Annotated in this window: 56 protein-coding genes and 2 pseudogenes (2 of these 58 cut by a window edge); 23 read left to right on the top strand and 35 right to left on the bottom strand. The window is 62.2% G+C overall.

All coding sequences use genetic code 11. The features are described 5' to 3' along the window. Positions 1 to 293, top strand: the 3' portion of a protein-coding gene (locus ACWGS9_RS05625; protein WP_454504284.1) for a hypothetical protein. Its footprint begins 70 nt before the window's first position; 293 of the gene's 363 nt are visible here — the last part of the coding sequence; the start codon falls outside the window, past its left edge; its stop codon occupies positions 291 to 293. A 249-nt stretch (positions 294 to 542) separates the two neighbouring features. Here the strand turns inward: ACWGS9_RS05625 and ACWGS9_RS05620 are convergent. From ACWGS9_RS05620 to ACWGS9_RS05580, 9 genes and pseudogenes are all read right to left on the bottom strand, one after another. Continuing rightward, a pseudogene (locus tag ACWGS9_RS05620) lies at positions 543 to 1013 on the bottom strand (histidine kinase). 797 nt (positions 1014 to 1810) lie between these two features. Next, positions 1811 to 3031: a sodium/glutamate symporter gene (gene gltS, locus ACWGS9_RS05615; RefSeq protein WP_454504283.1), complete on the bottom strand. Its 1221-nt coding sequence runs from the start codon at positions 3029 to 3031 to the stop codon at positions 1811 to 1813. Positions 3032 to 3317: 286 nt separating this feature from the next. Further along, a complete protein-coding gene (locus ACWGS9_RS05610) occupies positions 3318 to 4544 on the bottom strand; it encodes an HlyD family secretion protein (RefSeq protein ID WP_454504282.1) in 1227 nt (408 codons plus the stop codon). A gap of 123 nt (positions 4545 to 4667) precedes the next feature. After that, positions 4668 to 5894 (bottom strand): HlyD family secretion protein, encoded by a 1227-nt coding sequence (locus ACWGS9_RS05605; RefSeq protein ID WP_454504281.1) that lies wholly within the window; start codon positions 5892 to 5894, stop codon positions 4668 to 4670. Beyond that, complete coding sequence (locus ACWGS9_RS05600; protein WP_454504280.1) at positions 5887 to 6357, bottom strand: hypothetical protein; 471 nt, start codon at positions 6355 to 6357, stop codon at positions 5887 to 5889. Before ACWGS9_RS05600 ends, ACWGS9_RS05605 begins: the two co-directional genes overlap by 8 nt. A 196-nt stretch (positions 6358 to 6553) precedes the next feature. Then, positions 6554 to 6922, bottom strand: a complete 369-nt coding sequence (locus ACWGS9_RS05595) for a response regulator transcription factor (protein ID WP_454504279.1) — start codon at positions 6920 to 6922, stop codon at positions 6554 to 6556. A gap of 151 nt (positions 6923 to 7073) precedes the next feature. Next, entirely contained in the window at positions 7074 to 7796 is a 723-nt protein-coding gene (locus ACWGS9_RS05590) for a response regulator transcription factor (RefSeq protein ID WP_454504278.1), read from the bottom strand. Next, positions 7763 to 8932, bottom strand: a complete 1170-nt coding sequence (locus ACWGS9_RS05585) for an ATP-binding protein (RefSeq protein ID WP_454504277.1) — start codon at positions 8930 to 8932, stop codon at positions 7763 to 7765. The genes ACWGS9_RS05590 and ACWGS9_RS05585 overlap by 34 nt, the downstream gene beginning before the upstream one ends. A 366-nt stretch (positions 8933 to 9298) precedes the next feature. After that, positions 9299 to 10048 (bottom strand): carbonic anhydrase, encoded by a 750-nt coding sequence (locus ACWGS9_RS05580; protein ID WP_454504276.1) that lies wholly within the window; start codon positions 10046 to 10048, stop codon positions 9299 to 9301. Positions 10049 to 10307: 259 nt separating this feature from the next. Here ACWGS9_RS05580 and ACWGS9_RS05575 point away from each other — a divergent pair. Then, positions 10308 to 10467 (top strand): annotated as a pseudogene (locus tag ACWGS9_RS05575) (transposase domain-containing protein); the annotation flags it as partial. Positions 10468 to 10596: 129 nt separating this feature from the next. Beyond that, positions 10597 to 11205, top strand: a complete 609-nt coding sequence (locus tag ACWGS9_RS05570; protein WP_454504275.1) for a hypothetical protein — start codon at positions 10597 to 10599, stop codon at positions 11203 to 11205. On the opposite strand, the gene ACWGS9_RS05565 is transcribed toward ACWGS9_RS05570, so the two are convergent. From ACWGS9_RS05565 to ACWGS9_RS05550, 4 genes are all read right to left on the bottom strand, one after another. After that, positions 11193 to 11489 carry a hypothetical protein gene (locus ACWGS9_RS05565; protein WP_454504274.1) on the bottom strand — a complete coding sequence of 99 codons (297 nt, stop codon included), beginning with the start codon at positions 11487 to 11489 and terminating at the stop codon, positions 11193 to 11195. The two genes, ACWGS9_RS05570 and ACWGS9_RS05565, sit on opposite strands and share 13 nt — an antisense overlap. A 67-nt stretch (positions 11490 to 11556) precedes the next feature. Continuing rightward, positions 11557 to 12189, bottom strand: a complete 633-nt coding sequence (locus ACWGS9_RS05560) for a L,D-transpeptidase (RefSeq protein WP_454504300.1) — start codon at positions 12187 to 12189, stop codon at positions 11557 to 11559. Between the two features lie 107 nt (positions 12190 to 12296). Next, positions 12297 to 13265 carry an ABC transporter substrate-binding protein gene (locus ACWGS9_RS05555; RefSeq protein WP_454504273.1) on the bottom strand — a complete coding sequence of 323 codons (969 nt, stop codon included), beginning with the start codon at positions 13263 to 13265 and terminating at the stop codon, positions 12297 to 12299. 9 nt (positions 13266 to 13274) lie between these two features. Continuing rightward, a complete protein-coding gene (locus ACWGS9_RS05550) occupies positions 13275 to 14216 on the bottom strand; it encodes an alpha/beta hydrolase (RefSeq protein ID WP_454504272.1) in 942 nt (313 codons plus the stop codon). Between the two features lie 340 nt (positions 14217 to 14556). Between ACWGS9_RS05550 and ACWGS9_RS05545 the strand changes: the two genes are divergently transcribed. After that, positions 14557 to 14757, top strand: a complete 201-nt coding sequence (locus ACWGS9_RS05545) for a hypothetical protein (RefSeq protein ID WP_454504271.1) — start codon at positions 14557 to 14559, stop codon at positions 14755 to 14757. Positions 14758 to 15099: 342 nt separating this feature from the next. Next, complete coding sequence (locus ACWGS9_RS05540; RefSeq protein WP_454504299.1) at positions 15100 to 15363, top strand: hypothetical protein; 264 nt, start codon at positions 15100 to 15102, stop codon at positions 15361 to 15363. Between the two features lie 433 nt (positions 15364 to 15796). Here ACWGS9_RS05540 and ACWGS9_RS05535 read toward each other — a convergent pair whose 3' ends face one another. Further along, positions 15797 to 17443, bottom strand: coding sequence for an alpha/beta hydrolase (locus ACWGS9_RS05535; RefSeq protein WP_454504270.1), 1647 nt, complete (start codon positions 17441 to 17443; stop codon positions 15797 to 15799). Positions 17444 to 17811: 368 nt separating this feature from the next. On the opposite strand from ACWGS9_RS05535, the gene ACWGS9_RS05530 reads away from it, so the two are divergent. After that, positions 17812 to 18558, top strand: coding sequence for a carbonic anhydrase family protein (locus tag ACWGS9_RS05530; RefSeq protein WP_454504269.1), 747 nt, complete (start codon positions 17812 to 17814; stop codon positions 18556 to 18558). 599 nt (positions 18559 to 19157) lie between these two features. Here ACWGS9_RS05530 and ACWGS9_RS05525 read toward each other — a convergent pair. From ACWGS9_RS05525 to ACWGS9_RS05510, 4 genes are read right to left on the bottom strand one after another with little or no spacing between them, the layout of a single operon-like run. Beyond that, positions 19158 to 19925, bottom strand: coding sequence for an alpha/beta fold hydrolase (locus ACWGS9_RS05525; RefSeq protein WP_454504268.1), 768 nt, complete (start codon positions 19923 to 19925; stop codon positions 19158 to 19160). Positions 19926 to 19945: 20 nt separating this feature from the next. Next, on the bottom strand, positions 19946 to 21010 hold the full coding sequence (locus tag ACWGS9_RS05520; protein WP_454504267.1) for a D-cysteine desulfhydrase family protein: 1065 nt from the start codon (positions 21008 to 21010) through the stop codon (positions 19946 to 19948). Positions 21011 to 21068: 58 nt separating this feature from the next. After that, positions 21069 to 21554 carry a RidA family protein gene (locus ACWGS9_RS05515; protein ID WP_454504266.1) on the bottom strand — a complete coding sequence of 162 codons (486 nt, stop codon included), beginning with the start codon at positions 21552 to 21554 and terminating at the stop codon, positions 21069 to 21071. Then, positions 21548 to 22273: an SDR family NAD(P)-dependent oxidoreductase gene (locus ACWGS9_RS05510; RefSeq protein ID WP_454504298.1), complete on the bottom strand. Its 726-nt coding sequence runs from the start codon at positions 22271 to 22273 to the stop codon at positions 21548 to 21550. The genes ACWGS9_RS05515 and ACWGS9_RS05510 overlap by 7 nt, the downstream gene beginning before the upstream one ends. Before the next feature lie 132 nt (positions 22274 to 22405). On the opposite strand from ACWGS9_RS05510, the gene ACWGS9_RS05505 reads away from it, so the two are divergent. From ACWGS9_RS05505 to ACWGS9_RS05495, 3 genes are all read left to right on the top strand, one after another. Continuing rightward, positions 22406 to 23332 (top strand): LysR family transcriptional regulator, encoded by a 927-nt coding sequence (locus tag ACWGS9_RS05505; RefSeq protein WP_454504265.1) that lies wholly within the window; start codon positions 22406 to 22408, stop codon positions 23330 to 23332. An 820-nt stretch (positions 23333 to 24152) separates the two neighbouring features. Next, positions 24153 to 25259 (top strand): efflux RND transporter periplasmic adaptor subunit, encoded by a 1107-nt coding sequence (locus ACWGS9_RS05500; protein WP_454504297.1) that lies wholly within the window; start codon positions 24153 to 24155, stop codon positions 25257 to 25259. Further along, positions 25256 to 28459 (top strand): efflux RND transporter permease subunit, encoded by a 3204-nt coding sequence (locus ACWGS9_RS05495; RefSeq protein ID WP_454504264.1) that lies wholly within the window; start codon positions 25256 to 25258, stop codon positions 28457 to 28459. The genes ACWGS9_RS05500 and ACWGS9_RS05495 overlap by 4 nt, the downstream gene beginning before the upstream one ends. 534 nt (positions 28460 to 28993) lie before the next feature. On the opposite strand, the gene ACWGS9_RS05490 is transcribed toward ACWGS9_RS05495, so the two are convergent. Next, the gene (locus ACWGS9_RS05490) at positions 28994 to 29635 is read right to left on the bottom strand and encodes a dihydrofolate reductase family protein (RefSeq protein WP_454504263.1); all 642 of its coding nucleotides are present in this window, start codon (positions 29633 to 29635) and stop codon (positions 28994 to 28996) included. 145 nt (positions 29636 to 29780) lie between these two features. On the opposite strand from ACWGS9_RS05490, the gene ACWGS9_RS05485 reads away from it, so the two are divergent. Further along, a complete protein-coding gene (locus ACWGS9_RS05485; protein WP_454504262.1) occupies positions 29781 to 30128 on the top strand; it encodes an ArsR/SmtB family transcription factor in 348 nt (115 codons plus the stop codon). Beyond that, the gene (locus tag ACWGS9_RS05480) at positions 30112 to 30600 is read left to right on the top strand and encodes an SRPBCC family protein (RefSeq protein WP_454504296.1); all 489 of its coding nucleotides are present in this window, start codon (positions 30112 to 30114) and stop codon (positions 30598 to 30600) included. The genes ACWGS9_RS05485 and ACWGS9_RS05480 overlap by 17 nt, the downstream gene beginning before the upstream one ends. Before the next feature lie 357 nt (positions 30601 to 30957). Here the strand turns inward: ACWGS9_RS05480 and ACWGS9_RS05475 are convergent, their stop codons facing one another. Next, positions 30958 to 31341 (bottom strand): YybH family protein, encoded by a 384-nt coding sequence (locus ACWGS9_RS05475; RefSeq protein ID WP_454504261.1) that lies wholly within the window; start codon positions 31339 to 31341, stop codon positions 30958 to 30960. 336 nt (positions 31342 to 31677) lie between these two features. On the opposite strand from ACWGS9_RS05475, the gene ACWGS9_RS05470 reads away from it, so the two are divergent. Then, entirely contained in the window at positions 31678 to 32163 is a 486-nt protein-coding gene (locus ACWGS9_RS05470; RefSeq protein ID WP_454504260.1) for a hypothetical protein, read from the top strand. 74 nt (positions 32164 to 32237) lie between these two features. On the opposite strand, the gene ACWGS9_RS05465 is transcribed toward ACWGS9_RS05470, so the two are convergent. From ACWGS9_RS05465 to ACWGS9_RS05450, 4 genes are all read right to left on the bottom strand, one after another. Continuing rightward, positions 32238 to 33011: a slipin family protein gene (locus tag ACWGS9_RS05465; protein ID WP_454504259.1), complete on the bottom strand. Its 774-nt coding sequence runs from the start codon at positions 33009 to 33011 to the stop codon at positions 32238 to 32240. Next, positions 33008 to 34372 carry an NfeD family protein gene (locus tag ACWGS9_RS05460; protein WP_454504258.1) on the bottom strand — a complete coding sequence of 455 codons (1365 nt, stop codon included), beginning with the start codon at positions 34370 to 34372 and terminating at the stop codon, positions 33008 to 33010. Before ACWGS9_RS05460 ends, ACWGS9_RS05465 begins: the two co-directional genes overlap by 4 nt. Before the next feature lie 244 nt (positions 34373 to 34616). Further along, positions 34617 to 34922, bottom strand: a complete 306-nt coding sequence (locus ACWGS9_RS05455) for a hypothetical protein (protein ID WP_454504257.1) — start codon at positions 34920 to 34922, stop codon at positions 34617 to 34619. 136 nt (positions 34923 to 35058) lie between these two features. Beyond that, positions 35059 to 35253 (bottom strand): hypothetical protein, encoded by a 195-nt coding sequence (locus ACWGS9_RS05450; protein ID WP_454504256.1) that lies wholly within the window; start codon positions 35251 to 35253, stop codon positions 35059 to 35061. A gap of 322 nt (positions 35254 to 35575) precedes the next feature. Between ACWGS9_RS05450 and ACWGS9_RS05445 the strand changes: the two genes are divergently transcribed. Beyond that, positions 35576 to 35974: a low affinity iron permease family protein gene (locus ACWGS9_RS05445; protein ID WP_454504255.1), complete on the top strand. Its 399-nt coding sequence runs from the start codon at positions 35576 to 35578 to the stop codon at positions 35972 to 35974. 91 nt (positions 35975 to 36065) lie between these two features. Here ACWGS9_RS05445 and ACWGS9_RS05440 read toward each other — a convergent pair whose 3' ends face one another. Further along, complete coding sequence (locus tag ACWGS9_RS05440; protein WP_454504254.1) at positions 36066 to 37511, bottom strand: MFS transporter; 1446 nt, start codon at positions 37509 to 37511, stop codon at positions 36066 to 36068. A 133-nt stretch (positions 37512 to 37644) separates the two neighbouring features. Between ACWGS9_RS05440 and ACWGS9_RS05435 the strand changes: the two genes are divergently transcribed. Together ACWGS9_RS05435 and ACWGS9_RS05430 are read left to right on the top strand one after the other, a co-directional pair. After that, the gene (locus tag ACWGS9_RS05435) at positions 37645 to 38547 is read left to right on the top strand and encodes a LysR family transcriptional regulator (protein WP_454504295.1); all 903 of its coding nucleotides are present in this window, start codon (positions 37645 to 37647) and stop codon (positions 38545 to 38547) included. Between the two features lie 204 nt (positions 38548 to 38751). Beyond that, positions 38752 to 38955 (top strand): hypothetical protein, encoded by a 204-nt coding sequence (locus tag ACWGS9_RS05430; protein WP_454504253.1) that lies wholly within the window; start codon positions 38752 to 38754, stop codon positions 38953 to 38955. Between the two features lie 315 nt (positions 38956 to 39270). Here ACWGS9_RS05430 and ACWGS9_RS05425 read toward each other — a convergent pair whose 3' ends face one another. The 3 genes from ACWGS9_RS05425 to ACWGS9_RS05415 form a co-directional block, all read right to left on the bottom strand. After that, complete coding sequence (locus tag ACWGS9_RS05425) at positions 39271 to 39393, bottom strand: hypothetical protein (protein WP_320214489.1); 123 nt, start codon at positions 39391 to 39393, stop codon at positions 39271 to 39273. Positions 39394 to 39953: 560 nt separating this feature from the next. Beyond that, positions 39954 to 40046 carry a putative RiPP precursor gene (locus tag ACWGS9_RS05420; protein ID WP_454504252.1) on the bottom strand — a complete coding sequence of 31 codons (93 nt, stop codon included), beginning with the start codon at positions 40044 to 40046 and terminating at the stop codon, positions 39954 to 39956. Positions 40047 to 40509: 463 nt separating this feature from the next. Then, the gene (locus ACWGS9_RS05415) at positions 40510 to 41442 is read right to left on the bottom strand and encodes a hypothetical protein (protein ID WP_454504251.1); all 933 of its coding nucleotides are present in this window, start codon (positions 41440 to 41442) and stop codon (positions 40510 to 40512) included. A 230-nt stretch (positions 41443 to 41672) separates the two neighbouring features. On the opposite strand from ACWGS9_RS05415, the gene ACWGS9_RS05410 reads away from it, so the two are divergent. From ACWGS9_RS05410 to ACWGS9_RS05390, 5 genes are all read left to right on the top strand, one after another. Further along, complete coding sequence (locus tag ACWGS9_RS05410; protein WP_454504250.1) at positions 41673 to 41894, top strand: hypothetical protein; 222 nt, start codon at positions 41673 to 41675, stop codon at positions 41892 to 41894. 429 nt (positions 41895 to 42323) lie between these two features. Continuing rightward, entirely contained in the window at positions 42324 to 42809 is a 486-nt protein-coding gene (locus tag ACWGS9_RS05405) for a RidA family protein (protein WP_454504249.1), read from the top strand. A gap of 95 nt (positions 42810 to 42904) precedes the next feature. Next, positions 42905 to 43129: a hypothetical protein gene (locus tag ACWGS9_RS05400; protein ID WP_454504248.1), complete on the top strand. Its 225-nt coding sequence runs from the start codon at positions 42905 to 42907 to the stop codon at positions 43127 to 43129. Between the two features lie 138 nt (positions 43130 to 43267). Further along, on the top strand, positions 43268 to 43483 hold the full coding sequence (locus ACWGS9_RS05395; protein ID WP_454504247.1) for an alkylphosphonate utilization protein: 216 nt from the start codon (positions 43268 to 43270) through the stop codon (positions 43481 to 43483). Positions 43484 to 43810: 327 nt separating this feature from the next. Continuing rightward, on the top strand, positions 43811 to 45796 hold the full coding sequence (locus ACWGS9_RS05390) for an acyltransferase family protein (protein WP_454504246.1): 1986 nt from the start codon (positions 43811 to 43813) through the stop codon (positions 45794 to 45796). A gap of 231 nt (positions 45797 to 46027) precedes the next feature. On the opposite strand, the gene ACWGS9_RS05385 is transcribed toward ACWGS9_RS05390, so the two are convergent. Together ACWGS9_RS05385 and ACWGS9_RS05380 are read right to left on the bottom strand one after the other, a co-directional pair. Beyond that, the gene (locus ACWGS9_RS05385) at positions 46028 to 46381 is read right to left on the bottom strand and encodes a cupin domain-containing protein (RefSeq protein WP_454504245.1); all 354 of its coding nucleotides are present in this window, start codon (positions 46379 to 46381) and stop codon (positions 46028 to 46030) included. A 651-nt stretch (positions 46382 to 47032) separates the two neighbouring features. Beyond that, positions 47033 to 49081 carry an AI-2E family transporter gene (locus ACWGS9_RS05380; protein ID WP_454504244.1) on the bottom strand — a complete coding sequence of 683 codons (2049 nt, stop codon included), beginning with the start codon at positions 49079 to 49081 and terminating at the stop codon, positions 47033 to 47035. Positions 49082 to 49320: 239 nt separating this feature from the next. Here ACWGS9_RS05380 and ACWGS9_RS05375 point away from each other — a divergent pair, with 239 nt between their 5' ends. The 3 genes from ACWGS9_RS05375 to ACWGS9_RS05365 all read left to right on the top strand — a co-directional run bounded on the left by ACWGS9_RS05375 (position 49321) and on the right by ACWGS9_RS05365 (position 51558). Beyond that, on the top strand, positions 49321 to 49647 hold the full coding sequence (locus ACWGS9_RS05375) for a hypothetical protein (protein WP_454504243.1): 327 nt from the start codon (positions 49321 to 49323) through the stop codon (positions 49645 to 49647). A 169-nt stretch (positions 49648 to 49816) separates the two neighbouring features. Then, the gene (locus ACWGS9_RS05370) at positions 49817 to 50149 is read left to right on the top strand and encodes a hypothetical protein (RefSeq protein WP_454504242.1); all 333 of its coding nucleotides are present in this window, start codon (positions 49817 to 49819) and stop codon (positions 50147 to 50149) included. 128 nt (positions 50150 to 50277) lie between these two features. After that, complete coding sequence (locus tag ACWGS9_RS05365) at positions 50278 to 51558, top strand: DUF763 domain-containing protein (protein WP_454504241.1); 1281 nt, start codon at positions 50278 to 50280, stop codon at positions 51556 to 51558. Between the two features lie 247 nt (positions 51559 to 51805). Here the strand turns inward: ACWGS9_RS05365 and ACWGS9_RS05360 are convergent, their stop codons facing one another. From ACWGS9_RS05360 to ACWGS9_RS05340, 5 genes are all read right to left on the bottom strand, one after another. After that, complete coding sequence (locus tag ACWGS9_RS05360; protein WP_454504240.1) at positions 51806 to 52045, bottom strand: hypothetical protein; 240 nt, start codon at positions 52043 to 52045, stop codon at positions 51806 to 51808. Continuing rightward, the gene (locus tag ACWGS9_RS05355; protein ID WP_454504239.1) at positions 52042 to 52524 is read right to left on the bottom strand and encodes a hypothetical protein; all 483 of its coding nucleotides are present in this window, start codon (positions 52522 to 52524) and stop codon (positions 52042 to 52044) included. The genes ACWGS9_RS05360 and ACWGS9_RS05355 overlap by 4 nt, the downstream gene beginning before the upstream one ends. Before the next feature lie 132 nt (positions 52525 to 52656). After that, on the bottom strand, positions 52657 to 53253 hold the full coding sequence (locus tag ACWGS9_RS05350) for a DUF6456 domain-containing protein (RefSeq protein ID WP_454504238.1): 597 nt from the start codon (positions 53251 to 53253) through the stop codon (positions 52657 to 52659). Between the two features lie 351 nt (positions 53254 to 53604). Further along, positions 53605 to 54405, bottom strand: coding sequence for a GcrA cell cycle regulator (locus ACWGS9_RS05345; RefSeq protein ID WP_454504237.1), 801 nt, complete (start codon positions 54403 to 54405; stop codon positions 53605 to 53607). A 421-nt stretch (positions 54406 to 54826) separates the two neighbouring features. Beyond that, a protein-coding gene (locus tag ACWGS9_RS05340) for a hypothetical protein (protein WP_454504236.1) crosses the window boundary here: on the bottom strand, positions 54827 to 55121 show its 3' portion. It continues 29 nt past the right edge of the window; 295 of the gene's 324 nt are visible here — the last part of the coding sequence; the start codon falls outside the window, past its right edge; it ends in the stop codon at positions 54827 to 54829.

Raw genomic sequence — 55121 nt, 5'->3', positions numbered from 1 at the left:
CAAATGACCGGCTTTGGTCAAAACCAAAGCCGGTCTTTGTCGGCGAGCCGTACTTAGCCAGCCGGCTGGTTGTGATGTGCACGATGTTGGTTATGGTGATGGTGATGGTAATGGCACTTGTGATGCTTATCGTAATGGCACTTCGGATGCGTCATCGCCGCACCGCTGGTGGGCTTGGCCGTACCACCGGCCGGCATGGTGTGATGGAGGCGATGCGGATTCGTCGTTGCATCAGCACTGCTAACCCCGATGATAGGTGTGAGAACAAGCGCAACTGCGATGCCGAAAGCTGAGAGAACGGACTTTTTCATGTATCGTTTCCTTTCCCGGTTTGAATCAGGTCCACGACCGCTACTGCGGAAGCCATTATAATCCTTGAATTTTTCGATTGTGTTTCTGCACTGTAGAATTTCGTTTCTGGATTATGTCTGACCTCCTCGTTGCGATAGCCGGAACTTTGAGAGTTGGGTTGGGAGACGTGCCCGAAATTCATGCCGGCGAATTCTTTCACATCCGTCATGGCGGTCTGTGAATCCCGTCGATCAAATCTCGTGCGGATTCCAGTCGAGGAAAAGCCGATATCGGCCGGGATACCGTCCTTGAAGGTGATTATCTGCGCTTTGAGCTTGTAGCCAGCTGGCTTGCCGAACGTCTGATACCGCTCGTAGAACTCTTTTGCTTTGCCCTGGAGCGTTTGTGGCCAGTCGCGGTCAGCGTTGTTTATGGCCCAGCCGTCGTCGGTGCAGAGCTCGGAGGGAAAGCTGTACACGAGTGCCTCGAACTTACCATTGTGGAGTGCGTTTGTAACCTGTCGGCGAACCATTGCGATTTCGTCGTCGGTGACTCGGTTCCCGAGAAAACCTGCGACAAAGTCGGCGTATTTCTCCTCCTGCTCCGTCTTGCCTTTGTCGCTTTTTTTTGGCCTCCTCCATCTGTCGTTTCAGGAGTGACTTACGAAGCTCATCGGCAGTCATGGGCGGTTTGTCCCGATCGAGCTTGGTGCTTTCGGCCATGATCGTGTCTCCCTTAGTACCCGCAGCGCGATGGCGATAATCTAAGCGGCCCAGTACCCACTTGAATTTCTCTCCCGCGGTTTTGGGTAGACCTCTCCAGAAAGGACCGGATGGCCAAGCGCCCGGTGAATGGCCCGGGAGGAATCCTTCTCATTCTCGGCGAGAGGTTTCAGGCAACTATTGACGCCACGAAGGCTAAACCTCCTCCCATCCGCTGCCCATTGTCCTTGAGGGCAACTTCGAGGTCGCGCAACACTACGTCCACGCAAGAGCGGCGGCACATCCTGCCTTCACAGGCAATGCCAAAGTCCGAAAATCCGAGATAGCGAGAAAGTCTGGCTCCGGCTCATATCACCCGAACGCCGTGGGCTGACCGTAACTGGCGGCGCGGTCATTTGGGAAATGGAGAAGAACCGTCTTCCACCAGAAAAGAGCCCGTAATCCAAGCGGGCTCCAGTCGAGCCATAAAGAATTACGCCATTAGCGAACAATCCTCACTATCTGCAATCGTGGGCTCGCTTTCCTTGACTCTTCCTAAATATTTGTTCAGCGTCTTCTCGCTTAATCCTCTTTTGGTCACCCATTATCTGCCTCCAAACATTGGTTGTGCTGAACCGGATCACTCGTCGACAAGCAGGGTTTCGAGCGTTTGCGCTCGTTGGCTTTGACGCCCTTCGAACTTCGCGAGTTGGAGCAACCAACTTGCGCGATTTCTGGGCCAAATGTCATCGGTCCGGAAGTTTCGGCGGGACTGAGCGAGACGCCGAACTCGGGATATCCGTAGTGTCGGACCGGTGTCATCCCATGCCAAACAACGGCAATAGCAGAAACAACTTTGCCACCAAAGCGTTGGCGAGATCGACAAAGAAGGCTCCCGCGAGCGTGACCGTCAGGACCGCCCGAGGCGAAGGCCCTGAACGCTTCGTAATCTCTTCCATTGTCGCCATCGCCACAGGCATTGATGCGATCCCAAAGCCGAGAAAGCCCGCAGTGGTGACGGCGGCATCATAGTCGCGGCCCAGTAGAGGAAAGAGGATGTAGTAGGCAACGCAGACAATCACCAGAATTTGGCATAGCACGTTCACCGTAAGCGGCACTATCATGCTGAACATGGCAGCGAGTGGGGTCGCCGTGAGGCTCATGGCAAGAAAGAGGTTAAGCGCCACTGCGCCGCCAATTGCCACAGGCTTGACCTCGATGTGCATTCGGAAGGCGTCGAGGCTGTTGGTAATCAGTATTCCGGCCAAAAGCGTGCAGAGGAATCCTGGCAGCATCACGCCGTTGCTACGAGACCAGGTGTTGATTTCCTCACCGATGAGGACTGAGACCGCAATGGCCAGAAGGGCCGTCAATGCGCTGGAGACGGTGGAATCCATCGTCTTCGTTGGTTCTGCCTGCGGCAAGGCAGCAGCAGGAGCGCCAGCTTCATCATTCGCCTTTAGCCCCTTGCGTTTGATCAACAAGCCGACAAGTGGCCCAGCGAGAAGGGCACCAGCAACCACTGCCAGTGTCGCTGCCGCGATACCCACCGGACGCGCGACTGCCAAGCCGGCGGCCTCAGCTTCTTGTGCCCAGGCCATCGCTGTCCCCGGGCCGCCAATGAAGGACAAACTGCCGGCCAATAGACCATAAAAGGGATGTGTGCCCCAGGCCAAGGCAACTGTCGCTCCTACTAAGTTCTGAAGTACGATTAAGACAACTGTTACTAGACAGAGAATGAGCAACGGTTTGCCGCCGGACTTGAGCAAGCGCAACTTGGCCGATAGCCCGATGGTCGAGAAGAACATGAGGAGCAGTAAGTCGCGCAAATGATTGCCGAAGGTGAGCTCGACGCCGAAGGCAAAGCGTATCGCCAGGACCGACACGGCGGCGACAAGCCCCCCCACGACCGCGTCCGGGAGGTCGATGCGCTGCAACGGTGGCAATTTGGCGCGTAGAGCCTTGCCCACAATAAGGGCCACAAGCGCAACAACCAGCGTTTGGAGTTCGTTGAAGCTGTAGGATCCCAGAGTTTTCATGGCGAGCGACCCTCAAGGCCGGCTTCATGTGACCGGGCTGTCGCTACGAGGAGCGATCGACGCTATTCGCCTAGTATTAGAGGCCCTTGCCGAGGCCGATACCTCAATCCCCCGACGCGTCCGGTAACAATTGTCCTTAGGGGCAATGCTAGGCCCGTCACGGATAAGAAACCGTCCCGAAATTAATCTGCAGTCTTGCAGATCGGGACGTGCCGGAAAATGGTCTATGCAGAAAGCCGCGCAGCCCGCCTGTAAGCCCCGCCAGCGCATTGCCAGCCGCACGAACTCAGTGGCCGCTCAACACCAAGGCCTGCACGGGCAGCATCAGGGCCTGTATCCGGAGAATGGCACCATGAAGCACGGCGACAGCATCGACGGCGTGCAGGAACACGCGCATGGGGATGCTCAGGTTTTCAGTCGCCAGACGCTCTTCATTGTCAGTATAGGCGGTGGCTGTGCAACTGCTTCCCGGAGGGATACCTGCAAACTGTCCGGGATAGAGCGGCTCCATGAACACGGCGATCGTCCCAGCCTGTGCCTGGGCAACATCGATCAGCCGATCTGTCGGCCTGAATTGGCCGCCGGCGATGACGTCCTGGACTTGCGTGACGACGACCGGAATTACGGAGAGCGGGCTGGAGGCGCAGGCGACCTCGCCGACCATCCCGACCTTTATCACCTGCGCTTCGATTTGAGAGAAACCCGCCACCAGTGCGTAACGGCCTGCTTCGGCAGGAATCAGGATACCCGCCGGCCGCCCCAATGGGTTTACGAAATCACCGGGCCTGAGCGCGAACTGCGCAACAGTTCCGGCGACGCCTGCGCGGACTATCGTTTTGTCGAGGGCGATCTGTGCCTGTTCAATTGCAATCTCTGCGCTGGCTTTCTGCGCCGGGAGCAGCGAACTGATCTGCTCCTGCAACGTCTCCTTGGCTGCGTTAGCCGCAGCCAACGCGCCGGTGCGACCGTCCACGGCAATCCGAAGTACGGTGATCTCGCGGTCCGCTACCGTACTGGCATTCCGCCTCTGCAACTCAACTTTTGTGTCTAGTGCGTCAACGGCTTGCTGATAAGCGCTTTGCACCTGTTGGATGTTGGCGTCAGCCGTCACCAATTGAGTCTTGGCGACCGCCAATGACGCGTCCGTTTCTGCCGCCATCCGGCGAGCTAATTCGAGTGCGGCCTCTTGCGCTGCGCTGTCAAGCCGGAACAACGGTGCTCCCGCTTCGATCTTGTCATTCGTATTCACGAAAACTTCGACCACGCGGCCGCCCGTCTCCGGGAGGATGGTGACGGTCCGAAACAGGAAATTTACGTTTGAGGTGGCCGGGTGAAAGTAGAAAATCATTGTTATCAAGGCGATCGTCAGCATCAGGCAGCTGGTGATGCCCCAACGTAGCTCATACCACATCGTAAAGAAGGTAATTTCCCTTCCGACCCGTTTCCCCTGACCGTAGCGACGGTATAGGTAGTCTGGAAGGATGGTGAACATCGAACATAACAGAAGTTCCATCCACTATGTCCTTTCCGACGGGTCGGCCCTTTGCCCTGGCCCGGAGGCGAGTGCCGGTGGCCCTCAGCTCGCCATTGTGCCCGGGGCTCCGAAGTCGATCGCCAGCGTTCTGCCGCAAGCAAATCAATGGCCGCTCAATACCAAAGTGGTTACTGGCAGCATCAGTGCCTGGATCCGCAGAAGTGCCCCCTTAAGCACCGCGAAGGCATCGACAGCGTGCAGAAACACCCACATGCCCGGGTTGAGATCTTCGGTTTCCAGCCTATCCTCGTTGTTCGTATAGGCGACGGCCACGCAACTGCTTCCAGGCGGAACGTCTGCAAGCTCACCGGCATACAAGGGTTCCATGAACACGGTGAGGGTTCCCGGCTGCGCTTGCGCAACGTCGATCAGCTGATCGGTCGGTCTGAACTGTCCTCCCGCGATGGCGTCCTGAATCTGCGTCACGACGACCGGGATAATGGTGAAGGGCTTTGACGCGCAAGTGACTTCGCCTACCATGCCGATCTTGATTACTTGGGCCGCAAGCTGAGAGAAACCTGCCACCACGGCGGCGCGACCCGCCCCCGTTGGAATCAGTATACCGGCTGGCCGCAACGGGTTGACGATGTCTCCCGTCCTGAGCGCGAACTGCATAACCGTTCCAGCAATGCCTGCCCGGACTGTCGTCTTGTCTAGCTCGACTTGGGCCTGCTGAACTGCCGCTTCGGCAGTGGCTTTCTGCGCCGGGAGAAGTGAACTGATCTGCTCCTGCAGAGTCTCCTTGGTGGCGACTGCTGCGGCCATCGCGCCCTGGGTCCCATCCACCGCATTGCGAAGCCGTTGGATTTCGCGTTCCCCGACCGTGCCAGAATTTCGCCGCTGCAACTCGACCTTGGTATCAAGCGCATCGACAGCTTGCTGATACGTGCTTTGCGCCTGTTGGATCTGGCCGTCCGCCGTCGCTAATTGACTTTTTGCGACCGCCATCGCCGCGTCCGCTTCTGCCACCTTCCGGCGCGCGGCTTCAAGCGTAGCTTGCTGCGCAGTGCCATCCAGCCGAAATAGCGGGGCACCGGCTCCGACTTGGTCATTCAGCTTCACGTATACTTCCGCTACCCGACCGTTGCTCTCCGGCAGAATGGTAACGGTCCGAAACAGCAGGCTGACGTTTGTCGTCAAAGGGTGGAAGTAGAAAATCATGGTGATTGTTATTATCGTCAACACCAGGCAACTGGTGATGCCCCAGCGCAACTCGTACCAGATCGAGAACAAGGTAATTTCCCGTCCAATCTTTTTTCCTTGGACATAGCGGCGGTAGAGAAAATCCGGGAGGATAGTGACCACCGAACAGAGAAGAATTTCAAGCATCGCCTAAGTCCTTTGCAGGACTGGGCAGTTCAGCCCTAAGTTTGGAGTCTGGTGCGAGCGGCGAAAGGCCTTCGTCGGGGGTCTGTTCGGCGTTCCCCTGTGGTTGCGGCATCGAGGGGCTGCCTCCCTGTGCGAGCTTGTGCAGCGATTGGGTTATGGAGCTTATGGGCGTGGAGAAATCGGGGAATTGCACCAGCGCCAGCAGCAAGCCCGCGATCCAGAAGATATGATTGTGAGTGAACAGAGCGAGCAGCGCCAGAACCGACACTATTTCCAACTGAACCTTGTTGGCCCGATGTGCCAGATGCTCGGGCAGAGCGTGCAGCTTGAAATAAAGGTTCCCGATGATGAGAACCACCACGATCAGAAAAACGATCATCGCGATGAAGAGGCCGTCGGTCTCCCCGGGTGCCGTGATGAACCAGGGCATATGGTGAGGGGCCGCCGGGTTTATCGAATTCATCACAACTCCCCCGAGGAATTGACTAAATCAAGTCGCGGCCGAACTCACCGCTGCCGATCTTGCGGAAGGACGAATTTGTCCACGTCGGGTGACTGCGACGTCGGCTCACCCTTAGCAATCTTGTTCCCTGGTTCATCCGGCAACAATTGTCCTCAGGGGCAATGCGATGGCCACGGCGCGGTGGGATGGCCCGGAGTCAACTCGTAGCGTTGTGGATCGCTTCGAAGAGCAGGCGTGCCGCAAATGGCTTGTGCAGATACGCAGAGCAGCCGGCCTCCATGGCCAGCGCGTGGGTAGCTTCAGTATCGAACGCGGTCATGAATATAATCGGAATCTTAGATCCTGAATCCGAGAGTTGACGCTGGAGTTCGAAACCGTTCATTGCACCCAACTGTATATCGAGAACGAGACAAGTTGCCCGTTCCGGAGCAGAACTTGAGAGGAATGCTTCAGCCGAAGCAAATACTTCCGACGCAAAACCCTTGGCGCTCAACAGACGTTGAATCCCTTTCAGCACGCTGGGATCGTCGTCGATAACCGCCACGATCAATGGCTGTGTTTGCACCGGCTCGTTCCTTGGAGCTCACGCCGTGCGGGGACGACGGCGACGGCTCGGCGGCAAGTGTGTAATGTTGTAAGAACCGTACGGCGCGGTCACCCGTAGGGATATTGTACTTGGGGGCCGAAATCCTACCCAGCCGTCTCGCTGGAACTGCTCAACTGATGCAAAACTTGGCGACCTCATGCCCCGACAATGCTGGCATCTCCCCGATGCGAGACGGGCCGACAACGTGGGCTGCCGGGGCGACAAGTCTATGGGCCAACGAGACCAGTTCGGCCACGGATTGAACTTGTAGCTTGAACATTACTTCGTGGCGATGCGCCTTGACCGTGCGCACCGACGTGCGCAATTCAAACGCAATCTGCTTGTTGAGCTTGCCGCGGACTACCAGCGCAAAGACTGCCTTTTCGCGCGGTGTCAGCGTGTCGACGAGCCCGCGCAACGTGCTGAGCCGATCATGGTGTTCATGCGCTGCCTCGGACCGCAGAAGCGCCCGTCGGATGGCGCCTAGCAAGTTTTCTTTGGAAATAGGCTTTGACAGGAAGTCCTCCGCGCCGGCCTTGGTTGCTCTCACGCTCATCGGAATATCGCCGTGGCCAGTCAAAAAGATAATCGGTAGCAGGTAGCCACGCTCAGCAAGGCCATCCTGAAGTTCCAGCCCATTCAAGCCGGGCATTTCCACGTCGAGCAAGATGCAGCCGTGCGCGCCAACAGGCACCCGGTCCATGAATTGTGTTGCTGAGTCATGCAGAACCACTTGAAAACTGCAGGCCTGCAAAAGACGGGCGACTGCCACGCGAAACGACGCGTCGTCATCGACAACATGGATGACAGGCCCAGCAGCTACGCGGGCAACTCCATGGCCAGCGTTAGCCACTCCAAGGCCAGGGGAAGGCTTAAGTGAAATACTGCCCCTCCCCAAAGTAGGTTCTCCGCCCATATCCTACCTCCATGTTTTTCAACGATCGCGCGGGCGATGGATAGCCCCAGGCCCGTGCCCTCTTGCTTGGTCGTGAAGAACGGCTCGAAAATAAGTTCCAGCTTGTCGGCCGGAATGCCCGAACCGGAATCCGAGACGGAGATTTTCGCCGCGGACGTGTTCAATAGAGCGGTTTCGATCACTAGCGAACGCGGGCGAGACGTCGAACCTGCCACGGCATCCAACCCATTCAGGGCCAAATTCAAGACGACTTGCTGCAACTGAATGGGATCGGCACGGACGGGCAGCGGGCGCTGCCCGTAATTGGCACTGAGCAAGACGCCCTTGGCTGCCGCATGGGGGGCGAGAATTTCGTACACGATGCGAACCGTTTCGTTCAGATCGATCTCCTGGAGTCCCACCTCATTTTTTCGAACGAACTGTCGCATGTGGCTTATCACGTCCGCTGCGCGCTGATCGTCCCGGCGGATGTCGGCGAAGATCTCTTTGACCTGATTCAAATCGGGTTGGCTCGCAGTAAGGAGAATCTCTGCAGCCTCGGTGTTGGCCATAATCGCGGCCAAGGGCTGGTTTAGCTCGTGCGAGATTGCGGCTGATAGTATCGCAGCGTCAGTGCTGCGGTTCGAGTCGGCCACTTGAAGCAGGTAACTGCGCATTTCATCTACGGCTTGCCGTTTATCCTGGATGTCGACACAGGAGCCGATATAGCCAAGAAACTTGCCTTCGTGGTCGTAGCGGGGAATCCCCGTATCGTCGATCCAGCGATAGATCCCATCATATCGCCGAAGACGATATTCCATTCGAAATTCTTTCTGATCGTCAAAGTGGCTGGCGTAAACGTGCAAACATCGACCAAGATCGTCCGGATGAACACCCTCGGTCCAACCGCTTCCCAGTTCTTGCCTAATGCTGCGGCCTGTGAACCTCAGCCACGGTCGATTGAACCAGTTGCAGAGCTTATCTTGGCCGGATACCCACACCATGACGGGCGCGATATCCATAACCTCGCAGAACCGCACATCCAGTCCCACCGGAAACTCGACGTAAGTTCCTTCGGATGTGCGCTCATCCATATTGGCAGCCCAGCCTTGCCGCAACTCCTATACTAGTGGCACGTTATACTGGCTGCAACGAACTTCTGCTTGCTTCCTGGTCGCATCCCAATTCGACCGGTCTCATCGCGAATGTTAGACTCAAAGTAAGCGCTGTGGTCAGGCCAACTTTCGGGAATGCCGGTGATCTGTGAGGCTGCCGATTCTGCGTCGGAATCGGAGATCGCCTTGTGTCTGGACTTGACCCTGCGCTTGAGCCTGGGCGGCAGCGAACGCGGTCATCTCCGAAGTCGCGCGCCGCTATGATCTGAGGCCGCAGCAAGTCTTCACCTAGCGACGGAACGCCCGCAAGCGTGCTGCCGCCGGTCCATCCGCGGACGGCAGGTCTTAGCTCGACGACAGGATATAGCGGCGATTGGCGGTAAGCACCGGCCGCGCATTCATCGCGTAAAGTGCGGTGAATCTCGCGATGTCGGCTGCGGCCACCTCGATCGGCTCCATCGCCACCATCCAGTCGACATTCTCGCTACAGGGCGGGGTGGTGAGCGATCCCTCATAGGCCCAGTAACTAAGCGTCTTCGGCAGAATGCCGCTTGGATCGACATCGCGTGCCGGCGTCTTGTCGCCCTCTTTCGCCGGGAACGCGGCGGCGAGTGCGGCAAAGGTCGCATTCGCCGCGCCTGGCTGGAAGAACACGGCGAGCACGCCCAACGTGCCGCTCTCGGCCTTGTGCACGAAATGCACCTCCATCGGGAAGGACTTGCCGGCAACCCGATGCTCACTTGGCGCATGGAAATGGAATTGCACCAGTTCATAAGTCCTGTCGCCGCGGCTGAGCTTGCTGCCTGCCGGCATGTTGATCTGGATTGTGTGGCCGTTGTTGACGATCTCGCCACCCTTCTTCCAGTTCGTGACAATGGCTGGAAGGTCAGCCTTGATCGCGCCGGTGATGTCTAGCGGCGATTGCTGCGAGCCGACCGAACAGGCGGCGTTGTCGCCGCCGAGATCTCCCCAGTGTGTGGGGCCGGTTTCACCCTCATAGGTCCAATGCGCGCCCTCCGCTGCAAAACCGGACTTGGCGCAAAGCGGGCAGAGACCGAGCAAAGTCAAGCCTTTGATAAAGTCACGCCGTTCCATGTTTTCCTCACTGACGGCAATGCGGCCAGCGGCTCGACATTGCTTGCGGTGCTCAGTAACAAGCATGTGCTGTCGGACAGGTTATTCCTGGTGATTTTACAGGCTGGAATGGAAATGGGTCAAGGCGCGGATTTGCTGGAAAGCGGAATTGGGACGGCCTGACGTTGGCCTGGTTTTGGGCATTGAGGTTCTGTCGGACGGCACCAATCTGAGGAAGTTCAAACTCGGTGAAGCGCAGGCCGCACCAGCGCTCGGCGGCGCGTCGCTGGTTGAAACCGGCACGCTCAATGGCGTCGAGCAGCTCGGTTATCTCGCCGACGTGCTCGCCAGGATCGTCAACCGCCACCCCAACAGCCCAGATCGACGAGTTCCCGCCCTGGGTCAACATCCGCAACTCCGAACTCAGGGCCGCGGCCTGAGAACACCGCTTACGACCCAAGAACTACTGGCAAGTATATGTTTCCACTGGACCTCAAGGGGCGGATCATCGGTAATGCTCGTCCCCCGCCGACAAGATTGTGTACAATGACACGACGGAGTTGGACTAGATGCCCGAATTCAACCCGAACTACCAGCGCAACAAACGGGGGCGGTATCCGGTACCCGCGCTCGTTTATCACCTCCTCTTTGCCCTCCAGACACTAGCCGCATCGTTCCTGTTTTGGACGATATTTCCGGTATTTAAGCGCTTGGTCGCACGCTTGGGACAAACTCAGAACATTGATCTGGGAACTCAGGCCGCCGTGGCAGCTGGTACCATTGCGCTGCAGGGCCTCTATTGGGCGAGGTACAACTGGGTCGATATCCGTGCGCCTTTTGGAAACGCACTGGTCGCGCACCTCGTGATGTTCGCGAGCCGCGCCAGTTTCTTCTTCGCAGGAGTGCTCTTCTCCACGTTGTTCTTTCGGCATCTTCCTGAGCTCGATTCATTGCCGCCATTGGGTCAAGCTCTAACCAAGGGGCTCATCGTGTTCAGTGTGCTGTTCGCGTTGTATTGCTATTCGCGCGAGCTTGAAAGACTGGGCCGGGCGATAGAGAAAAGTTCGCTGAACGATGCCGGCGAGCTCTCTCGTCCGGCGCGAAGCTTGCTTGGCCTGCTTCCGCATGGCGCGCGGAAAACGCAGGCAACTGGCCATGACGACGTTCACAATGGTTGAACGGATTTAACATTGCCGTCGGCGTCGACAAGGCAGCTCGTCTTCTTGCCGCCGGCGTCAAGGTCAACCTGATAGGTCTTCGAGTCGATCTGGTTTGAGCTGACCGGGAGTATCTTGTCGGCCTTTAGGCCGCTGGCTTTTGCTGCGGCATTTGCGCAAAGAAGTTGCAAGTCGGCGGGCGCTGTCTTGGCCACGGTTCGCGACATCTGGTCCGGCGACGGCGGCGGCGGCGCGCTGACGCAACCGACCGGAAGGATCGCCCCCAACAACACGGCTGCGACCACAAACCGATGTCTTCGAACCGCATAGGTCCTTGCTATCGACATGGAATTCCGCTCCTCAAGTCTGGTGTCAGACGCCCTTGTATAGTGCTGCCCCCTGCATCAGGACGATCACCTTGGCTCCCACGTTCACGCGGGACGCCAGGTCGATGATGTCCTTGTTGTTCATCCGGATGCATCCTGACGAGACGTCGAGCCCGATCGTCCATGGCTCCGGCGTGCCGTGGATCCGGTAGATCGTGTCCTTGTCTGCTTCGTAGAGGTAGAGTGCCCTGGCTCCCAGCGGGTTATCCGGCCCGCCTGGCATTCCCGCGGCGTACGGCACGGCTTTGGGGTCGCGCGCAACCATTTCCGCAGGCGGTGTCCAGGTCGGCCATTCCGAGATGCGGCCGACACGCACTATCCCTGCCCAGCCAAACCCTTCGCGGCCGACTCCGATGCCGTAGCGCATCGCTTGCTGGTTGGGTTGCACCAGATAGAGAAAGTGCTGGTTGCCGTCGATGATGATCGTGCCCGGCACCTCGGCGGTTCGAAACTTGACCATCTGCATTCGAAATGCCTCGGGCACTTCCTTATGGGCCGCATAGTATTTGAGAGCTTTCTTGCGGTCGTAGTCGACCCACTTATGGGTGATGGGATCGAACACCTGCGTAGCCGCCCCCGGTGGCGCCGCGGGCGCGAGGCCTATCGGAGCCGCAAGCATGAGGACCGCGATTGCTGCAACACTCGCGTACCGCCGGATAGCGGCCGGCTCGAACAGGGTCCCGTTCACTCCACTGGCCGGGGTCTGCTTCGTCGTCGATAACCGTTTCATTTGCCCGCCCACCCCTGCACCCGGGCCCCATGCGTTGCGACCCATTGGGTCGCAAAGTCGAAGGGGGCCTGCCGCTCCACCTGGAGCGCGTAGCCCATCTCGGTGACTTCATCCTCTTTGAAATCGATATGCTCCAGGAACTTGACCACCTCCGGGTGGCTTTGGCGCAGGGAGGTCGCATAGCCGATGTGGAAATGCCCAGCATTCCACGCGACGGGCGCGCTTGATTTCGACAGCCAGAGCGGATCCTCAGAAGGCAGCACAATCTTCCACTTTGCCGGATCGTAGGGTGGCTCCTTTAGGCGCACGATGTCGTGCAGCTTGAAGATGTAATGCGGAGCATAGCAGGCAAACACCATGGGACGGTCGGTGGCTTCAGCCGCATCCACGGCAGCCATGCCGACGTCCTCAGGCATTTCCAGCAAGGTCATCGATTTGGCGTAGCCGTAGCTGTTGGCCCTGATCCGTTCTATCGCCGTCGACGCCCAGGTCTGGGCACCGATCCACAATTCGCCGCTGCCGTCCCCGTCCGTGTCGAGCGCTACGGTCTTCTTCGGGTCGTTCAAATCCGAGATGTCGCGAATGCCATATTTGTCGGCGGTCACCCGCGTCTCGCAAAGCCCCTGCCACGCCTGCACTCCGATCGGGCTAAGCGCGATTGTGCCCGCCTTTGTAACGTACTTTTCGATCAGGCTGTCGAGGTTTGGCGACCAAACCTCCGGGTGGATGTCGACCTCGCCGGAGTCCAGGCCCGCAAAGGCGATCATCGAACCCATCTCGCGCACGTCCGCGTCGAGCCCGAATTCCTTTTTCAGACCGACCTTCAAGATGTTCGCCGTCGCCTGCCCCGAAGGCCAATTTGGCATGGCGATGACCAGGTCACGGGATTGAACGGGAACAGCCGTAGCTGCCAGGACGAACGCCGCCAACGCCGCTTTCTCCAAAGAACACCGAATTTTCGACATCTGCGTTTCCTATGGTGTCACAGCGCCTGAGAGCCCCGCATCTATGTCCCCAACGATGCGATCTCCCGGGCTCAACTGCTGGTCGGTAACTGGTTGACCTGTTGCCAGTTGCCGTCCGATAAGTCGGATCACGTCGGGGCTCTCGGAAAACTTCCCGTGGTTCAGCCGGTCGGCGGTCTTGATCTTGCTGAGGTCGATGACATCGATTTTCTCCCTCTCCAGGAAATCCTTGTACGGCTCGACCTTGGGATCGATGGTGCCGAGGCGGGCTGTGCTCCCCCAAAGCCATCGCGATGCTTTCAGGGCTTTGTCGTCGTTCGACACGAAGAGCGTAAGGCGTGGGCGCCGAGCGCCCATGGAATCCAGCTGGGTACGGAAGACATCGATGTCGACATCGGGTGACGCCAGCATGACATTCTTGATCTTGGCGGAGATGCCGCGATTTCGGATTGCCATTTGACGGAGCGCTTCCAGGGTAACCCAATTCCCCATCGAATGTGCCAAGATAGAGACCTCGGAAACTGATGGGTCCCGCACCAGATAGTTCAGCATTGCCTCAAGTCCGTCCCTGCTGTAGTTCGCGCTCTCGCGATCATAGGCGTAGGCGAGCAGTTTGCCGCGCGATGGCCAGGTAAAGAGCACAGGCACGTCTTTGGCGCCCGAGTCATGGACGATTTGCGCGAACCTGAATACCGCATCGTCGAAACGGTTGTTGTAGCCATGAACGAAGACCAAGACCTTCCGGGAAGGAGCCCTGGTCAGTCGCGCATGGAGGTCGGAGATAATTGCGTCTCGTTTCAGTACTGTTGCGCTGATCGTCGCAAATTCGCGCTTGGGGTCAGCAGGAATGACCTTTGGCCATTCCACCTCTCCGATCTTACGGACCTTATCAGGCGGAATCGATATTGCGATGTCGGCGAAGGCCGGATCACCGCGGTCGCCGCTGAACATCTCTCCTGGTATCTTGGAAGGGCGCCGTGTTGTTGCCACCAGCATTTCCACCTGCGAAGCACCAGGTACCGAATTCGGCCCCTCCGGGAGAAAGACGTTCTCGGGCCGATGGGCGCATGACGTCAACCAGATCACCGTAAAAGCCACGGAGAGGCGTGCGGACCTGTTCACCAACTCGATCGCCCTTCATGCTTCGCAAAATCGATTCAAGACAGTCCTTTGCAATAAAAAAAGCAATCCGTAACAGCGGGACGCTCCGGGGGGCCGCACACAAACAGGATCAATGGACGGTCACCTGGACGTACCGAGTGCCAGAGTTTTGATAGTAGAGCGAGCCGCAATGATGGTAGCCAATGCCGTTGATTTGGACGAGACGGCAGCCGGGCGGCAGCGCCGCCACGAAGTACGCGGTACGGCGGACAGTACGCCGCGCAGTGCGGCGCGCGACGCCATGAGCAGTGACCGGCACGTGGCGATGATGGTGCACAACCACGCCCGCTTCCGCTTGCGAAATCGCATCTCCGCCAATGAGCTGGTTTAGGTCATCGCGCGCGAGGGACCCGGCGGCGAGAGCAACCAGGGCGCAGAGAATTTTTATGAGCCTGCTGGGTCGCATTTCTTCCTCCCAAGATCATTCGGGGCAAGCCCCGCAAGACAGCGGCTTGCACAGGCTCGAACTCCAGAGCCAGAGGCCATTCTCATCGAGAAATGGGCTGAATATTCACTTTGCGGTACTGCAGCTAAGCCCCTGCTGATCCACCGCGCCATTGTCCTTAAGGGCAACCGATTGTTGACGCGGTCAGCTTCCACGTCTTGTAAGCTCATACAAAGGGCGAGAATGCCTAGCGTAGTGCAATAGAGGCGGGGGAACACCGAGATGCAGGTGTGCAAGTCTTTCGTCGCTGCCGTAGTGCTGCTCGCCATGGGCAGCTCTGCGCTTGGCGCCACCGCGGTCAACAAGGACGCCAAAACCCGCACGCTGATTGTGACGGAGGGCGGTCGTAAGAGAAATCTTGCACTCGCCCCCGGCGAAACCGTGGAGTTCTGCCGGAATGGTTGTTTCGTCACCTTGCCCAATGGCGACGTCGAGGCCCTTACGGGTTCGGAAACGGTCGAAATCTCCGGGGGCATCGCCCGTATCAAGTAGTTTCGATCGCAGGCAGTTCCGCTTGCGGTCGATCTCGACGAGTGGCGTGGCGCCGAGCCGTTATTCAGGGCCGTCGTCAAGATGGCTGCGCGCGTTAGCGGCACCGTGCCAAGCGTGATCCTTCTTTTTTCAACGGCTCGCCGCACGCTTCAGTGTGTGCGTCTCGGCACCATGCCGCCCGCCGCAGAGAATGGCTGGACTCACTGACGCGCCTGAAGGTGCGCGGAGCCGGGAATCGTAGACGCCACGCGAGGTATGGAAGCCGGGCAGCCGCCCGTCGTATGCCGACTACGGCGTCGTGCGCGTACTTGCTCGTGAGCGATATCCTAGCGGTCGTTGGACCGGATTGGGAAGCATGCTGTTGCCGCCGAAGCCTGCGAAGACGTTTGGGGTTGCCGTCGGAGACAGTTCCCTCGCTTGTTCTCTCTGAGGCTTATCTGCCAAGCTTGAACAGTTTCTTGAGACGTTCAAGATCGGCCGGTGTCCAACCCTGCACATCGGTAACCTCTACCCAAGCGTCGATATAGTGCTCGGGCGCATAGACATGCCCATATCCCATCGGCGTTGTCGTCGCCATGGCCATGTCGAGACCGAGCTGAAGAAAGGTCACCACCGGATACCAGCGCAATGCCGGCGAGACATCAGGACCGCGCGGCCGGACCATCCAGTCCGGCTCTCTGTACAGAGACTGGTATTCGAAAAACGTAACCGGATCGCTCGCATATTGCAGATAGACTATACGCATCGGCCCCCAATGCGTGCCTGGAATGTTCAAAGCGTTGGTTTGGCTCGTGAACCGGACATAGGACCCGTCACGGAAGCGAGGAAGCCACGCCGGCGAACCCGCGTTGCGGTCGGCGGTCAGTGACCGCCATATCTGGCTTTGAAACGGCGGGCCGCTCCACAGCGCTCCCTGATACGGGTCGCCTATCACCTCCAGCAATTCGGAAGATCGTTCCGAACTCAACGCCCCCAGGCTCAGCCCATAGAGATAGAGCTTCGGCCGATGATTCTTGGGGAGCGCTGACCAGTAGCCATAGACTTCCCTGAAGAGTGCCCGGGAAGCGTCGGATCCATAGCCGGGTTCGATCAGCAAGGAGAGTGGACTCGACAGATAGGAATACTGGATCGCGACGCTTGCGACATCGCCATTGTGCAGGTACTCGACAGTGTCCATTCCGGCCGGATCGATCCATCCGGTTCCCGTGGGCGTAACGATGATCAGTATCGAACGCGTGAATGCGCCGACGCGCTTGAGTTCCTGCAGAGCCAGGCTGGCCCGCTCGTCGGCCGTCTCCGCTGATCGCAGGCCGATGTAGACGCGTATGGGCTCTAGTGCCGGTTTGCCCGAAAATGATTGCAGCTGTTGGGCAGTGGGTCCTGTCGAAACATATTCTCGCCCCGCCCTGCCAAGCTCGTCCCAATGCACGAGTGATGCCGCACTGCCGGTTTTGTTCGGATCCGCCGGCTGCGGCGTTTCCGGTTCGATCAGCTCGTCATAGGCAGCGTAAGAAGAGTCGGCGGCCCGGAGCATCACCTTGAAAAACACACCGTTGACCAGAGACCATGCCAGGACGACGGCCAGAGTACCGCCAATCACATAGGAAAGGCGCTGTGGCAGGACGCGGCGCAGCCGGTCCGAGATGAGAAGCATCGTCAGCTCGAACGAGCGTCCCAGAAAGAGCAGCACCGCGAAGGTCAGCAAAGCGATGACGGCAATCTTCAACGGGCTTGCGGTCTCGACCGGACCAAGGGCCATCACCGCCCGGACTGAGTTCTGCCACGCGGATGCCTGCCAGAGAAAGGCGATGGCCACGATCGAGCACAACACGACACCAACGCGGCGGATGCCCTTGGCCGTGCTTTCGCTGGCGACCGGAAGTTGCAGATATGCCCAAAGCCATTGGCCCACGGTCCCCAGCAGGTAGCCCACCGCCATGGAACATCCTGAAAGGACCCCTTGCGTCACAAAGGTCCGCGGAAGCAAACTCGGCGTGAGGGCAAGACCGAAGAACAGCGTTCCAACAATCAGTCCGGGAATGGAGAGCGGGCGTCGGAACTTGGCCACACGGAAATTCATCGAACCGCCCCCGAGACAGCGCCTGCCGGCACGATACTAGGAACCAGCAAGCCAACAACAGAAATATCTTGAAGCTTTGACCGACTGTCTCCGCTTGCGGCGGGAGAGCCAACAGCTGACGCTCGCCCGATCGATTTCTATGTCATGGGCGCCAGCCGCTTTTCAATGAACAAGGAGAGCGCCTTGGCGCTAGTCACCAAAATAGGCGAATGTGCCCCGCGGGCGCCGTTCGGATGCCGAGGGGAATGCCTAGCAGTCCCAGAGCGGACTTTCTCCCTTCCTGAACTTGTAGTAACTGTGAGCGGCTAGTTGGGGCAACTGGCAGGCCCCGCCGTTCGAACCTCGAATTCTCAGAAGGGAGGCCGCACGTGCATCACGCTTTAGGACATCCTCAAGACTGCAATTGTTTAGGCCGCCGAAACTTTCTTAAGACGGCGGGAACGCTGACCGCGCTGGGTTTGGCCGGCTTCGGTGGCTTCGTATCGCCGGCATCTGCCGACGCGCTCTCGAAGGAGCTGCGCGATAAGTTGACGCCGGATCAAATCATTCAGGCGATGCAGAAGGGAAACGAGCGCTTTCAACGAGGCGAAAGAAAGGAGCGCAACTATTTGCGCGAACAGAAGGCGAGCGCCTCGGGACAGTATCCTGCGGCAGCGCTTCTCTCCTGTATTGACTCGCGCGCGCCAGCCGAGGTCATCATGGATCTCGGTATCGGCGACATATTTAACTCGAGGGTCGCCGGCAACGTTGAAAATCCCGACATTCTGGGCAGCCTTGAGTTCGCCTGCAAACTGGCCGGCGCCAAAGTCGTGCTCGTAATGGGGCATACCGCTTGCGGCGCGATCAAAGGTGCGATTGACAACGCTGAGCTTGGCAATTTGACCGGGCTACTAAGCAAGATCAAGCCGGCAGTAGAGGCGACAACTTATTCCGGGGAGCGAACGGCGAAAAACTATGCGTTTGTGGATGCGGTTGCGCGTAAGAACGTCGAGCTGACTGTCGCGAACATTCGGAAGGACAGCCCAGTACTTTCGGGCCTGGAGTCCGACGGCACAATCAAAATTGCCGGGGCCATGTACAATCTTGAAACGGGAGCGGTAGAGTTCTTTAGCTGAATGGCCTCCGATTGGTTCTACCTTCACGGACCCAACCCACAGCTCGATTCGCTTAAACAGCAAACATGTGAGGCATCAGCAGCAAGCCGGACAATATTACAATGTTGATCCTAGGAGGGCCTGGATGTGGCCGTCTTTTGCGGCATTCGTTAGCAAACGCCACCCGACCAAAGGCAACTATCTGATTCCAGCGCGAAAAGACGGCCCATATCAAAGGTCCGCTATTGCGTTGAGAACGACCAAAGCATTGATGCAGGTAAGGCGATCCTTCCCGGGCCGAAGGACAGCATGTGTTCTCCAAGGTATCCGGCCAGACGCTTTGCCGAGGCGCCCGAAATGGCTTTCGGTGATTGCGTGCCCATCCAGACAATAAAACCGCCCCGGTTAGACCGGGACGGTTATTGATTTATGATAAAATTGGTTGCGGGGACCCCTCAACCACCGATACCGACATTCGCTAACCGTCGCGGTTTGAGTAACGTTCGTTAACGACCGCTGTTCGCAAGAAGCGTCTCGGGCAGGCCCGGAGGATGTACCGGCAAAGTATGTGCGCTCATATCCGGATCGGATGAACCGTCGACTGTTACCCGCCGATTTGCTTACTTCGCGGCAGTCTCGATCACGCCGGCGACCTCGGCCGGCTGAGAGATGAAGACAGCGTGGCTTGCGGCCACTTCGGTCACCTTCGCGCCGGAGCGTTGATACATCCAGCGCTGCAGCTCCGGGCTCACAACATGATCCTGGGTGGTCAGGATGGCGAAGCTGGGTTTGGTTCGCCATGCGGCCACGGAGACGGGCGCTCCCAGAGCTTTCTCAGCAAGCTGCTGCTGGGAGTCCGCCAGGAATTGAGCGTCCGATGCCGGGACATCCTGGGCATAGGTCGCAGCGAACAGGGCTGGCTGGATGAAGAAATATTTGCCGGTGGAGGCCTTAGGCGCCGGGGTGGCCCGCATGGCATCGTTGGGTGCGGCGAACTTCGACAGAAGCTGCCCGCTGGCTTCCCCCGCATCGGGCTGGAGCGCGGCCACATAGACCAGCGCACTGACCTTTGAATCGGCGCCTGCCTCCGTGATCACGGAGCCGGCATAGCTGTGACCGACCAGCACCACAGGCCCCTTCTGCTGATCGAGAACGCGCTTGGTGGCCTCGACGTCCTCTGCGAGACCAGTGAGCGGCTCCTGCACGACAGTCACATGGAACCCATCCTTGGACAGGATTTCGTAGACGGCTCGCCAGCTTGAGCCATCCACCAGGGCGCCGTGGACAATGACGATATCTTTCGCGGCCGGCTTTGATTCAGCGCGCGCCATGGTGCAACTCATGGTTATCATGAGAGCGACAGCAAAGGTCTTTCGTAGTGTGGACATGAGAGTCTCCTGTTGTGTTTTCAAGGGGTTAGGAAGCGTTTAGGTGGAGGCTGGTGGTTCGCGCCGAGGAAATCGCTTGCGTAGGCATAGAGGCTGGGAATCCCGCCTGTCATGATGAAGAGGACCGCGTCGCCTGCCGCATACCGTCCGGCCGAGATGTCCGCCAGCAAGCCGGCGAACGCTTTCCCGCCGTAGACAGGGTCAAGCAGCAGGCCCTCCCTGCTCGCCATCAGCCGAACCGCCTCGACCATGGCGGGTGTTGGAACGCCATAGCCTTGACCCAGCTGGTCTCCCGAAAGGTTGACGTCATTCGAGCTGAGCGACGCCTCAGACCCCAGCAAGGTCAACGCTGCATTGGCTATCTCCACCGTTGTCGAGGCGGCACTGGCGGTGGGCGCAAGCACCGAGTGAGATCTCACCCGCGTGGTATCAAGTCCCAGTGCCCGATATCCGGCGACCAATCCAGCCTGCGTCCCTGAACTTCCGTTCGGGACGACGACCTCGGCGAAATCGACGCCGAGATCATTGGACTGCGTCTGGATTTCGAGCGCGCAGGCCGCGTAGCCCAGGCTTCCGACCGGCGAGGAGCCGCCGAGCGTCGCCATATAGGCGATGTGGCCAGCCAGACGCAGCTCCTCAAACCGCTCCTCTGCAAGCCGTGTCGAGTTGACGCCGGCTGGTAGATGATGGATGCGAGCGCCGAAGAGATCGTCGAGCAGAACATTGCCATTTCGATCGTATTCGTCCCCTTCACGTGGCACAAAGGGTGCGAGAACCAGCTCGCAGGCGAGGCCCAGCCTGGCGGCCGCGGCGGCCGTCAGGCGCGTGAAGTTCGATTGCCGGCCGCCGGTGGCGATGATTGTGTCGGCGCCTGCCGCAGTGGCGTCGCCGAGCAGGAACTCAAGCTTCCGCAGCTTGTTGCCGCCACCGCCCAGCGACATGAGATCGTCGCGCTTGGCATAGATTCGAACGCCATTCAATGAGGAGCCCAAAGCGTCCTCGATACAACAAAGGCGCTGAATAGGAGTCGGCCCTTCCAACAAGGCGCGACGCGGCATGAGACTAAGGGCTTGGGAAAGAGACATGATTACACCTCGGCCTGGGCAACGACACGCTCACCTTGCAAAGCATCGCCTTGTTCGCCTAGGCCGCGATTTCAAAGACGAGCTCGACTTCGACGGGCATGCCGAGGGGCAGGCTGGCGACGCCAAGAACGACGCGGCCCGACAGCATCCCGGTGCCGAACACCTTGAAGAGGAGCTCGGACGCTCCATCGGCTATTTTCGGGTGACCCCGGAAGTCGCCTTCCGTGGCGATATAGACGCCGAGCTTCGCCACGCCGGTTATCTTGTCGAGCGAGCCGAGATGCGCCTTGGCCGCCGATAGTGCGTTGAGACAAGCGATCTCCGCCGCCTTTCGCCCCTCCTCCGCCGACACCGCGCCACCGACGCGCCCGACATATTGCGGCTCGCGCCCGATGACTGGCAGCATGCCGCTGAGAAAGAGCAGATTGCCGATCTTCACGGTCTCGACATAGGCGCCGAGGGGGGTTGGCGGCGGGGGAAGCGCGATGCTGAGATCGCTCAGCCGCTTTTCCGCGCTGGCTTGAGTGCTCATACCGGTCACCATCTTCCCAGATGTGCGCCGCCATCGACATGCAGCACCTCCCCGGTTATGCGCGGCGCCTCTGTGAGGAAGAGAACCGCGTCGGCAATTTCCTGTACGCCGGAGATACTGTGCATCGGCGAGAGCGTCTTCAGAAACTCCTTCGGGTTATCCTTGTGCAGCGGCGTGTCGACAACGCCGGGTGCGACCGTGTTGGCGCGGATCTGCTCCTTGGCATATTCCATCGCAATGTTCTTCGACATGGCTTCAATGCCTCCCTTGGTCAGCATGGCGACCGATGCATTCACACCGGCGATCGGGCGACCCACCATCGGGGTGGTAATGCTGACAATGCTGCCGCCGCTCTTCTGCGCCAGCATCTGCCGCACGACGCGCTGCGTGAGATGCAGAAACCCTTCGAGATTCGTGGCCGCGAGGCGCCGGTAATCTTCGATCGAGTAGTCGATAAAGGGCTTGGTGAAGAAAATCCCGGCATTGTTGACCAAGGCGTCGATCGAGCCGAACCGCGCAAGCGCGGTTTCGACGACGGCCTTGGCCGTCTCCGGGTCCGCTATGTCGCCATCGACGCGGGCTAGGTGGTCGGATGGGTTGAGCTCCGTCGACCGACCGACCTGCCGTGAGGTCGCGACGACATTGTAGCCTCTTTCGAGAAAGCTGTTGGTGAGGCCGGCACCGATGCCCTGGGAGGCGCCGGTGATCACGGCCGTTTTCCGCGTCTGCATGTTCATCTCCAATAGAAGGGCGGCGTCAGTCCTGTTGGATTGCCCTAATGACACCGCATATGGTGCAGACAGGATTTCTCAATTAGGTGGAAATATCTGGAATGTCTTTTGCACCCATGCAAAAATCCGCACATGGCTGATCTGAATGACATCGTCGTCTTCGTAAGGGTTGCGCAGTTCGAGAGCTTCAGCCGCGCCGCGCATGCTCTCGGCATGCCCGTCTCCACCGTCAGCCGCAAGGTGACGGCGCTGGAGGAACGGCTCGGCGTGACCCTGCTGCAGCGGACGACGCGCAAGCTCAGCCTGACGGCGCAGGGCCGCGCCTACTACAATCAATGCAGCGAGCCATTGGGCCAGATCTTCGACGCGGAACGGGTGCTCACGCATACCCAGAAGGAGCCGGAAGGTCTTCTGCGGATCTCCGCGCCGGTTATCCTTGGCCAGGAGCCGTTCTACGCGTTCCTATCCTCACTTCTGAAGACCTATCCGCGTATCCAGGCCGACCTGTTCATCACCAACCTGTTCCTGGACCTGATAGCCGAAAATATCGACGTCGCCATCCGTTTTGGCGAACTGCAGGATTCGAGCCTTATCGCGCAGCGCATCGGAAAGAGCGTCCGCTATGTCGTCGCCACGCCGGAATATCTGAACGGTCGGATTCCCCCGTCGCGGCCCGAGGACCTGCGCCAGCATCGATGCGTCCTCCTGCAGGCGCGAAACAATGAGGTGGAATGGCATCTGGTCAGCGGCAAGAAATCCATCAAGCTCCACGTCTCGGGGCCGGTGGCGGCGAGAGATTTCCAGGCGGTGAGCGCTTTCACCTATCGGGGCCACGGTATTGGCCTGCTGCCATCAACCTATTGCGATGCTCAGATCGCGAGTGGGGAACTCGTCCGGCTTCTGCCTGATTGGTCGTCGCCGGAAATCTTCGTGCATGCCGTCTATCCGACGCGCCGATTTCTGCCGGCGAAGCTGCAGGTATTTCTCGACGAACTGAAGGCCTGGCAGAGTCCCCTCTGGATTCCGCTGCGATCGGCGGGGACGCTGCGCGATAGCTGACTTCGACGTCCCATATCGATCTTAGCGGCCGCACGCGCGTCCCGTCGGACTGGCTTCCAGTCAAGGCCGTTGAAACCTGCGTAGAGGGTTTCGAGTGCTTACAGATGGAGGGGGTTCGAGTCCACATTGTGGGCCTGATGATAAAAAATAAATAAATCAATCTGTTAAAATGGTGTTCTGGTGGGCCCGGAGGATGTGGCATAGGTATTGATTTTGTTGGCTTTTTCGTGGGCCAAAATCAGAAAACTTCCCGTATCGTTCCGCATGCTCCCGTGACGCCAGACAGTCGACTGTAGCTAACCTCGTTTGCGAACCTTTGGAGACATGCCCCAGAACGGCGGGCCGGAAGCGGACGGTCCGGTTCTGGGACTAGCCAGACAGGTGCCATTCCGCTGGCGCCCCATCTTGGCCGCAACGACGTTGCTTGCGATGCCGCAGTGTTGCAGTCCATTGAATCCCGCCGGCGTGGTAATGCCCATATCGGTCTCCTTCGACCAATATGAATAATAAGCCGTCCATCAAAGGAATCCTGAATCCGTTGAAACGCGACTGGTTTCAGCCAGGTGGCGGGGCAGCCACAGGCTGGACATTTCAGCCCACATGGAAAATGATCATGTTGCCATGCACAACACTGCAGTGCTCTGATCTCGACGAAAAGCCTGAGCGTAGAAGCGGATCAACCGACCTCCGGGTCTAGCGAGCGAGGACGCAGATGGACACCCCAGAGAATGGGCAATTGCATCGCGACGCGGGCGGGCGACCCCGTCGATCGGCCGGCTGGCCTGCCCGCGCCGCCGTGTCGGCGGCATTCCTGCTCGGCATGGCTTTCAGCAGTACTGCGTTTGCGCAGGACCAGCAGCTACCCATGGTGACGGCGGCCAAGCCGGTGGTCCATGAAATCGTCGAAGACGACGAGTTCGTCGGGCGCTTCGAAGCCGTCGACCAGGTCGCCATCCGTTCGCGCGTCAGCGGCTATCTGGACAAGGTCAGCTTCCAGGACGGCGCACTGGTCAACAAGGGCGACCTGCTCTTCACCATCGACCAGCGTCCATACCAGGCGGCTTATGATGCCGCCAAATCGCAAGTGGACGTCGCCAAGTCACTGCTCGAATTCTCCAAGATGCAGCTGGATCGCGCCGACGAACTTGCCAAGACCGGCAATATCTCAACCGCGACGGTCGACGACCGCCGGCGGGAATACCTTTCGGCGCAGGCGCAGATGCAGGGCGCGACGGCTGCGCTGACGACGGCCAGCCTGAACATGGAATTCACCGAGATCAAGGCGCCCCTGTCCGGCCGCATCGACCGCCGGCTGGTGTCGGTCGGCAACCTCGTGCAGCCGGGTTCCACCTTGCTGACCACTATCGTTACGCGCGATCCGATCGACTTCTATTTCGACGTCGATGAGCGCCTGTATTTCAGCTACGCCCGCGACGCGAAGGCGCGTGGCGGCACCATGCAGGAAGGCGCCGGCGGGCTCGATGTGGAGGTTCGTGTCGCCGACCGCGCGGAGGCGGTATTCAGAGGCAAGCTCGATTTTGCCGAGAACCGGATCGACAATGCGACCGGCACCATGCGGGTGCGTGCGACGTTTCCCAACGCCGACGGCATTCTCCAGCCAGGCATGTTCGGGCGCATCAATGTGCCGGGGTCGCTGCCGCATAGCGGCGTGCTGGTGCCTGACGAGGCGATCGGCGCCGATCAGGATCGCCGCATCGTGTTCCTGGTGGATGAGGCCGGGATGGTGTCTGCGAAGCCTGTGCGCACCGGCCCGCTTCTCGACGGCTACCGGGTGATCCGCTCGGGCCTGACCGGCGGCGAGACGATCATCGTCAACGGGCTGATGCACGCCAGGCCCGGCACCAAGGTGAAGGTCGAGATGGTGATGTTGCCGCCCAAGGCCGAGACCGCCGGGTTGCAGCAATGAGGTTCGCACATTTCTTCGTCGACCGCCCAATCTTCGCGTCGGTCGTTTCGATCGTCCTGCTGATCCTCGGCGGGATTGCTTATACCCAGCTGCCGGTCGCGCAATATCCCGAGATCGCGCCGCCGACCATCGTCGTTCGCGCGCAGTATCCGGGCGCCGACGCCGAGACGGTCGCCGCGACTGTGGCAACGCCGATCGAGCAGGAGATCAACGGCGTCGAGGGTATGCTCTACATGTCGTCCTATTCGTCGGGCGACGGGGCGATGGCGCTGACCATCACCTTCAAGCTGGGCACCGATCTCGACAAGGCGCAAGTGCTGGTGCAGAATCGCGTGTCGGTCGCCGAGCCGCGTCTGCCCGAAGAAGTCCGCCGCCTCGGCATCACCACCACCAAGAGTTCGCCCGACCTGATGATGGTCGTGCACATGCTGTCGCCCGACAATACCTACGACCAGCTCTACGTCTCGAACTACGCCCGCTCGCGGGTGCGCGACATACTGCTCAGATTGGATGGCGTCGGCGACCTCATCATCTTCGGCGAACGCGAATATTCGCTGCGCATCTGGCTCGATCCGGAAAAACTGTCCGCCCTGGGGATGACCTCGGGCGATGTGGTGCAGGCGCTGCGCGACCAGAACGTCCAGGTGTCGGGCGGCACGATCGGCGCGCCGCCGACCAACACCGGCACGGCGTTCCAGTACACGGTCACCACGAAAGGCCGCTTCAACGATGCACGCGACTTCCGATACGTGATCGTCAAATCGACCGACGACGGCCGCCTGATCGCGCTGCAGGACGTGGCGCGCATCGAGCTCGGCGCCAAGGATTACGTCACCAACTCCTATCTCAACGGCAAACCGGCGGTGGCGCTCGCCATCTTCCAGCGGCCGGGCACCAATGCGCTCGCCGCAGCCGCGGAGATCCAGGACAAGATGAAGGAGCTTTCCCGCGACTTCCCGAAGGGGTTGAGCTACGACATCGTCTACAATCCGACCGAGTTCGTCGCCGAGTCGATCCAGGAGGTCTACAAGACGATCCTCGAGGCGATGCTGCTGGTCATCATCGTCATCATCGTCTTCCTGCAATCGTGGCGCATGGCGATCGTGCCGATCGTGGCGATCCCCGTGTCGCTGATCGGCACGCTGGCGGTGCTTTACGCCGCCGGCTTCTCGCTCAACATGCTGACGCTGTTCGGCCTCGTTCTGGCGATCGGCATCGTCGTCGACGATGCGATCGTCGTGGTCGAGAACGTCGAGCGCAATATCGCCAGTGGGGTGGCGCCCAATCCGGCGTCGCACCTGACTATGAACGAAGTCGGAACGGCCATCATCGCGATCTCGCTGGTGCTGATAGCCGTGTTCGTACCGACAGCCTTCATCCCCGGCATTTCTGGACAGTTCTACCTGCAGTTTGCGATCACCATCGCGGTGTCGACGGCGATCTCGGCATTCAATTCGCTGACGCTTTCGCCGGCGCTGGCCGCACTGCTGTTCAAGCCGCACCACGCCGCGGCGGCGCCGCCGCGCTTTTTCCTGGCGCGGTTCGGACGGGCGCTCGCCGACGGCTTCAATCGCGGCTTCGACAGGGTCGCCCATTGGTATTCGAGCATCATCCGCGTGCTGGTCGGATCGTGGATAGCGATCGCCGCCATGCTGGCCGTTTTCGCGGCCCTCATCTACGCCACGGTCTACATGGTGCAGACGGTGCCGCGCGGTTTCATTCCGTCGCTCGACCAGGGCTATGCGATCGTCGTCGTCCAGTTGCCGGACGGCTCCTCGCTGTCGAGGACCGATGCGGTCATCCAGCAGGCGTCGCAGATCATCCAGAAAACGCCAGGCGTCGACTACGCAGTCGCCTTCGCCGGCTTCTCCGGCGCGACCTTCACCAACGCCAGCAACGCGGGCGTGATCTTCGCCAGGTTCAAGCCATTTGACGAGCGACTGAAAGCCGGCCAGTCGGCGACCCAGGTCATCGGCAATCTGTTCGGCAGCCTGCAAAGCATCAAGGAAGCCTTCATTATCGCACTGCCGCCGCCGCCGATCCGCGGTGTCGGCAATGCCGGCGGCTTCAAGCTGCAGATCCAGGAGCGCAACAGCGCCGACATGCGGCAGATCTTGGCGCTTGCCTACGAAATCGCCGGCAAGGCCAACAAGACGCCGGGGCTGACGGGCGTGTTCACCACCTTCTCCGCGTCGAGCCCGCAATTCTTCCTGGCGATCGATCGCGACAAGGCGCGCATCCTGAACGTGCCTATCCCCAACATCTTCGAGACGCTGTCGATCAATTTGGGCACCGCCTACGTCAACGACTTCAACGCTTTCGGGCGCGTCTACCAGGTGCGGGCGCAGGCCGACCAGGCGTTCCGCCTCGATCGCGCCGACATCTTGAAACTGAAGGTGCGCTCGGCGACCGGCGCGCTGGTTCCGCTCGGCACGTTGATCGAGATCCGCGACGTCACCGGCCCGGCGCTGGTCCAGCGCTACAACATGTACGTCTCGGTGCCGCTGCAGGGCAACGCCGCTGCCGGTGTTTCCACGGGCGACGCGCTGGCATTGATGGAAGGGATCACGGCAAAGACGCTGCCGGCCGGTACCTCCTATGAATGGACCGAGCTCGCCTACCAGGAGCGCAACACCGGCAATGCCGCTGTCTATATCTTCGGACTGTCGGTGCTGTTCGTGTTCCTGGCGCTGGCGGCGCAGTATGAAAGCTGGGTGCTGCCGTTCGCCATTGTGCTGGTGGTGCCTCTCGGCGTGCTCGCGGCGTTGCTCGGCGTATCCTTCCGAGGGCTGGACAACAACATCCTCGTGCAGATCGGCCTCATCGTGCTGATCGGGCTTGCCGCCAAGAACGCGATCCTGATCGTCGAATTCGCGCGGCAGGCGCAGGAACGCGGCCTGTCGGCCGCCGAGGCTGCCGTCGAAGCCTGCCGGCTCAGGTTGCGGCCGATCCTGATGACCGCCTTCGCGTTCATCCTCGGCGTCGTGCCGCTGATGATCGCAACGGGCCCGGGCGCAGAAATGCGCCAGTCGCTCGGCACCGCGGTGTTCTCCGGCATGCTCGGCGTCACCTTCGTCGGCCTGTTCCTGACGCCGGTGTTCTACGTCACCCTCAGGTCGCTGTTTTCACGGCGCATGCCCCGGGCCGAGGCCGAGCCTTCGGAGCCTGCAGAGGCGCCATCGGAGACGGCCGCCGAGTAGGGTTACGAATTCGCCGCGTCGGGCGCGGCTCATCACTCCAGAAAATCGGCGCGACGCGCTGCACACGACCCCAACAAACGGTCAAATTGGGGTCAGTTGTCTGCTTCAACATCTTCGTTACTTGCGGACATGAGACCAGCAAGTCCTTGGCCAGAAATAAGGGGGCCGAGTCCACGTCGCGGGGCGGTTCAGAAAATTGTATAAAAATCAGCCACTTACGCGGTTGTTGGGCCCGGAGGGTCGTCGTTCTCGACAGGAAATCAATATGTTACCGGCTAGTTCGCCAGCCCATTTCCTTCGTATTCTCTCGTATGGTCTGGCGAACCCAAGGACCAGGAGGAGGGCTAACGTTCAATCTCCGTCTTATCCCGCAAACAGGGTTGATGAATGCATATTGACCAAGGCTGAGCGCGGCTGGTTTGGGACCGGAGAAGCCGACCGTCAGCACCTGGACTGGTAACTCGAGAAGCCGACATCATGGACCACCTGTGGATAGTCCATGATCGCCCCAAGTCACGAGCTAGCGGCTAGCGGTTAGCGTTGGAATGTGAGGTGGATGGTGCCGCTCTCTGCCGTTTCTGCCTTAACCGTGTAGCCAGCTTCGAGGCCACGCAGATCGTCCCATAAGCGGATGCCGCGCCCGAGCAAGATCGGAGTTATGGCGACATGGAGGCGATCGACAAGGCCGGCCTTTAGGTAGTCGCGAACCACGGTAGGCCCGCCGCCTATTCTCACATCTTTGCCGTCCGCAGCCTTCACCGCTTGCCGGAGGGCATCGACCGGGGTCCTCTCGACGAAATGGAACGTGGTGCCACCGGCCATTTCGATGGAGGGACGCGGTTTGTGTGTCAGGACGTAGACCGGGCAGCGGAACGGCGGCTCATCGCCCCACCACCCCTTCCAGTTCGGGTCATCAGAAAAGTTGTGCAGCCCGAACATGCCCGCGCCCATGATTTCCGCACCGACATCCTCGAAGTAGGCCTGCGCGTATTTGTCGTCGATGCCCGACGTACCTTGGCCGCTGCCATCCTTGAGCACCCGTTCCTGGAACGTCCTTGTTGCGACATAGGCACCGACGAGACGTGGCCAGTCCTCGCCGAACGGAACTTCGGGCGTCTGGTCCGTCGTTGTCGCGAAACCGTCGAGCGAGATGATGAGATCGACACGAACTGCCATTGGCATCCTCCTTGAGAGCGGTTGCATTCCCCGCATCATTTCTAGAGATCGATACTAAGGTACATGCCTTCATATCTTCAGCGACATACTAAGGCAACTACCTTCTTTTTGTTGACCGGCGTGCCCACCCGTTGTAGTGAATCACATGCCCTACCATTCGACGCCCCTCGACCTTGCCTTCCACGCTCTTAGCGATCCAACCCGCCGCGCGGTGGTGTCACGGCTCGCCGAGGGCGAAGTGCCGGTCACAGTCCTGGCCGAGCCATTCGACATGGCGCTGCCCTCCTTCGCTCAGCACATCAAGGTGCTGGAAGATTGCGGGCTGATCGCCAGCGAGAAGCGCGGCCGCAGCCGCTGGTGCCGGCTGGTGCAGGCACGGTTCGACGAGGCGGCGGACTGGATGGAAGCGGAGCGCCAGCGCTGGGCCGAGCGGTTGGATCGGCTGGAAGTCTACTTGGACAAGACGGAAGAGGATGATGAAGGACATGGCTAACCTGTTCGAGACTTGGTCGCTCGATCGCGAAATCGTGCTGGTGAAGCTGCTGAACCACCCACGCGAGAAGGTCTTTGCCGCCTGGATGGACCCGAAGGCGCTGGCCCAATGGTACGGCCCGGCCGGCCTCAGCATCGAGAGCCACGAGGCCGATATCCGCGAGGGTGGGATCTGGCGTTTCGACATGGTGGGCGTGTTCGAGGGGCGAGAGCAGCGCTTTCCCAATCTCATGCGCTTTCTGGAAATCGTGCCAAATGAGCGGATCGTGATGGACTATGGCACACCCGACCCCGACGACCCGGATCGTTTCCGCGCCACGGTGACGTTCGATGAGCAGGCTGACGGCAAGACGGTGCTGACCATGCGCCAGCTCCACCCCAGCGCCAAGCGGCGTCAGGTGGTCATCGGCTTCGGCGCGGTGGAATATGGACTGCAGACGCTGGACGGCCTCGCCGCTTGGCTGGACGGATGAAGCCTTTGGCTCTCAGTGCCGCGCGTGCCCGTCGGCGATGACCGAGGCGGCGTGCAGATCGACCTGCGCTTGATCCCTCCAGATCAGAGCATGACGGAACAGGATGGCCACGCACCGGTGTCTGTTTTCGGGCGACCGCGATCTTGATCTGTATGACGAAGATGGTGCAAAGCCGCCAATCGGTTGAAAGATCAATGCGGTCAGCGAGTGGCTGGATCAGCTTCTTGAATCAATTTGGGCGAACCGCTTCGTAACCCATTGACGAACAACGATTATGTTAGTCACTGAGGGACCGCGCGCCCCCCTCTTTCCCTCGGATGGGACCCTCAGGGGGACTGGCATTTCCGGCATAGCGCCCTACCCCTGCGTGGCCAGCAAATTCGCATCCCTTGCCAGCCGCCAGCGCCCATCGCCTTCCTTGCGCAGCAGTGTCAGCGTGTAGCCCGACCGCCGAGCCGGTTCGCCGCCGGGGGGCGTCGCGGTCATGTCGATGCGGTTGCGGATATAGGCCCAGTCGCCGAGCAGCTTGAGCTCCACGATCTCGCTCACGCCGTCGATCTTCGTCTCGCCCATGCCCCTGGAGGCGGCGGCGAAGGCTTCCTTGCCGAACGGCTCCTTGCCGGGGACCATGAAGACAACGTCGTCCGTCATCAGGCCGAGCACTGTCTCCAGATCGCCCTTCCGGCTCGCCGCCATCCAGGTCTCGACCACCTGACGGATGGCGATCTCGTCTTCGGTCATTGGTTTGCCTCCCTTGGAACGGCGTGTGGATTTGCGGCCAATATGTGGTGCATCTGCCCGCTTAGGTGGTGCAACAGCCGCCGCCGGCAATGCCCGCCGACGGAACTCACTCGCGACTGCCCGCGTGTATGGACGGAGCGATTGGCCAGCGTTCCTTCACACGCCCCCTCTGTCCTGCCCGTCCTCCGCAGCAGCTGCGGAGGGTGGACCGGACATCTCCCCCCGCAAGGGGGAAGATCAGCTGTCACATCGGCTTTCGCCAATCTCCAACCCATTGAGTGCTGGCACGGCTTCATTTGCCCTGTATGCTCCCCCGCATCATAATGGGGAGCACTCATGAAACGCGCGCTGACAGCACTCATCCTGGCACTGCTCACCCCACTGCCGGCCCATGCCGCATCCTGCTCCTGGTCGGCCAAGATGGAGGAGGACGAGGGCGGCAGCGTGATGACGGCTTCGGTCTGCGGCGGGCCGAAGGGGGATGCGCATCTGATGCTGGCCTGCTTCGGCAAGCCGGTGCTGAGCTATGATCTCGGCGCCGCGGGCGGGCAGCTGGAGCCCGGCATCAGCGGCTCCTTCACCTTCAAGGCCGGCGACAAGAGCCTGACGAAAAAGCTCGAGCTCGAGGCGATGTACAACTACTTCACCGCCGAGCTCTCAGGCCCCACCGACCCTTTGCTGGCGCTGCTGCGCGGCAAGGGCGAGGTGACTGTTTCCGCGGACAAATATGGCGAGGCGAGCTTTCCGCTGAAAGGCGCTGGTGCTGCGATCGGCAAGGTGCTGGCCGCGTGCGGCAAGGGTTCGGGTGGTGAAGCGGATTGAGGTTGGCAATCTCCGCCCTTGTGGGGGCGATTGGCCGCCACTACCGCTTTCGCCAATCTGCTAGGTTCGGAAACTCACCTGCTCTCACCGCCTCCGCCCTCCGGCCTCAGGAACTGCCGCAGCAAATCCACCGGCAGCGGGAACACCACCGTGGAGGAGCGCTCGCCGGCGATATCGTGCAGGGCCTCGAAATAGCGCAGTTGCATGGCCTGCGGCTCCTCGGCCAGCATCTTGCCGGCCTCAACCAGCTTTGCGGCGGCCTGCTGCTCGCCATCGGCGTTGATGACCTTGGCGCGCCGCAGCCGCTCCGCCTCGGCCTGCTTGGCGATGGCGCGGACCATGCTCTCGTTCAAGTCGACATGCTTGATCTCGACATTGGAGACCTTGATGCCCCAGGCATCGGTGCGCTGGTCGAGAATCTCCTGGATGTCGCTATTGAGCCTGTCGCGCTCGGCCAGCATCTCGTCGAGCTCGTGCTTGCCGAGCACCGAGCGCAGCGTGGTCTGCGCCAGCTGGTTGGTGGCGGCGAGGAAATCCTCGACCTGGATGATCGCCCGCTCGGCGTCGACGATGCGGAAATAGAGCACGGCGTTGACCTTCACCGACACGTTGTCGCGCGAGATGACATCCTGCGGCGGCACGTCCTGCACCACCACGCGCAGGTCCACCCGCACCATCTGCTGGATGAACGGAACGAGCAGGATGAGGCCAGGCCCCTTGACCCCGGTGAAGCGGCCGAGCGTGAAAACCACGCCGCGCTGATATTCCCTCAGGACGCGGATTGCCGCCGACAGGAACATGAGCACCAGCAGCGCGAGGATCAGATAGGCGACATAACCGATTGTCATTGTTTTGCTCCGTCGTTTCCTGAGTTGCGCCGTCGCAGCGTCAGCACGAGGTCGCTGACGGCGGCCACCTCGACGCTGTCTCCGGGCGCCATCGGCCCGTCGGCCTTCGCCCGCCAGCGTTCGCCGAGCGCCAGCACATGGCCCTCGCCGCCTTCCCAGTCGAGTATCTGCACGGGGAGGCCGCGCATGGCATCGCTGCCGACGCGCGGCGGATTGCGCCGCGCTGCCCACAGGTAGCTGCCGGCCAGCAGCGCGAGCCCCAGCGTCAGCGCGACGGCGGGTCCGATGATCGCCCAGGATATGGCGAAGCCCGGCCCCTCGACCTCGAGCAGCATGGCTGCGCCAAGCAGGAAGGCGGCCGCGCCGCCGAGCCCCAGCACGACCGTCGGATTGAAGGCCTCGACGATGAGGAAGGCGATGCCGAGCAGCATCAGGGCGAGCCCGGTATAGTTGATCGGCAGCAAATCGAGCGCATACAGGGCGAGCACCAGGCACATGGCGCCGATAACGCCCGGCGCCACCGCGCCGGGGCTCGTGACCTCGAACACGATGCCATAGAAGCCGATCAGCATCAGGAGGACGGCGACGTTCGGATCGGTGATGACGGAGAGAAGCCGGATGAACCAGCCGGGATCCAGCATCTCGACGGCCAGGCCCTTCGTCGCCAGCACCTGCTTCTTGCCGGCCACGTCGACGGTGCGGCCATCGGCCAGTTGCAGGAGTTCGGCCGTGTCACGGGCGACGAAGTCGATGACATGTTGCTGCAGCGCGGCACTTGCCGAGAGGCTCGCCGCCTCGCGCACGGCCTTCTCGCCCCAGTCGCCATTGCGTCCGCGCAGCTCGGCGAGCGAGCGGATGAGCGCCACTGCGTCATTGGTCACCTTCGCCATCATCGGGTCCGCGGATGGCGGCTCGCTGCCCTTGTTGTCCTTCTCGCCGCCGGGAAGCGAGGGCAGCCCGCCGATCTCGACCGGCGTCGCCGCCCCCAGATTGGTCCCGGGCGCCATCGCCGCGACATGGGTGGCGTAGAGGATATAGGTTCCGGCGCTTGCCGCATGGCCGCCGGCCGGCGCGACATAGCCGATGACGGGAACTGAGGAGGCCAGGATGTCGGCGATCATCTCGCGCATCGATGTGACCAGGCCGCCCGGCGTGTCGAGTTGGAGGATGAGGACCTCGGCGTTCCGCTCGGCCGCGGCCTTGAGCGCCTCCTTCAGTTGGCGCGCGCTCGCTGGTCCGATGGCGCCGTCGATCGCGATGCTGAAAGCAACCCTCTCCGCCGTCGTTCCGGCCGAGGAGAAGGGGAAAAGGGTCGCGGCCACGAAGGCCGCTGCCAGAAGGGCCACCCGCGCGAGTCTCACGCTCAAAAGCTCCTTGGATTCAATATGGGGTTGTGTTGGAGCGAAGTCCAATGAGGCGGCCGAGGCGCTCCCCCTGCTCCGTTGGCGATTGGCGAAAGCCGGACAGCCTCAACCCGGCCGCGGCGCTGGTTCAAACCGGCGTGCTCAAAAGCGCGCGCAAGGAAGCCAGTCCGTCGGGGGGAAATAGATGTGGGAAAACGCGCCCGGCCCGTGCTTCATCACACACGGGCCGGGCTGCGGAACATCAATAGTCGGAGCCGCCCTCGACGACGACCGGACGATGGTGGTGCCGGTGGATGGAACTCGTGACGACGACAGTGTCCCGATGGTGGTGGCGATGACGCCAGCCGCGCTCGCCATTGTCATAGAAGGCGACCGTGCCGTGATGGCGGTGGTGGAGACGATGGCCCTCGTCATTGATGATGACTGCCGAGCGGTGGTGATAATGATGCCGGTGATGCGTGCTGATGACGATATCGGCCTCGGCCGCGGAAGCGACGGCGGGTGCGGCGACACAGAGCGCCAGGGCAGCAAAAAGCACTGTTTTCATTGCTCTATTCCTAATTCCTGAATCATCCCTTCGCCGGGATAAACCGCTGTTCACCGCTTTGGTTCCGGCCGGGTTGCGCGCCGGCACGGAGCCAGGCGGATCGCGACAAGCGGACGCGTTCAGCTGACAGCGAGACTCAGCTTCCCCGCTGACGCCGAAGCGCGACATATCTGAGGTAGGTCGTGGCCGCGGCATCGCAGGCGCGCCGCCCCGGGCCGTTGGCCTCGATCATCGTCTTGGCAAGCCGTTGCGGCAGGCCGTATTTGCTGGCGAAGAACGCCGTGTCGTATGGCTGGTCTTCGAGGTCGTCCACGGATCTATCAAGGCTCATGTCGGCTCCCCTATCGGCGCGCGCGAAAATTGGCGTGCTAGCCAATGCGAAGCCGCGGGTTTGGTTGCTGCGCTCGGCCCTCTTCGCAGGCCAGCCCGACTTTAGTCCGACAAGGCTTTCAGACCGACGCCCGACCGGTGGAACGAAGGCCTCCCGCCCTCGTTTGCCGGCATGGAATTCGCAAAATGAAATCCGGCAACAGGAGCAACGGACATGGACGACCACCGCAACAGTATTTTGGAGGCACGCTGGCTGCTTGCCGTGCCGGCCTCGATGCTGCTCACCGTGCTTATAGCCGGCCTGCTGCTTGGGTAGCCGGCGAATGAACCGCTTCCTTTTTCTTGCAGCCGATTTCCTGTCACGTCCGCCAGGCTTCTACGCGCTGCTTGCCGCCATGGCCGCCTGCACACTGCTGGTACCGTTCGGCCTCACCAACGCGGTGACCTATGCCTTGTCGGTGGCGGCCATCATCATCACCGGGGTGGTCCTCATCCAGGGCTACCGGGACACGGCTGCCATCCACGCAAAGCTCGACGAGATCGTCATTGCCCTGCGCCAGACGCGCAACGACGTGGTCGGGCTCGAGCATGCGGAACCGCACGAGATCAAGTCGAAACTGACGGAACTGGAAATGGAGGCAGAGCGCCTGGCGGCCGGGGAAACCTTGAAGGGCGCAATAAGTGAGGCCGGTGCCGCAGTGGGTGGGGGTTCGCTGGGGTAGCTGAGGCACCGGCCGAAGGCGGAATGGGTAACCGCCGCCAGACAAGAGTAAGGTTTGCGGGCGGCGGCGAAATTACGCGATCGCGGAAGTGCTACGCGGCGCGCTTTGCCGGCAGGCTGGGGATGGCCAACAGAACTGCCAGCACCACCAATCCCGCGGCCACCGCGAAGGTCAATCCCATGCCGCCGGCGACCGCTGCCGGCGCTGCGGCCGCGACATCCTTCGTGCCCACGGCGAAGGCGAACACCGCGCCCATCACCGCCGTGCCGGTGACGAGGCCGAGATTGCGCGAGAGGCTGAGCATGCCCGACACCACGCCGCGCTCGTTACTGTCGACATCGGCCATGACGGCCGTGTTGTTGGCCGCCTGGAAGAGCTGGTAGCCCGGTGTAAGCACTATGACCGCCGCCGCGTAGCCGGCGACGCCGAAGAGGCCCGGCAGCACGGCGAGCGCCGCGCAGCCGGCGACCATCAGCACAAGGCCGGTAATGACCATCGCCGCCGCGCCGAGGCGGTCGACGACGCGCCCGGCAATGACGCCGCAAAACGCTGAGACCACGGGTCCGATCGACAGCACCGCCCCGGTCGCCGCTTCGCTTAAGCCCAGCGCGCGCGACAGGAAGAACGGGCCGACGACCAGGGTCGCCATCATCACGGTCGAGACCAGCGCGTTCATGGCGAGGCTCGGCGCCAGCACTGGGTCGCGCAACAGGTCGAGCTTGACCAGAGGCGATGCCACCCTGGCCTCGGCGGCAACGAACAGCGCCGCGCCGGCCAGGGCCATGCCGAGCAGCGCCACGTTCCCGCCGCCGAAATGGCCGCGCCCCATGGTCATGGCCAGCGCATAGGCGGCAAGCGTGGCGGCAAGCAGCAGCGTGCCCGGCGTGTCGAAGCGGGTCTTTGCGCTCGCTGCCTGACGGACGATGCCCGCCGCTTCGCTGGCGGGCATCGCCGTTGGCAGGAAGCGCCAGGCGGCAAGCACCGCGACGACGCCGAGCGCGGCGCTGACGAGGAAGATCGAGCGCCAGCCGAGAGCGGCGATCAGCACGCCGCCGAGCGAGGGTCCGAGCGCCGTGCCGATCGCCGACATGGTGCCGAGCAGGCCCATGGCGCTGCCGGTGCGCTCTTTCGGCACCGTCTCGCCGACGAAGGCTATCGTCAGCGCCATCATCACCGCGGCGCCCAGGCCTTGCACGGCCCGCGCGGCGATCAGCAGCGCCAGCGACGGCGCGAGCGCGGCGGCAAACGAGGCGGCGCTGAACAGCGCGAGGCCGGCGATCAGCAGCAGCCGGCGGCCGACGAGATCGCCGAGACGGCCGACGCTGACGATCAGCGCGGTGATGGCGAGCAGATAGGCGAGCACCACCCATTGCACCGCCGGAAAGGACGCGGCGAAGGCCAGGCTCAGCGTCGGCAGCGCGACATTGGCAATGCTGGTGCTGAGCGAGGAGATGAGCATGGCTAAGGACAGGCTGGCCAGCGCGCCCGTTGTCGAATGGCGCGCGGGCACAGCGCGGGTTTCGGCAGGGTCGGCCATGATTTCCTCTCCGTCGGTTGAACCTGCCGGGGAAGATAAGCCCGCGAATGACATGGCGGAACACGCAGCATTTGCATTTGAACAGTGCATGAAACGCCATATCGCTTCGACGTATCCGTGCTATGGTCGCGCCATGTCGCGACCCGATCTCAACCTGCTCGTCACGCTGGACGTGCTGCTTGCCGAAGGCAGCGTCGCCAAGGCCGCGCGGCGGCTGAAGCTCAGCCCCTCGGCGATGAGCCGGGCGCTGGCAAGGCTTCGCGAGACGACCGGCGATCCGCTTCTGGTGCGCGCCGGGCGCGGCCTGGTGCCAACGCCGCGCGCCGTCGCACTCGGCGCGCAGGTCGGCCGGCTGGTGAAGGAGGCGGAAGCGGTGCTGCGGCCCGCCGAGCGGCTCGACCTCACGCGGCTTAACCGCAGCTTCACCTTGCGCAACAGTGACGGCTTCGTCGAGAATTTCGGCCCGGCGCTGCTGGCCCGCGTGTCGCAAGAAGCGCAAGGCGTGCAACTGTGCTTCGTGCCCAAGCCCGACAAGGACAGCGGCCCGATGCGCGAGGGCACGGTCGATCTGGAGACCGGAGTGGTCGGCGGCTCGACCGGGCCAGAGGTGCGCGCGCAGGCGCTGTTCCGCGACCGCTTCGTCGGCGTCGTGCGCGCCGGCCATCCTTTGAGCGAAGGTAAGATCACCGCCGCCCGCTTCGCCGCCGGCCGCCATATATTGACCTCGCGCCGCGGCCTCGACCGCGGCCCGGTGGACGACGCGCTGGAGCTCGCCGGCCTGACGCGGACAATCACGACCGTGGTCGGCGGCTTTGCCGAGGCGCTGGCGCTGGCGCGCGGCTCAGACCTCATCGCTACCGTGCCGGAGCGCTATACCGGCACGCTGCGCGAAGGCCTGTTCAGCTTCGCGCTGCCGGTGAAGCTTGCCGCGCTGACGATCTCGCTTTTGTGGCACCCGAGGCTCGATGCCGATCCGGCGCATCGCTGGCTGCGCGGGTTGGTGAAAGAGGTATGTGGCCTTTCCACGCCCCCATGAATGCAGGGCTGTCCGGGGAGAGGAACCCAAGCGCTGACATCCATCACGCCGCTTCCAACCAAGCGCGCGTTGCAGCCGATATTTCTAGAACATTAGCTGTTACTAACATATTGTATCACGCGCGGGTCAAAACCGCGTCCGTCATGGAACCCGCGGCATGGTCGGCACAGTTGCCGGGCGCCTGTGAAACAGCCGGAGGCTCCCTTGAGCGAATTCAGGAAGTTCGCCTGCCCCCGGTGCCTGGGCGCCGGCAAGGTGTTCGAATGCGAAAAGCAGGTGGCGTCGAACGGCACATGCTGTTCCCCGGGGGCGCTGCGCGACAATTGCCCGGGCCAACGGGTTTCCTGCCGGGCCTGCAACGGAACCGGCCTGCGCGGCTACAGCGTACCCTCCGTCTTGCAGGACTGAGCCGCCGCCCGGTTTCTCCCGATCATAGTATCTGCGGCTGGCAAGACCTATCGCGTCGAGGAAATAAACGGCGAGGCAATCGTCGCGGTCCATTCGGCCGAAGCAAAGACGCCTTTCGAGGCGGCTGAGAAGGCGCTTGGCCTGAAAGTGACTTTGCGCGCCGGCGCCGTCCGGTGGGTCCGCGTCGTCGACCTGACCGAGCGGCCGAGGCCGGTCAGGCTGCGGCCCGTGACGTTCGAATTCAAGGCGATCGGGCAATGGAAATAGAGCGATCCGTTTTGCTTTGAACGCCGCGCACTTTTCCTGGAATTTGCTTCAAGTGCTGGCGCCGCCCATCAGCGCGGCGACCAGGGTCGCCAAGAAGACAAGCAGCCCCAATGCGACCCGATCCAGCCACGACCGCCGTCTGGCAAGAACCTCGAACAACCCATTGGTCATCGCAACTTCCCCCGTTGGCTATGGGCATTGTACCACGTCTTTCATGAGCAGATCATGAAACGTCTCACAGAGGCATCCGATGCCCCTGAAGATCGCAGCCCGGTGTCAATGCTGCACTGCCGAAATGCACCCAAAAAAAGTCGGGGGTTGAGGCGAGGTATCGGCCGGCGAAAAATCAGCTTATTCAAGCGGATAGGCATATATGCCCGATGAAGCCTCCGGCTTACCGGAAAAGCCCGGAATTCCGCCATTTCGCAGCCCTTCGCCGCAGCGCCGGCATGGCTGCAAAGGCTGCTCCAGGCACGAAAAGGCGGCTATCAAGGCGCTTCCGGGCTGACCGCCGGCGGCGTTGACAGGGCACCCTGCCAATGGCACTCCGCAACCACTGGTCACGCCATGACCGTTGCTGTTGGGGACGGACGGGGTTTCAGCAGCTTGGCGGCGGCGCCGGACGGGCGGGCACCTGCGCGGTGTACCGCCCGCTCCTGGCCGGCCCACCTTCCAGCTTTAAGACAGCTTGCATTAAAACCGACCGAGCCGACGGCGCGTTCCTGAAAATCTCAGAACGTGAAGCCGGAGGACGGCACGGCGGCGGTCACCGCCGAAAGCCTGTCACGCCTGGCAAGGGCTGGTTTGCAATATGGCTTCTTCATCGGCTGTCTCGGCCCGGTCGACGATGAAATCAGGACAGCTAGATATGGCCGGCGCCCGCCGCGTCAAGCGCGCAGACAAATTTGGCGCGCAGACAAATTTGGCGCGCAGACAAATTTGGCGAGGAGGCCAATTGGCGGCCAAGAAAGGACCGTCCGGCGCTCCGATGGGCGCGCCAGCCAATTTTGTCCGTGCGCCTATGTTACCTGGGGATCGAGCCGTTCGCGACGACGCTCGACAGCTTCTGGCGCTTCGACAGCACCGGCTTCTCGTAAGCCTTCTTCATAGGGAACCCCATTGCCCAGTTTTCGCGCTCGCAACACGCAACGCGAACGGATTCCCGTCAAAGAACATTTGCGTGATCGACGCGCAATGCGGGCTGACCGCAACCGAAAGCACGTCGGCTGTGGGTACACGGCAACATCCGGCGCCGCCCCCCCGAGACAACTCACGATGGTCTCGGGCTTATCCAGCGTGCTGCAGCCAATGCCGGTCGAACACATCCAGGATGGCGCGGAATTCCGACGGCGGAATCTGGATGGCGCCGTCGTCGCTGTAGGCGTCGAGGAATTCGTCGAGCTGAAGGTCGACCGCTTCGGGATGTTCCAGGCCGATGCCGAGGCCCGCCAGATCGGCGGCGATCGAACTGCCGGCCGGCAGGTATCCGCCCCATGTCCCGCCGCCGGAAGCCGCATCGCGTAGCCGCACCAGCAGGATCCGGGTCAGCGAGGGCTGCGCTTCGGGGCCGATGACGGCGGAGCCGCACATAAAACCGCCGAGCACGCTGACCGGCTGCGTCTGCGGGAACAGGCAAAGGAAGAACTGCGTGTCGCCGCCGACATCCTTGAGATGCAGATAGAGACCGCGCTTTGCCGGCATCACCGGACCGACGAGCTGCAAGTGCCCGGTCGGCAAGGTCTCGCTATAGGTAGCCGTCAGCCCATGCACGCCCGGCCCCGCCTCGATCGACAGGCGGCCCTTGATCAGTTGGCCGCGATAATAAGGCGACCAGGCGCGCGAATAGCATGCATAGGTCCCGGCAAGCCCGGAGCCGGCGCGGCGCTCGTCATGCGCGGCGGCGTCGAACTGCACGCCGGCGCGGCGCTCCAGCTCGGCGCCGTCGATGCCGTGGCGGGCCGCGATCGCTGCGGTGAAGGCCGGCAGCTCGCTCTCGGCGATCCAGGCTCCGGGTTGTTCCAGGTCGAGCACCCTCGCCCAGTCGTCATAGACGCTCATCTGGCGCGGCCGCGCGCGGCCCTGCAGCCATTTGTCGGCGCGGCCGAGATCGAACGCGGTGTTCGGATTGACGGCGCGGAACGCCGCCGCCAGGTCCTTGCGGGTCACCGTTCCCAGCAGGGCCGAAGTCAGCCTTAGTTTCTGCGCGATGTGCTGCGCCATGCCGCAGGTCCCTCGATGCTTTTCACCGCCAGGGCATTTTGGCGTTCCGGTGGGAATCGCCGAGCTGTCCTGACGATTTCGTTTAGCACGCCTCCATGGCGATCACGTTTATTTTCCACCTCCTAATATTCCAGGAAATCCAAAGAATTCCATAGCGTTCCGCGCACGCTGTCTTTGCGGCCGAACTGCCAGCGTTAGGGTCGCCTCGGGGTGGGTGCAGGGGAGCAGTCATGAAAGTCGTTCTATCCGCGCTTGTCGTGGCGCTTGCGCTGTCGCAAGCCGCCGAAGCCAAAACGAAAATCCTGGTGAGCGAGACAAAGGCCAGCGCCCAGAAGACCCGGCCGCCGCTCGATCAGACGGCCACCGGCGGCATTGTGCCTTTGGCCGGCCAGATGGCGAAGGGCGCCGCACCGGGCCAGGCCTATCCGCCGCCGCTGGACCTGCATTTCTAGGCAAGTCCGGGTCCAGGCAAGTCCGGGTCTAGGCAAGTCCGGGAAAAGCGCTCGGCGACTTCGCCGTAGCCTTTCGTCCGCGGAAACAAAAGCAAGCCGTTTCCGGAAGACCGCGTGGCGATCTCCTGTTCGGGAGCGGCGAGGGAAAAACAATCGGCCGAGCAAAGGCCGAACCAGATAGCCACCCGGCCAGCCTGAGGGCTGGGGGCTTGGCGTCGCCGGCGGGGGGGCCGGCGCCCACCCGCGCGGATCGCAAAGCCGCGGCCCGCGCGGGTCAGGTTTTTGGGCCCTTTTTGGCCAAGCCATTCTTCTTCAGGTTCAAGTTTCTTCGGGCCCTCAAGTCATCCTTGACGAGTGGACGGCGAACCGGAAAGCTCGGCCACGGCGCTGCAATGGCGCTTCAAGACGAACTCCCAAGGAGGCCATGCCATGCCGGGTGCCGACGAAAAGCTTGCCGCGCTCGGCATCGTGCTGCCACCGCCCTTGAAACTCCCGCCGGGCATGGTGCTGCCCTTTCCCTGGGTCAACATACGCGGCGACCGCGCCTATATCTCGGGTCACGGGCCGCAGGAGCCGGGCGGCTCGCTTGCCGGTCCGTTCGGCGCGGTCGGCGAGAGCGTGTCGCTGGACGAGGCGCGGGCGTCGGCCCGCAAGGTCGGGCTGTCGATGCTCGGCAGCCTGAAACGCGAGCTCGGCAGCCTCGACCGGATCACCGGCTGGTGCCGCGTGCACGGCATGGTCAATTCGGCATTGCGCTTCACCGAGACGCCGGCGGTGATGAACGGTTTTTCGGAGCTTATCCTCGAGGTCTTCGGGCCGGAGATCGGTCGCCACGCCCGCACGGCAATCGGCGTCGCCGCGCTGCCGCTGAATTTCCCGGTCGAGATCGAGGCCGAGGTGACGATAGCGGGCTGAGCGCCCCATTGTGATGCAATGATCGCTAACCATGCCGTTCTGCTCCGCTTGTGGCTCCCAAGTCCGTGCCTACATGTTCGGCGAAGAGGATTGGCATGCGGCTCCGTTTACGGCGGTTTATCCGGCCACGTCTGCAACGCGGCGATGCCAGTGGCATCGCGCTGGCGGTTGCCTTTATGCTGGTCTTCCTGGCTTTCACCGGCTGGTACGGCCGCTTCATCGGATCGCATCTCGCTGACGGCGATCCTTCCTGCGGCTTCGGCCCAAGGGGCACGGTCTGCTCGTTGACGAGTTCCCCGCCCGGCCAGACAAGGCATTGATCCGGCCTTGGAGATCCGTCGGCGCGCTCGACGGCCAATCTCGCCGTTGCGGGAAGATCGGCAGTTCCAGCGTGGCTTGACCAACCCTGGTCGGCGCGATAGGCGAGCGCAGGCCATCCAACCGATGAAAGACCCGCCATGACAGAGGTAAGAGACAGCAACGGCACGCCGCTGAAGGATGGCGACTCCGTGACCCTGATCAAGGACCTCAAGGTCAAGGGCACGTCCGAGACGATCAAGCGCGGCACGCTGGTGAAGAACATCCGCCTCAACGGCAATCCCGGCGAGATCGAATGCAACACCAAGCAGGTCAAGGGCCTGGTGCTGAAGACGGAGTTCCTGAAGAAGGCGTGAATGCGGGCCGGGCCCTGTCTCGTCAATCCTATGGCGAAGCAAGGAGCGAAGCGACGCGCGCAGACCCTCGGATGACGACCGGAGGGGCGTCGGCGTTCCTTCACGCCCCCTCTGCCCTGCCCGTCCTCCGCAAGCAGCTGTGAGAGTGGACCGGGCATCTCTCCCTTGTTGTGTGGGGGAGATCGGCAGTTGCAGCGCCATCGCGCGCCCTCGCCCACCTCCCCTTATGTTGCACTGCGTTAGATTTGTTGCATTGCGATATCGGCGCGTAGGGACGAGGCTTTGCAACAGGCGGGATACGAACGACCATTCACGAGGTTCGTATTCGTGTCAGCATCGACGCAGGATTTCCGGCCCGACATCGAAGGGTTGCGAGCACTGGCCGTGGCGGGCGTCGTGGCCTACCACTTCGGCCTGGCGGCGCTGCCGGGCGGCTTTGCCGGGGTCGACATCTTCTTCGTCATCTCGGGCTATCTGATCACCCGCCATCTCGTCGCCGAGATCTCCGAGACCGGCAGGCTCGACCTCCTGCGTTTCTACGCCCGGCGCGCGCGGCGCCTGCTGCCGGCGGCACTTTTCGTCATCGCCGCGACACTTGCCGCCGGCGCCGTCATCCTGTCGCCGGAAGAGCAGGCGCTCTATTCCAAGGGCGCGATGTTCGCCTCGGCCTATATGATCAATCTGTGGCTGATCCGCTGGTCGTTCGACTATTTCGCCAATGACGCTACCAGCAACCCGTTCATCCATTACTGGTCTCTGTCGGTCGAGGAGCAATTCTATCTCGCCTGGCCGGCGCTCTTGATGCTGGCCGCCTGGTTGAAACCCGGCAAGCGCGCCATCGTCGTTGCGATCGGTGTTGTCGGCCTTGTCTCTTTCGTCCTCTGTGCCTGGCTGACGAGCGTGTCGCAGCCCTGGGCCTTCTACTTTTCGCCGCTGCGCGCATGGGAATTTGCCGCCGGCGGCCTCGCATCGATGGCGCCGGCACGGCTGTTGCAGGAGCGCCCGCTGCTGGGGCGGGCGCTAAGCCTGGCCGGCCTGACCATGATCGGGGTCGCTTATCTCACCTTTCACCAGGACGCTCCCTTCCCCGGCTTTCTGGCGCTTCTGCCGGTGGCCGGCACAGTCCTTCTGCTCAAGGCGGGAGCGGCCGGCGCCAGGGACGGCTCGCGCAATTCCAAATGGAATTGCGTGAATGCCGCCCTGGCGTTGCCGCCTTTGCAATGGATCGGCAAGCTCTCCTATTCGCTCTATCTCTGGCATTGGCCGGTCATCGTCTATGCCGGCATGCTGGCGCCGGAGCTGACGGCGGCGGAGCGGCTGCTCTGCCTTGCGCTGACGCTGGCGCTATCGACCCTCAGCTACCACCTGATCGAGAACCCGATCCGTCGCAACGGCTGGCTGATGGCCAACGCGGCGCGGGCGCTGGTGCCGGCCCTCCTCCTGACCGGCACCGGCGTCGCAGCCGCCTATGGCAACGCCAGGCTTGCCGTGCGCGACCTCGATCCGGAGCAGCGCATCATCGCCGCGAGCGCGGCCGAGCCTTCCACGGCCCGCGCCAAAGCGGGCTGCGTGCTGGACTACGAGACGGTGACGCCAAAACCCTGCGTGTTCGGCGATGGCCAGCGCGTCATCGCCTTGTTCGGCGACTCCCACGCCGACCACTGGTCGACGCCGCTGATCGAGGCGGGCCGCAAAAAAGGCTACCGGGTGGCAACCTGGCTGAAGAACTCCTGCCGCGCCTCGCGCATCAGCGTCTGGTCGGCCGAGCTCAAGCGCGCCTACGCAGAATGCGACCGCTGGCGCGAGCAAGCGATCGACGAGATCATCGAGGCGAGGCCGGCGCTGGTGGTCATCTCGGAGCTGGCGGTGACCAGCGGCCGCAAGATGGCGGGTCGCGGCGGCGCCACGGACAGCCAGGACGCCGACTGGCGGGCCGGCCTGCGCTCCACGCTCACCAGCCTCAGCAAGGCGGGCCTCAAGGTCGCCTTCATCCGCGACGTGCCGTTCAACAACGCGAATGTCGACACCTGCGTGGCGCGGGCGCTTTGGCGGGACGAAACGCCCTCGCGCTGCGACCAGACGCGCGCCTATGCCGCCAACGACCGGATGGCGGCGGTGGAGCGAGAGATCGTCAACAGCGTCCCCAATGCGAGCTATGTCGACCTCACCGACCGCTTCTGCAGCGCCACCATCTGCCACGTCTTCATCGACGGCAAGCTCGCGTTCCGCGACCAGCATCATATGGCCACGCCCTTCGCGAAATCGCTGGAGCCGGAGGTGGAGAAGAGGGTGATTTCGAAGGTGGGGAGATAAGTGGCGGCGCCCCTATCTCTCCCCTTGTGGGAGAGAAAGCGATTTCAACATCTTAGCGAAGCTAAGTGTTAGAAATCGCAAGTGAGGGGAAAAGCGCCAGCTGTGAAGAACGCCTGCGCCCTAGGAAATCCCCTCTCTGGCATTTTCCAAGCACTTTGCTCGTGGACGAGCCCACTCGCAAATGCAGGAAAATGCTTTCTCCCCCACAAGGGGGGAGATTGAGCCGCCCCCTTACCCCACCACAACGACAAAATGCTTGGTCACCGGCTCGAGGATCTTCCACGTCCCTTTGAAATCGGCCTCGACCACGAAGGCGTCGCCGGGGCCGACCTCGACCGGCTCGCCGCCGTCGGGCGTGATGACGATGCGGCCGGCGATCATGTGGACGAATTCATAGTCGGTGTAGGTGGCGTGGTAGGTGCCGGGCGAGGCGCGCCATGTGCCGGACATCACCTTGCCGTCCTCGGTGGTGTGCTGGACGGCGGTCTGCATGGTCGGCCTGCCCTCGACGACGACCCAGCCCGGCAGGTCGCCGGCCTCGGCATGCTCGACGGCGCCGAATTTGAGGATGGTGGGTCTGGTCATCGAAGGCTCCTGCGGTTCGCCGGGATTGGCTCGCGACGGCATAGCTGATGAGCGCATGCGTTGCACGCGGCGATGCGACAATGAGAGGCGATGTGGCGACGGGTTGCGATGCTTAGGGCGTTGGCCGGGCGGCGGAAGGTCCCCCGGGTTTCCGCCGCGTTTCATCTCGAATCAAAAAGCCCGCCGGATGGCGGGCTTTCAGGTTTCTGGCCAAATCAGACTGGAATGGAAGATGACGGCCTTGCAGTGATGACACTCAGCTTTTCGCGCTTGGCCAGAACAGGCTTCTCATAGATTTTCTTCAAGGTGTCCTCCTCAAGGCTTCGTCGGTCCGCATGTGCAACCTTATAGCTGCCGGCAGCAATGGGCTGTAGCGCATTAGCAACACTTAATGGACGATCCGTCCCACGGAGCCAGCCCTTTGTCGGCCTTGAAGGTGACGAAGCCGCCGGCATAGGGCATCGTTGTCTCGTTTCGGGACCAAATGCTGGCATCAGTCTTGCACCGAAGAGATTGCCGGTGTCCTCCCGCCGGTCCTGATCGGGGGATCAGGTTTTAGATCTCGCCGGGCCTTGTGGGCTTTGGGCATCAGGGTTAGGCCCGGCGAGTTTTTCATCCTTCACTGTCATGCCGACCGGCGGGCGCCACGCCTCACTCCGCCGCCTGCAATTGCTTCCTGCGCGCCGGCTGGCGTCGGCGGCGGGCGGGCTTCAGCATGATGGCCGCCTTGTGGGAAAGCGCGCCGGTCACCGCGTCGACCATGCCGAAGGCGACGAAGTCGGCGTTGAGGGTTGCGGCCAGCTCGGCTGCCGCCTTGTCGTCGGGATTGCCGACCTCCGACCAAAAGACGATGCCGACGCGCAGCTTCGCCTTGATGCGCTTCAGCCGCCGCACCATGAAGCGCGCGTGCTGCGTGGACTGGCGGTTGAGGAAGCCGATGACGACGGCGTCGGTGGCCTCCAGGTCGAGACGGCGGATCGCCAAGGGTTCGAGGTCCGTGAAGCTCGCCTTCGACACCGAGGCGCCCTGCACTTCCAGCACCTGCGCCAGCATGGCGGCGGAGGCGTCGTCGAGTTCGCCGCGCCCGCCAGCACAGAGCACGGTGACGCCCGATCCGTCGGGCAGGTCGATCTCATCCCCGTCGGCGCCCTCCTCGGCAGGCTTGTCATCACCTACCTTCTTCTCCGGGGCCTTCTTCTCTGGGGCCTTCTTCTCTCGCGCCTCCTTGTCGGCTGCCTTCTCGTCCGCCTCGGCGACCTGCTCGGCCTCTTCCTCCTCGGCCTCCTGCTGGGCGCTATCGTCGAGATTGGCCACCAGCGTCATGGCGCTGTCGGCGACCTGCCTGCGCTGCTCGTCATCCATGACGCCGCGCCCACGGTCCTGCTCGCCCAGCAAGAGTGCCGGGATGGCGACCTGGGCGTAGAACTGGAACAGGTATTTTTCCTCCAGCATCTCCTCGGCATGGTCGGTCGCCTCGTCCGGATCGCCGGCAAGCAGCCGCTGGTAGAGCCTGGCATGCGGCTCCAGCACCGGCTCGTTGCCGAACAGCACGTCGAGGAACTCGAACTGCGGCACATGCCGACCGAGCACCACCAGGCACACAGTGAGCGGCGTCGACAGCACCAGGCCGATCGGCCCCCACAGCCAGGTCCAGAAGATCGCCGCCACGATGATGGCCAAAGGCGACAGGCCGGTGTGCGAGCCATAAAGCCACGGCTCGATCACATTGCCGGTGACGAGCTCCACGACGATGAAAAGCGCGGCGGTCCACAACAGCAGCGACCAGCCGGGCGCCACCGCCAGCGCCAGGAACAGCGGCAGCAGCGCGCCGACGATCGGCCCGATATAGGGGACGAAGCGCAGCGCCAGCGCCAGCAGGCCCCAAAGCAGCGCGTTGGGGATGCCAAGCACCCAGAGCCCGATGGTGATGGGGATGGCATAGATGGTGTTGACCACCAGTTGCATCAGCAGATACTGGCCGACGCGCTTGCCGGCATCCTGCAGCGCCTGCGTGGTGCGATGGAGGTCGCCATAGCCGACCAGCCTGATGAAGCGGTCGCGCAGGTCCTCCCGCTCCATCAGCATGAAGATGACTACGATGATGACGAGGCCGGCGGAGCCGAGCGGGCTGATCAGCGGCCCGATCAGGTTCTGAAGCACCTCCAGCGGCTTTTCATGCGAGACGACCTCGACCGGGATCGGCTCGCGCTTCGGCGCCTGGGCGGCCGAAGGCAGCTGCGGCTCCTGGCGGTCGATCTCCTGGCCGACACGCTCGATGACGCCGCTCAGCCGCGAGATGATGCCGCCGCCGAGGCCGTTTTCCTTGAGCGCGCGGACCTTGGTCAGGATGTTGATCTGGTAGACGGGAATGTTCTGCGCGAGGTCGCTGACCTGGGTGGCGACGACGAAGGAGAACAGCGAAAGCGCGGCGAAGGCGCCGGCGACGCTGGCGATGACTGCCGCGATGCGCGGGACGCCGGCGCGCTTCAACCAGGACACGACAGGCGCGATGGCGAAGGTCAACAGCAGCGCCACGGCGATCGGCAAAAACACCTCGCGCCCGAAATAGAGCGCGGCGACCGTGGTGACCACGCTCGCCACCGTCGGCAGCGCCGTGCGCGGATGGCCCCTGGAAGCGGCGAGCAGGCTCGCCAGCCTCGGCTCCGACGCACCCACCCCATTACCACGATTGGCCGCCACCTCGAGCCTCCAGCTTGCCTGACCGATGATCGGTAATATTTCGCCGGCGTGCAACGCGGCCAGGGCCGGACGGTTGCACATTTTCTAATAAATGGCCCAAGGGCTTTCTCGTCGTGGCGCGCGGCGGCTCCTCGCCGGCAGACTTCCAGCGATTTCCCGGCAACGTTTTGTCGGGAACATCGCCCGTCCCGAAAGCGTTTACCCGCCGAAGGGGCATCCATTGTGAAGAGGAGGCAGCGATGAAAAAGCTTCTGCTTGCTTCGATGATCGCCATCGCCTCGGCGTTCGCGATCGCGCCGGCCAGCGCCGGCGGCGTGCAGCTCGGTATCGGCATCGGCCCGGGCTATGATGACGGCTATAACAACGATTATGGCGGCTATTACCCGCACCGCTATTACCGTCATGTCTATAATGACGACTACTACAACAATGGCGGCTATGTGGTTCGCTATCATCACCGCCACCATTGCCGCACCGAACTGGTGAGCCACTGGCGCCACCACCACCGCGTGGTGGAGGAAGTGCGAGTGTGCGGTAACGGCTACAACAACTACAACAACTACTAAGCCTACATTGTCGCGCGGGGTGGTTTTGCCTCCCCGCGCGATCGCCCACCAGGCGCCTGGACCGCTCCCGGCGCATGCAAAGCCCTGAAATCTTGCTGATTCTGCACGTCGGCGCGACCTTTCGCCGGCTTGAGCGTTATCATGGGTGAACCTTCAGGAGGAGGTTGCCATGAAAAAGCTACTACTTGCTTCGGCGATCGCCGTTGCCACGGCGGCAGCCACGATCGCGCCGGCGGATGCGCGCGTGTTGTTCGGCATCGGCATGAGCCCGTTCGGCGGTTATTACGACGACTACGGGCCCTCGCCTTTCTACCGCCCGTACTATGGCGGCTACCGCGGCTATTACGATGACGACTACCCCGGCTATGTCGTGCGCTATCCGCATTACCGGCATTACAGATATCATAGATATTACTACGTCTATCACCACCGGTACCACCATAGGCACTACTACTACAGGCACCACCACAGGCACCACCACGGGTACTACTACAGGTACTAGGTGGCTGGCATTATTGACGAGGCCGTCGGCTGGCCGATCTCCTCCACAGGGGGAGATCGGCAGTTGCGCCGCCTTGCAAATCCCCACCAAAATGCCATCTAACTCACCGGCATCCACGGAGAAAATACGTGACGCAGCGAAGCGGCAGCGCCGACCTGCCGCTGCATGGCGGGCGGGTCCCGAAATGGCTGGGCGAGCGCATGACCAGGCTCGGCGCGGTGCTGTGCGAGGCGATCATCCACCATTACGGTCGCGACGAGCTTTTGCGCCGCCTCGCGCATCCCTTCTGGTTCCAGTCCTTCGGCGCCGTGATGGGCATGGACTGGCATTCGTCGGGCATCACCACCTCGGTCATCGGCGCGCTGAAGCGCGGCCTGAACCCGATGGCGAGCGAGTTCGGCATCCATGTCTGCGGCGGGCGCGGCGCGCATTCGCGCAAGACGCCGGGCGAGCTCATCGCCATCGGCGAGCGCGTCGGCCTGAACGGCGAGGCTCTCGCCACCGCCAGCCGCCTCGTCGCCAAGGTGGATAGCGCGGCGGTGCAGGACGGCTACGACCTCTATCTGCACGGCTTCATCGTCAGCGATGACGGGCGCTGGGTGGTGGTGCAGCAAGGCATGAACGGCGACGCCCGCCAGGCGCGCCGCTACCACTGGCTGTCGGAGGGGCTCAAAAGCTTCGTCGACCAGCCGCATGCGGCGATCGAAGGCGAAGCCCAGAGCGAGATCGTCAACCTCACCGACCATCGCGCCGAAAAAGCGCGCGGCGGCCAGATCGAGCTGCTCAAGACCATGAGCCCGCAAAAGATCCTGACCGAGCTTGCCGCGCTCGAACCACCGCCTGAACGAGCTAAGCCGGAAATGGAGCCAGCCGCGCAGCCGCTCTTACCCAACCTCGTCATGCCCGCGCATCACGACGTGCGCGAAAGCGACATCGTCATGCGCCGCCTGCACGGCAACATCGCCTCGGCGATCGAAAGCGGCCCGAAGGATTTTCCGGAGCTGCTCCTGGTGCCCGGCGTCGGCCCGCGCACGGTGCGCGCGCTCGCCATGGTTTCGGAAGTGGTGCACGGCGCCCCCTACCGCTTCTCCGACCCGGCGCGCTTCTCGCTCGCCCATGGCGGCAAGGACCGCCACCCCTTCCCCGTGCCGCTGAAGGTCTATGACGAGACGATCGCGGTGCTGAAATCGGCGGTGGGCAAGGCAAGGCTCGGACGAGACGAGGAGTTGCAGGCGCTGCGAAGGCTGGACGGGGAGTCGCGCCGGATGGAGCGGTGTGTCACGGGGCCGAGCCTGAAGGAGATTGTAGCCGGCGAGATGGACCAGTCGCATTTGCTGGGCGGGCGGAGTGTGTTTGGGTGGGAGGGGGTGCCGGAGACTGAGCCGAAGCCGCTGAGGAAAGATGCTTGAGGCGCCGCGTTGAAACGCGCTGACAAAGACTGTCGGTCGGCGCCGCCCCTCATTGCCCTGCCGGGCATTTCTCCCCGTATAGTGACGGGGAGAAAGGGCTTTCATCGCCGCTTTCGCCAATCTTCAGCGTCGAGAATGAACGCCGGCGTCGTGGCCAGCCCTCTTCTCCCCGTTCACGGGGAGAAGGTGCCGGCAGGCGGATGAGGGGCAGCGCCGGCGTCTGCGATTGGGGACAGTCGCCCCGGGTTCAGCGATCCCCGCAGTTCTGCTGCCGGACCCAACGCAGAATAACCCCAGCAGCAACCACAAGCGCAATCAAGCCAACCGACAAGAATATCCAAAAGCGGACCTGCAGTGACGCGAACTCCGGCTGCCACGCCGGGAACTGAGACAGCCAGGCAAGTGTGACTGCCTGCCCGAAGGAAAGCGGCGCGATGCTGGCCGATACCAGAACAATGGCGAGATAGGTCAAAGACCGTTTCGTCATGGCGCCCTCCGTCCCATCATTTCTTCCGCTCCAGCAGGTTGCTTAATCTTCAATCCGGCTATCAGACAGAACACCAGGGCGGTCAGGCCAGCCACTACAGCGAACGCCACCGCAACGATCAGTCTTCCTGACGGAGGGGTTTCAAGGTCTGAGGAATTGACAAACCACGAGAAGAGAAATCCTGCCGCGGCCCCGATCACCAAGGCCCATGCTAAGCAATTCCAGCCTGTCAACCTCCCTGTGAAGTAGAGGATGCCGACGATCAACGCGCCAAGGCCGATGCTTATCGGATAGCTCAGCACCATCAACGCAAGGACGATGTCAAAATGCTTTTCCATATGTCCAGCGCCAGAGTATGGATAACCAGAACCAAGAAGCATGCCGAAACAGTAGATCAACGGTCCGGTCGCCGGCGCCAGTGCAATAGCCGACAAGAGTCGCCAGAGTTTCCAACCTTCCGCCAATTCAGTCGCAATCACGCTCGCCCATTCCCTTGGAACACTACCCGGCACATTTTAGAGGTAATTATCATTTACAGGAACTTTGCGCCAACTTGGGTGCAGCGATCTCATCTCATGGTTATTCCGCGATCAACCAGCACTTTCTAATATTCACCCCACCTTCCGCCCCATCATCCCATAGTGCACCGCCAGCAAATCCAGCCCGACCTTCAGCAACTTTACCACCACGTCGCGCCCATCGCCGCTGTGTTCGGCGAGCGCCTTCACCGACTGGCCTTCGAGACAGATCTTGCGCACCACCTCCGCCACTTCCCAATGGGCGAGCGCAGTTGCGGCATGGGCATGCGTCCGACCGGCTGACAGCACGAGGTCCGGGACGCCGCCGCCCATGCGGCTGGCGTCGACGCGCTCGCTCCAGGATTGCGGCTGCAGGCCTTGGCGCTCTGCGCGCTCGAAATCGTCGCGAAAGCGCTGGCCGGCCTCGCGCTGCTGGCGGGTGAGCGAGGTGATGCCGGTGAGCGGATCGACATTGCGCAGGCGCACGACGCCGCCGGTGGAGGTGTAGCCGCCATTCGACACCTCGTAGACGCGCCGCGCTTCCGCCGTGCCGGCGGTGAGGCGCTGGCGGCCGAAGGCGTCGGCCTTCAGCGCGAAATCATGGCCGACCTCGCGGCGGATGCGCACCTGCTCGGCCTCGCCCTTGGGGAGCTTTGGAGGTTGCGGTTTCTTGGCTGCTTTGCGGGGCATGGGGCGGGGTTCCTTTGTGGGTGTCGGAAATTGGAGAGGTTGGCGGGACAGCACCCCCATCTCCCCCGCAAAGGGGGGAGATTGGCAGCTTTGGCGCAGGCGCTTTTCTTGCAACACTGGCGATTTGCGAAAGCCGAGGCGACGTCCGATCTCCCCCCTTGCGGGGGAGATGTCCGGCAGGGCAGAGGGGGGTGTGAAGGAACGCCAGCCTCGCCAATCCTTTGTAGGCACGACAACGCTACGACTAGATAGATTGAGGATAGGCAAGACAGAGGGTCGGCGGGACAGCACCCCCCTCTGTCCTGCCGGACATCTCCCCCGCAAGGGGGGAGATTGGCCATTCCACTACCCTCACATCCCCCTCCCGCGATGCCCATGGAACCGCGCATGGTGATGCGCGCAGTAGCTGCGCGTGCCTGTCGTGCGCAGGCCGCAGCAGAGCATGTCCGGGCCGGGGCGCGCGCCGGGCGGGTCGTGTTCAGGCTCTTCGCGCAAACCGAGGTCGAGCGGGGCGCGGCAGCGGCCGAACAGGCAGTCGAGGAAGCGCATCGCCGCGACATGCGGCTGGCGGCCGGGCGCGACAGGAGGCGGCGGCGCCGGGAGTTTGTAGCGCCGGGCTTCGGATTTTTCGCGCTCGCCGGGAGCGAGCCAGGCCGGGGGCAAAGTGCGCGCGGGTTTGCGCGGCTTGGGTTTTTTGGGCTTGGGGCTAGTGGGGACGCGGTCTGTTTGCGTGACGACCCCATGGACGGGTACGCTGGCGGGACAGCACCCCCCTCTGCCCTCCCGGGCATCTCCCCCGCAAGGGGGGAGATTGGCAGCTCCGGCGCGGGGGCCCTCCACCAACTCGGCACATCTGGCAAGCGCGGCCGGCTCGGAGAGCGTCGTCGCTCCAGCCGCCACCCTGCCCCGCCTGCCTGGGCGGTCCGGCCGCGCATGTTTCCTTGGCCGGCCGCCGGCGCGGCCGCCTTTGGGGTTGGCGAAGCCGATGGCGCTTAGGCCGGCGTTGCGGTGGACGATGCCGATGATGGCGTTGCGCGAGACCGGGCAGCCGCGCAGCGCGCTGAAGCGGCCAGCGATGCGCGAGGCCGAAAGCCCCTCCTTCAGCAAGGCGGCGATCTCGTCGATTTCCTTTTCGGTGTAGGCGGCTGCCATCTTCTCATTCCGTTGATTGCTAAGGCTTGGGCTTGTGAAAGGGCTCGGCGTTGCGAAGGGTTGGGCTCGGGCGGGCCAAGCGCCAGGGTTCGGCCGCGAGGCCGCAGGTCAGGTGAGCGAAAGGGTTGGGTTCAGGCCGCGCCTAGCAGTCGAAGGAGTGCGGCTTCGGCGGCGGCCCGCGTCAGGCCCGACACCGCCCGGCCGGTTACCCGGTCGAACAGGATGACGGTGCCGTCCTCGGTGCGGATGCAGCTTGTGCCCGAATTGGGGGCCGGAGCCGGGGGAGGAGCGGCTCCGGCCGTTCCGGTGAACCGGGGTGCGGGCGGTTCGACCGGATCCGGGGCAAGCGCCCCGGAATGCGCCCGGACCGGGGAGGAGGACGGTCCGGACGATTGGAATTCCAAAGGTGACGGGAGCGCGTTCATGCCGCCTCCCCTTGCATGGCGGCAGCGGCACGACGGCCGGCCAGCCATTCGTAGCTGATGCCGGCAATGCCCAGCCGGCGGCTTGCTGCCACCACATGCGGCCAGTGCTGCGGCGCGATGCGGCCGCGACGGCGCATCTGGCGCGCGGCTTCGTAGCCGCAGCCGACATCGGCGGCGAAAGCGCCGATGCTGTGCCAGCGATCGATAAGCCCCGAAATATTCGTGGGCAGCTCCGAGATATTCGCGGGCCGTGCCGTCATGCCGATGGTGGGCGCCGGAATCATGGGCAGT

This window comes from Mesorhizobium sp. Arg314 (assembly GCF_053714275.1).
Note: the sequence above shows the minus strand (reverse complement) of the source record. Positions and strands in the feature narration are given on the sequence as shown.

Bases quoted from the DNA above. Each gene is read 5' to 3' on its own strand.
- gltS (WP_454504283.1), bottom strand. From the start codon at position 3,031: ATGAAAACTCTGGGATCCTACAGCTTCAACGAACTCCAAACGCTGGTT.
- ACWGS9_RS05375 (WP_454504243.1), top strand. From the start codon at position 49,321: ATGAAAAAGCTTCTGCTTGCTTCGATGATCGCCATCGCCTCGGCGTTC.
- ACWGS9_RS05485 (WP_454504262.1), top strand. From the start codon at position 29,781: ATGCCCTACCATTCGACGCCCCTCGACCTTGCCTTCCACGCTCTTAGC.
- ACWGS9_RS05520 (WP_454504267.1), bottom strand. From the start codon at position 21,010: ATGTCTCTTTCCCAAGCCCTTAGTCTCATGCCGCGTCGCGCCTTGTTG.
- ACWGS9_RS05410 (WP_454504250.1), top strand. From the start codon at position 41,673: ATGAAAGTCGTTCTATCCGCGCTTGTCGTGGCGCTTGCGCTGTCGCAA.
- ACWGS9_RS05400 (WP_454504248.1), top strand. From the start codon at position 42,905: ATGCGGCTCCGTTTACGGCGGTTTATCCGGCCACGTCTGCAACGCGGC.
- ACWGS9_RS05605 (WP_454504281.1), bottom strand. From the start codon at position 5,894: ATGCTTGAAATTCTTCTCTGTTCGGTGGTCACTATCCTCCCGGATTTT.
- ACWGS9_RS05405 (WP_454504249.1), top strand. From the start codon at position 42,324: ATGCCGGGTGCCGACGAAAAGCTTGCCGCGCTCGGCATCGTGCTGCCA.
- ACWGS9_RS05425 (WP_320214489.1), bottom strand. From the start codon at position 39,393: ATGACCAATGGGTTGTTCGAGGTTCTTGCCAGACGGCGGTCGTGGCTG.
- ACWGS9_RS05550 (WP_454504272.1), bottom strand. From the start codon at position 14,216: ATGTTCAGCGGCGACCGCGGTGATCCGGCCTTCGCCGACATCGCAATA.
- ACWGS9_RS05515 (WP_454504266.1), bottom strand. From the start codon at position 21,554: ATGGTGACCGGTATGAGCACTCAAGCCAGCGCGGAAAAGCGGCTGAGC.
- ACWGS9_RS05445 (WP_454504255.1), top strand. From the start codon at position 35,576: ATGAACCGCTTCCTTTTTCTTGCAGCCGATTTCCTGTCACGTCCGCCA.
- ACWGS9_RS05370 (WP_454504242.1), top strand. From the start codon at position 49,817: ATGAAAAAGCTACTACTTGCTTCGGCGATCGCCGTTGCCACGGCGGCA.
- ACWGS9_RS05440 (WP_454504254.1), bottom strand. From the start codon at position 37,511: ATGGCCGACCCTGCCGAAACCCGCGCTGTGCCCGCGCGCCATTCGACA.
- ACWGS9_RS05435 (WP_454504295.1), top strand. From the start codon at position 37,645: ATGTCGCGACCCGATCTCAACCTGCTCGTCACGCTGGACGTGCTGCTT.
- ACWGS9_RS05570 (WP_454504275.1), top strand. From the start codon at position 10,597: ATGCCCGAATTCAACCCGAACTACCAGCGCAACAAACGGGGGCGGTAT.
- ACWGS9_RS05500 (WP_454504297.1), top strand. From the start codon at position 24,153: ATGGCTTTCAGCAGTACTGCGTTTGCGCAGGACCAGCAGCTACCCATG.
- ACWGS9_RS05470 (WP_454504260.1), top strand. From the start codon at position 31,678: ATGAAACGCGCGCTGACAGCACTCATCCTGGCACTGCTCACCCCACTG.
- ACWGS9_RS05505 (WP_454504265.1), top strand. From the start codon at position 22,406: ATGGCTGATCTGAATGACATCGTCGTCTTCGTAAGGGTTGCGCAGTTC.
- ACWGS9_RS05420 (WP_454504252.1), bottom strand. From the start codon at position 40,046: ATGAAGAAGCCATATTGCAAACCAGCCCTTGCCAGGCGTGACAGGCTT.
- ACWGS9_RS05360 (WP_454504240.1), bottom strand. From the start codon at position 52,045: ATGACGAAACGGTCTTTGACCTATCTCGCCATTGTTCTGGTATCGGCC.
- ACWGS9_RS05345 (WP_454504237.1), bottom strand. From the start codon at position 54,405: ATGGCAGCCGCCTACACCGAAAAGGAAATCGACGAGATCGCCGCCTTG.
- ACWGS9_RS05455 (WP_454504257.1), bottom strand. From the start codon at position 34,922: ATGAAAACAGTGCTTTTTGCTGCCCTGGCGCTCTGTGTCGCCGCACCC.
- ACWGS9_RS05495 (WP_454504264.1), top strand. From the start codon at position 25,256: ATGAGGTTCGCACATTTCTTCGTCGACCGCCCAATCTTCGCGTCGGTC.
- ACWGS9_RS05525 (WP_454504268.1), bottom strand. From the start codon at position 19,925: ATGTCCACACTACGAAAGACCTTTGCTGTCGCTCTCATGATAACCATG.
- ACWGS9_RS05585 (WP_454504277.1), bottom strand. From the start codon at position 8,932: ATGGATGAGCGCACATCCGAAGGAACTTACGTCGAGTTTCCGGTGGGA.
- ACWGS9_RS05555 (WP_454504273.1), bottom strand. From the start codon at position 13,265: ATGTCGAAAATTCGGTGTTCTTTGGAGAAAGCGGCGTTGGCGGCGTTC.
- ACWGS9_RS05490 (WP_454504263.1), bottom strand. From the start codon at position 29,635: ATGGCAGTTCGTGTCGATCTCATCATCTCGCTCGACGGTTTCGCGACA.
- ACWGS9_RS05545 (WP_454504271.1), top strand. From the start codon at position 14,557: ATGATGGTAGCCAATGCCGTTGATTTGGACGAGACGGCAGCCGGGCGG.
- ACWGS9_RS05480 (WP_454504296.1), top strand. From the start codon at position 30,112: ATGAAGGACATGGCTAACCTGTTCGAGACTTGGTCGCTCGATCGCGAA.
- ACWGS9_RS05580 (WP_454504276.1), bottom strand. From the start codon at position 10,048: ATGGAACGGCGTGACTTTATCAAAGGCTTGACTTTGCTCGGTCTCTGC.
- ACWGS9_RS05385 (WP_454504245.1), bottom strand. From the start codon at position 46,381: ATGACCAGACCCACCATCCTCAAATTCGGCGCCGTCGAGCATGCCGAG.
- ACWGS9_RS05415 (WP_454504251.1), bottom strand. From the start codon at position 41,442: ATGGCGCAGCACATCGCGCAGAAACTAAGGCTGACTTCGGCCCTGCTG.
- ACWGS9_RS05510 (WP_454504298.1), bottom strand. From the start codon at position 22,273: ATGCAGACGCGGAAAACGGCCGTGATCACCGGCGCCTCCCAGGGCATC.
- ACWGS9_RS05535 (WP_454504270.1), bottom strand. From the start codon at position 17,443: ATGAATTTCCGTGTGGCCAAGTTCCGACGCCCGCTCTCCATTCCCGGA.
- ACWGS9_RS05350 (WP_454504238.1), bottom strand. From the start codon at position 53,253: ATGCCCCGCAAAGCAGCCAAGAAACCGCAACCTCCAAAGCTCCCCAAG.
- ACWGS9_RS05465 (WP_454504259.1), bottom strand. From the start codon at position 33,011: ATGACAATCGGTTATGTCGCCTATCTGATCCTCGCGCTGCTGGTGCTC.
- ACWGS9_RS05450 (WP_454504256.1), bottom strand. From the start codon at position 35,253: ATGAGCCTTGATAGATCCGTGGACGACCTCGAAGACCAGCCATACGAC.
- ACWGS9_RS05475 (WP_454504261.1), bottom strand. From the start codon at position 31,341: ATGACCGAAGACGAGATCGCCATCCGTCAGGTGGTCGAGACCTGGATG.
- ACWGS9_RS05600 (WP_454504280.1), bottom strand. From the start codon at position 6,357: ATGAATTCGATAAACCCGGCGGCCCCTCACCATATGCCCTGGTTCATC.
- ACWGS9_RS05395 (WP_454504247.1), top strand. From the start codon at position 43,268: ATGACAGAGGTAAGAGACAGCAACGGCACGCCGCTGAAGGATGGCGAC.
- ACWGS9_RS05610 (WP_454504282.1), bottom strand. From the start codon at position 4,544: ATGGAACTTCTGTTATGTTCGATGTTCACCATCCTTCCAGACTACCTA.
- ACWGS9_RS05560 (WP_454504300.1), bottom strand. From the start codon at position 12,189: ATGCTTGCGGCTCCGATAGGCCTCGCGCCCGCGGCGCCACCGGGGGCG.